The following is a 56,000-nucleotide window of genomic DNA, read 5'->3' as shown; positions in this document are numbered from 1 at the left end:
CCGCAGCGATGAAGCCTGCGCGTACTGCGCCCAGAAAATCAGCGCACCGCAGCTTCCCGCGCGGAGAATCTGTTCCGCGGACCAGTGTGCATCCGCGGTTTTCTGCGCCTTCACGCGCAGCACCTGCTCGAGCGACAGACCGATGTAGCTGAGCCCTAGGCCGTCCGGGGTATGCGGCGGCTGCAGAAATGCGACTGGGCGGTCGTCTACGGCACTCAGCGCGGGCCGCAGCAGCCGCAGTTCACCCACGCCTGGTTGCTGGACAAGCAGGTCTACCAGCGCACCGACCGGCCACCCGCCTCCAGGCAGTTCGGAAGAGAGCGCCGGATAGCCCGTATCGACCACCCGCCCCCGGCCCCGCGCGAGCTGCGACGCCCGCCACAGGGACGGGTGTATCGCTTCGGGGGACGGCAAGGGGGATGTCATTGCGGGAAAACCTGTATGGATGTACAGTATCCTACACGGATTTCCGTAACGGCGAACAGGCACTTTTTTCGGGAGCGAGACGGATGGATTTGCGTATCCGTGAACCGGTCAGCCATCCGATGCCGGAAATTGCGGCGTTTGTGGCGCAGATGAAATCAGCGTTCGGCGAGCAGGAAATCAACGAGGCGATTCGCCGTGGCAAGGCCGGCGAGCCGACGTTTTACGCCGCCGAGAACGGCCGTACCGTTGGTACAGCGAGTCCAGTCACTGCAAATGCATGGCGAGTCACCGAAGCCATTCGGGACCGCCACTATTGCGCCGGCTGTCGCGGTGGATGCATGCATCAGCCGATGGGTTGCAAAGAGTGGCAGCAGAGAGAAGCAGGCAAGGGGAAATCGTGAGAAAACTTGGAGTTGCGTTACTGGCCGTGGCGTTCGCGCCGGCGGCTTTTGGGGCTGGCACCTATTCGGAAGTGTGGAATCCGCCTGAGGCACGCGCGACTGCCCCGCACCGGGTGGGTACCGCACAAAGGCTCGCAGTACGACGCCACGTGGCCTTGCACGCGAAGAAGGTGCGTTCGCCGCGCGCGTTAGCAACTGCTCCACGGCTCGTGGCGAAGCAGGGCAATGCGCAAAAAACCTTGCGCATGGACGAACCGGACATGTCCGAGATTCCGCGGCAAACCACGCCGGAAGGCAACGTGCTTCGCGTGAGAGGCCACGCGGCATCCGCCCACGTCGTCCGCTAATGCAATCGCAGAAGTACCGCGGCTATGACGTATGGGGGCATGCCATCGTTGAGGAAAATAACGACGACCATCGGCCAGAACGTTTTGCCGCGAGCGGGACCATCACCCATGGAGGCAAGCTAGTTCAGGTGTCGGGCGTTTTAGGCCATTTTGAAAGTGAGGAGCTTCGATGATACGAATGAGTAAAGACATATCTAGCGAACAAGGTTTTAATTTTTTGCGGCGGCCACTTTAGGCGAATCCGCCTTTCTGCGATACCCTGCTCGGCCGCCAGAGTCGTGGTGGCTGTTTTTTGGGGTCAGTCTGTGGCGTCTGGTGTCAGTGAGTGCGCGCACGTCGCTACGAGCTTTGCTTCGCCCGCTGATGTCCGCGCGCCAACTCTTCCAGACCCCGCAGACCAACGGGCGCGTGCGCCTGCCACGGCAGCAACACGGCCCGATTTGCGTTCTGCCTCACCACGCGCTCGATGTAAGGAATTTCGTACCGGCCTCGCTCAGCGAGCGCCGGGTCTCGAGTGCCACTTGCCAGCAGGCTCTGGTCAATGACCCAGGCATACGGTTCAATCTGGGCCCGGCGGAGGTCGGCTTGTAATCGTTCCGCCTCATGAACTGGCGTCGCCTCTGCGAGCGTCACAATTATCACGTGCGTAAACTGGGGGTCCCGCAGACGCGGCAATAGCTGACGAACCGCTTCGGGCATATCACCCTGAGTGCGCATGACGTCGCGATGGTAGGCCTCTGCGGAGTCCATCAACAGAATCGTGTGCCCAGTCGGGGCCGTGTCGAGGATGACGAACGAATCCCGGGCTTCATCCACCGTACGCGCGAACGCGCGAAAAATCGCTATCTCTTCGGTGCACGGCGAACGCAGGTCTTCCTCGAGCATCGCCTTCGCCTGGGAATCCAGTTGAGCACCAGCCTTGCCAAGAACCTCATCGCGATAGCGGTTGACTTCCAGTTCCGGGTCAATGCGGCTCACCCTCAGGCCTGGAAGGCATTCCTGGAGCGTCCACGCCACGTGTGCGGCCGGGTCCGTGGTGGATAGCAGGACTGCATGCCCGCGCTGCGCCAGTTCAAGCGCTATTGCGGCAGCCACTGTCGTCTTGCCCGCGCCCCCCTTGCCCATCGTCATGACAAGGCCATGTCCCGCCTTTTCAAGGACGTCAATGAGCGGTAAAAGACCGCCGGGCAACTTCATGCTCAACGCGGTATCTGTCCTGGGCGCGGAAATCTGCTCCGGGTGCAAATATGCCCTTAACGCTCCCAGTCCAACCAATCCCTTGGGAATGAATCCCGTTTCGCTTCGCGGAAGTGCTGCGAGACCCTGCGGCATTGCTTTTATGGCGGTAGCCTGCTGCTCCTCCATCGCGCGGGCGATATCATCGTCGGGAGACGCAGATTTGAAAACGCCATTGACAGCGAGCACAAGGTTTCGGACCCCGAGGTCGGCCAGTTCGATACGGGTTCGCTCCGCCTCACGGAATGCAGATGCCTCCGGTCGGGTCACCAGGACCACAGTAGTGCGGTCGTGGCTGGTCAGTGCCGCAACAGCCGCAGCATACAGTTGCCTGTTTTGCTCGAGGCCTGCCAGAGGCCCGAGGCATGAATTGCCGCTTGTGTTCGTCGACAGGAAGTTGCTCCATGCCGAGGGCAGAGTAAGCAAACGCAATGTGTGCCCCGTGGGCGCGGTATCGAAGATGACGTGGTCGTACTCCCTCGCGGTGGTACTACCGCCCAGCAGGTCGGCAAAGGCATCGAACGCCGCTATCTCGACGGTGCAGCCACCGGAAAACTGTTCCTCCATCCGGCGAATTGCCGCGCCGGGCAACACACCACGATAAGGGCTGACCATACGTTCACGATAGGCCGCCGCAGCCAGCGCCGGGTCGATGTTCAGGGCGTGGAGATTTGGAACCTGGGCGACGGGCGTTGGCTGCCCGGAAAGTCGGGTCTCCAGCACCTCATCGAGATTCGACGCTGGGTCGGTGCTGACCAGCAGCACGGTCTTACCCTTTTCGGCCAACTGCAGCGCTGTTGCGCAGGCGAGCGACGTCTTACCGACGCCCCCCTTGCCAGTGAAAAATAGATGACGAGTTGTAACGGCAGGAAGCGTCATATCGGTGCGCCGGTTAACATTCGCCGGGCTTGCAACCGCAGGCTCCGGCCTTGAGGTGCAGCTTTTCGGCGGTGGGAACCTTGAGCCCCAGTTTCTGAATCAGTTGAGCACGTGACGGATACACCCCGACCGAGATAATCCGGCCATCCACCGTTGCGATAGGCAGGCGGTCCATGCCCGCATGCAGTTCCCGGACCACTTCGGGATTGGCCGCGAAGGCTGCCGCGTCGTGTCCCAAGCCGTGCCGAACGACTTCGACACCATGTCCAGCAAGCCAAAGAACGTCAGCGCTGAACTGAACAAGCGCCGGGTCAACGTCAACGCCGCAGACGCCGGTCGCACAGCACATGGCCGGCTCAAACATTTCAAGTTTGCTCATCATTGCTCCCACGAATTCCGCTTGTCCGGCAGCCAGACCACAGCCGCGTCCACCTCGTCATGCTCGTCGCTCTGGACGACGAGTCATTGACCTCGGTCAAGTCACAGACGATGGAATGACATCTCCCCCGCACGGCGAATCCGATCGATTCAAGCTAGTTCGTTGACAAGCGTCAAGGGAAGGTCGGTGGTGATATGTAGCCTTGTCTGCACGATAACTGCACGCGCTCTGCCGGCGTGTCGTGTTTCCCAAAGGAGGAAATATGAAAAAGTTTCTAGTCGCGATGGCTGCCGGTATCGCGCTGGCATCCGCAGTCTCGCAAGCTGCCTCCAAGGACACAAGTGCGCCGCAAAGCAGTTCGAAATCGCAGCCTCCAGCCGCTGCGGAGTTCGACAAGAATCTGGCCCAGGTTCAGGAGCAAATGAAGACAATGCAAGCGCAGATGGACCAGATTCGCAAGACTCAAGACCCTCAGGAACGCCAGAAACTACTTGAGCAGCACTGGGCCACGATGCAAAGCGCGATGACAATCATGCACGGCATGTGGGGCCCCGGGATGATGGGCCATGGAATGGGCCCAGGAATGATGGGTGGGGCCGGCCCGGAAATGATGGGGGGCGGCTGGGGGCATATGGGCGGCTACTACTCGCGCCTGACACCCGAGCAACTGCGGCAGCGTCAATACATGACTGACCAATACCTGCAGATGCAGCAGGAGATGATGAACAACATGATGTGGCAGCAGCAATACCGCGGCGCGCCACCACCTGCCAATACAAAGTAGGCATGCTGAACAATCGAGTCACTGACGACCTCCCAGCCTTAAGGCCTCGCCAACTACAGGAGCGGACATGAGCAGTATCTTCAACTACAAAAACCTGACAGGCGCGGTATCGGTTCAGATGCGAGCGCTGCGCGCGTCACAGCCTGACTTGATGGCCGCATTCGGCCAACTCGCTGCGGCCGGAACAAAAGATGGGGCGCTTAACCGAAAGACGCGGGGGCTGGTGGCGTTAGGAATTGCCATTGCCTGCCGTTGCGACGACTGCATCGGCTCTCACGTCCAGACGCTGGTGACCCTGGGTACGACAAGGGCCGAGCTCGAAGACGTGCTCGGCACTGCAGTCTATATGGGAGGCGGCCCATCAATGATGTATGCCACCCATGCGTTGCGAGCCTTCGAGGAATTCCCGCTCTGACTATCAACGCACCCGGATGTCGATCAGTGTCTGCGACGCAAGGCAGCCCCCGAAGAGGACGATGGCATGGGACTCATGGCGGCGTCATCCCCTGGTGATGATGCATATGCCCATCCATAGCATCAGGACCGTGATCCGAAAGCTGGGCGTCGAACCATGCGTGAATTGACGACACGAGATTCGGGTCATCGCTGTGAAAGGTAAGTTTGCCGCCACCTTTGATATCTTTATACGCAATTGATATCTGGCCGGGCTTTGCCGCGCTAAGTTGCACCAATCCAGGCATGTCAGCTCCGTGAGTCCGGGCGGGTCCCGAAAAGTCACCACGCTGAAACTGTTTCTGGATTTCACGCAGATGCTTACGAATCAGCTGAGTCTGGCCGCTGTCAGATGGACTTTTCGCAATTACCTGCTGGCTCCCACCGTCTTCCGATTTGGTGAAGATGTGGGTCGTGGCCTTGAGGCTGAACGGCATAACTTCCGCACCTCGCGTCGCTACCCCGGCCTGACGTTCAGCATCCGTCGCGAACGACTTAAGGGGGACGTTCAAACCTGCCATCATGCCGAGCGTAGTGAAGAATATGGTCCATTTCATTGAGAGACTCCCGCGTGGTCAACAGTGCTGGGTACCAGCTCTGGCTGATTGCATCCGATACGCTTGTGGCTGTTGTCCCATTCCCGCCGACAGACGAACCGCAAGTAACGCTAGCGGTGCGGCCTCGGCCACATCAAGGTGAAGTACGAAGAGCAGCAAGGGCACGCCGCCGGCACCAGTCAGCACCAGAATCAGCCTGACAACACCTCGCGGGAACATACTGGCTGCAGTCATGCTGTCCATTACTCTGCCCCATAAAATCCACCGGATTCGCACGAACCAACCCACCAACCAGTGCGTAGCAACTCAGACCTGCTGCCGCCCCAGCTTCGCGCGCTCGAAGATCTCGAACACGGCCATGCCGCCGAGCATCGCGGCCACAAAACCCCACGCCTTCGGAAAACCAGCACCCAGTGCGACCAGCGCGGGCCCCGGGCAAAATCCTGCAAGCCCCCAGCCGACGCCGAACACCGCGCTTCCCATTACGAGTCGCAGCGTAACCTGCTTGCCGGCGGGAATCTGAATGGACCGACCCAGCAAGGATTTCTTTCGCCGCTTCGCTACCAGGAACGCGATGGAGCCAACGGCTATTGCGCCCGCCATGACAAATGCGAGAGACGGGTCCCATCGTCCAGCGAGGTCCAGAAATCCCAGTACCTTCGCCGGATTGGCCATGCCTGACACCATCAGACCGACACCGAACAGAAGCCCGGAAAATAATGCAGTAAGCAGCGCCATCTCAACCTCCGAACAGATGCCTAGTCATAAACACGGTCAGAAAGCCGCTTGCCATGAAGGTTGCCGTCGCGACCACCGAACGGATAGAACCACGCGAGATACCGCAGACGCCGTGGCCGCTCGTGCAACCGCTGCCATAACGCGTGCCGATGCCGACAAGAAAGCCAGCGGCAACTACTTCGCCCCACCCGGCGCGAATATCGAGCGCTATTGGATTACCTAGCAAGCCTGCCAGTACAGGCGCCCCGACAAGCCCCGCGAGAAAAGCTACACGCCACCCTGCATCCTTCTGCGGCATGCTCATCATGCCGCCCAGAATCCCGCTGATACCCGCAATACGCCCATTGAAGAGAACGAGCACAGCCGCTGCGATGCCAATCATCACCCCTCCGGTCAGTGACAGCCCCGGTGTGAAATTCGCAATATCAATCGACATGGCATCTCCTAATCATCATTGGGCGCAAAACTGGTCGTACAGCACGTTCATGACCGCAATCGCTTCCTTGCTTGCGAGGGAATAAAAGATGCTCTTTCCCTCCCGCCGCGTCGCGACGAGCTCGTTGTCGCGAAGCACGCCGAGTTGCTGGGAGAGCGTCGGCTGACGTATGCCCAACTGTTCTTCCAGGTCGCTCACACACAACTCGCCCTGCGACAGTTGGCACATCAGCAGCAACCGGTCGCGATTTGCCAGCACCTTAAGTAGCGCGCAAGCTTTCTCTGCAGAGGCCTGCATCACCGAAAGGTCGATTGCGACGGACTTCTTCCTCATCTCACCATCCTATAGTTTACACGCGAACATTATATTGTCTCATATATTACCTAGAAATAGAATGACTTACATCTGAGGGGGTCAGGATGCAGGTCGCGTAATTTGACACGTGCGCCGTCCCGATAGATAGAGCGGCACCGCGTACTTCGCACCGTCGACGCCGCACATGGCGTGGGCGCGCAGCGCAGGCCTGCATACCGATAGGGCTCGCTATCACCGCGAAACCCGGCGCGCGCCTTCGGTTCGGCGGCGTGCTAAACGCCGCCTGCCGATGTAGGGTCAAGTAGCAGGACGAAGCTGGCAACACCTGCGATGAGCCCGCACGCGCCGAAGCGCATGAAGTCCGTGCTATCGAACAACAGCCCGCGGATCGATCCCGCCAAGCCTGCTAACGCGATAAAGACGACAATTGCCGCAAAGATGATTCTGGGTTCTGCCCCGGCCATGATTTCCTTCCTGTCTCAAGGCGCGTCGTATGAATCGACGCGGCACTTCGCGCGCCGCCAATGACGCGCTCATCATGGACCCAGCCGGGGTATCTCGACTGATTGATGCGCATCAAAGCCCGGACGCTTCGCTTGAAAGCGGCCCTCGCAATGTGGGGGCAATTCTTCAGGGAAAATGTGACCCGTTCGCGGTGCAACTCATCTCTTGATGTGTATCAAGTACGTCGTCAGCCTAACCACCATAGTCTCCATACATACCCACGCTGATTCATCGCAGCCATCGATTCTGTCGTGCCTGCCTTGCAGCCGTCGCCATTCTCGCGCCGGAGTTCCAGACGCGCCGGCGCACGCACTATGGCCGCCAAGAGCCATCCCACAAGCGATCACGCTCTCGATGCGTGATCGCCGCCATGATCCAGATCAGGAGGCTACGCATGTCTACCGTCGAACTCAATCAACCCAACACTACCGCGCCGCAGATCCCCGCGCTCCAGCACGCAACCATCGACGGCATGGAGGCTTACCACGCGCTCGTGGCCGACGCAGAACGCGATCACGAAGCGTTCTGGGCACGCCTTGCCAGAGAGCATCTCGAGTGGCGACGACCATTCACGAAAGTGCTGAACGATACCAACGCGCCTTTCTATCAGTGGTTCGAAGACGGCGAACTCAACGCTTCGTACAACTGCCTGGATCGAAACCTTGTCAACGGACTTGCCGACAAAACGGCCATCGTGTTTGAGGCAGACGACGGCAAGGTCACGCGCGTCACCTATCAGGCGCTTTATCACCGCGTGTGCAGACTCGCCAACGCGCTGCGCGCGCGCGGCGTAAAGAAAGGCGACCGGGTGGTGATCTATATGCCGATGTCGGTGGAAGGCGTCGCGGCCATGCTGGCGTGTGCGCGCATCGGCGCGCCGCACTCCGTCGTGTTCGGCGGCTTCTCCGCGAAATCGCTGCATGAACGGATGGTCGATGTCGGCGCGGTGGCGGTAATTACCGCCGACGAACAGGTGCGCGGTGGCAAGACGCTGCCGCTCAAGACCATCGTCGACGAAGCCCTTGCGATGGGCGGCACCGACGGCGTTAAAACGGTCGGCATTTATCGCCGTACCGGGGGCCGGATTCCCTGGATCGCGGGACGCGACGCATGGCTGCATGAACTCGAGCAGGACCAACCCGATACCTGCGAACCTGAATGGGTCAGCGCGGAACACCCGCTGTTCGTGCTGTACACATCAGGGTCGACTGGCGCGCCTAAGGGCGTTCAGCACAGCACCGGCGGTTATCTGCTGTGGGCCGCCGTAACGATGAAATGGACCTTCGACATCAAGCCGGTCGATGTCTTCTGGTGTACCGCCGACATCGGCTGGATCACCGGTCACACGTACATCTGCTATGGCCCTACCGCAGTCGGCGCTACCCAGGTGATCTTCGAAGGCGTCCCCACCTATCCGAATGCGGGCCGCTTCTGGGACATGATCCAGCGCCACAAGGTCAGCATCTTCTACACGGCGCCGACCGCCATCCGGTCTCTCATCAAAAGCGCCGATGCCGACATCGCGGTGCATCCGGGCAGCTTCGACCTGAGCAGCCTGCGCATTCTCGGCACAGTCGGCGAACCGATCAACCCACGCGCGTGGAACTGGTATGCCGAACATGTCGGTGGCAGCCGCTGTCCGGTACTCGACACGTTCTGGCAGACAGAAACAGGCGGTCACATGATCTCGCCGCTGCCAGGCGCTACTCCGCTCGTGCCGGGATCGTGCACGTTGCCGATGCCGGGCATCGACGCGGCGATCGTCGACGAAACCGGCCATGAAGTAGCCAACGGACAAGGCGGCGTGCTCGTCATCCGCAAACCGTGGCCGTCGATGATCCGCACGATCTGGGGCAATCCTGAGCGCTTTCGCAACGGTTACTACCCCGAGGAGCTCGGCGGCAAGCTGTACCTCGCCGGCGACGGCGCGATTCGTGACCGGGACACGGGCTACTTCACGATCACGGGTCGTATCGATGACGTGCTGAACGTGTCCGGACACCGGATGGGCACCATGGAAATCGAGTCAGCGCTGGCAGCCAATCCGCTAGTCGCCGAAGCTGCAGTCGTCGGGCGTCCGGATGAAACGTTCGGTGAAGCCATCGTCGCCTTCATCGTTCTGAAAACGGCGCGGCCAAACGGTGCCGAGGCTAAGCGCATAGCGGACGAATTGCGCGCCTGGGTCGCCAAGGAAATCGGTCCGATCGCGAAACCGAAAGACATCCGGTTCGGCGACGCCATGCCCAAGACGCGCTCCGGCAAGGTCGTGCGCCGCTTGTTGCGCTCAGTCGCGAAAGGCGAATCGATTACACAAGACACGTCTACCGTCGAAAATCCTGCCGTGATTTCACAGTTCGCCGATTCGATCTGAACGGTCCGCCGGTACGCCTCTCCGATGCTCCGGCGTTCAGACGCTCGATCCTGTTGTGGCCGATGCGCGGCGCCTGTCTTAAGGACAGCCGCGCAATCGACCTCTACTTCTTTCTGCACGAGGAATTCATCATGAATGTCAAAGCCCCTAATCCCGCTTCACTTGGCCTGGCCGGTTTTGCCTTGACGACCTGGCTGCTGAGCATGATTAATGCCGGCTGGTTCGGCGGCACTGCGATGGGCATGGTACTCGCCGTCGCTTTCGCTTATGGCGGCACAGTGCAGATGCTAGCCGGACTCATGGAAATACCGCGCGGCAATACGTTTGGCGCGACGGCCTTTCTGAGCTATGGCGCGTTCTGGTGGTCGTTCGCCCTCTTCGTGCTGTTCCTGCACGGTACTGTGCCTGCGGCGTTCATCGGGTGGTATCTGTTCCTGTGGGGCGTGTTCACGCTTTATATGTGGGTTGCCACATGGCGTGCGCCGCGCGCGTTGCAACTGGTGTTTCTATCTTTGTGGGTGACTTTCTTCGTGCTTGCGGCGAGCGAATGGACCGGCCTTGAATGGCTGCACCATGCCGGAGGTTACCTCGGCCTGGTGACAGCACTGCTGGCGTTCTATCTGTCCGCGGCAGAAATCGTCAACGAGGCGCACGGACGCACGGTGCTGCCGGTGGGAACCGTCGTTCAGGAAATCGATGTGACCGTAACGGTCACCGAGGGACTGCGCGGGGCCTGAAACATGCGGCGGCCGGCGTGCCGCCGCTCACACGGAAAAAATTGGCATGCCGATCAACTATGTTCGAGGATTCACGAAACCCGACCGCAGCGACACGGCAAATCTCCGCCTCGGACGATCGCTAGCCTTTGTCGCCGGTGCGGCCAACGCCGGCGGATTCCTCGCTGTGGGGCAATACACATCTCACATGTCCGGCATTGTGTCGTCACTCGCTGACGACCTAGCACTCGGCGAAATCAACGCAGTCCTTGCGGGATTGAGTTCGCTGTTGTCGTTCCTTATGGGGGCCGCCACCTCTGCAATTATGATCAACTGGGTGCGTCGCCAGCAAATGCACAGCCTCTATGCGATGCAGTTGATGCTCGAGGCGACGCTGCTCCTCTGCTTTGGCCTGATCGGCACGAATCTCGAGACCCATCGCGTGCTCTTTTTGCCGGTGACCGTTTGCCTTCTGTGCTACGTGATGGGTCTGCAAAACGTTATGATCACAAAGATCTCGAAGGCGGAGATCCGTACGACACACGTCACCGGTCTTGTGACCGATATCAGGATCGAAATCGGCAAGTTTTTTTACTGGAACGTTGGAGACGTCGGTTCCGTCTTCGCTACGCGGTCCGGTGCTGCTTGACGGCATGCGGTTGCCTCGCTGCTGGGCTGCGGTCTGGTCGACCATGACGGCCTCGAAATTGGCCGATTCCACACACACGAAAAAGCTGCGATATCTGGAAGACCTGTATCAGCATGCAACTGGTTACGCTTTACAGGCAGATCGGCCGCGACATTCCTGACAGGGAGCAAAGACAGGGCTGGGGCGCGGGCGTTGTCAACCGGCTCGCGCACGATCTCAAGGTGGCGTTTCCGGACATGCGTGGCTTCTCACCACGGAACCTGAAGTACACGCGTGCGCTCGCGCAAGCCTTTCCGCAGCCGGAATTTGTGCAACACCCCGTTGCACAATTACCGTGGTCGCACGTCGTGACGCTGCTCGACAAGCTGGACGACTCCGCGCAGCGGCTCGGATATGCGGGAAAATCGCTTGAGCACGGCTGGTCACGCAGTGTGCTTACCAATGCAGATCGAGACCGCCGCCCACGACCGTACCGGCAAGGCCGTGACGAATTTTGCCGACCGGCTGCCTCCAGCGCAGTCGGATCTCGCACGCGACGTGCTGAAGGATCCTTATACCTTCGACTTCCTTGGCCTGACCGAAAGCGCACAGGAGCGTGACATCGAGCGTGCGCTCACCCAGCACATCACGCGTTTCCTGCTCGAGCTGGGCGCCGGGTTCGCTTTCGTCGGGCGTCAGTACCGGCTGGAGGTAGGCGGTGACGAGTTTTTTATCGATCTACTTTTCTACCACCTCAAGCTGCGTTGCTACGTCGTTGTCGAACTGAAAACGACGCCGTTCAAACCGGAGTACGCGGGCCAGTTGAACTTCTAGCTTTCGGCGATCGACGCTCAGGTGAAGGCACAGGAAGACCAGCCGACCATTGGTCTATTGCTGTGCAAGGAAAAGAACCGGCTCGTGGCGGAATATGCGTTGCGCGGCGTAGCCAAGCCAATGGGCGTCGCCGAATACCAGTTCATGCGCGAAGTGCCCGAATTACTAAAGACGGACTTACCCACCATTGACCAGATTGAGGCGGAATTACGGCCCGATCTTCCTGACTCAGGCACCTAGGATCTTTCAGCGCCCCCTCCCCTCGATCAACCGCGAGGCAACCGTCCGTTACCTGGCCACAAAATCGTTCGCGGTCAGCCACAGCGGCTCATCAGGTCGCGCCAGCAATTTTCTTTGTGCAACTGCGAGGATGCGGTTGCGACCGTTCTCAAATGCTTTAAGCGTATGCGCCGGGTCGGCGCTACGCGGCAACCAGAAATGATCTTCGAGTGCGTCACGCGCAATCGCACCTTCGACCTCACGGCCGCGAATCGACAGCATGAAAACCACGGCGCGTCCGTCCGGCGAGACGGCGGGCGCCCGATCTAGAACTTCCATGACGTACCTCGACTATATAATTCGCAGTCTCTTCATTTGCTTAGCGCCGCTCAGCGATAAATCTACCAGAAGTTGAAAGCAGCGCAATCGTCTATCTGGCAACGGTACAGCCTAACGGCTACCCATCATCGCTAAGCTGCGTCGCAACGTTCTTTTGGCAAACTTTGAGGCGCGCCGCGCGTTGATGACCGCATTCGGTTTTGGATGTGGTAACCGGTGCAGACGGAGTTGCACACAGGAAGCCGACATTCTTTTCTATGGTGAGCTTTTTCGGGAACGAGGATACGCCACCGCGTGACGAGTAGTCCAGTTGTTGCAAATCGCAACCCTCGTGGCATGTGCCTGCGTCGCCTCTACAACGTAATCTGCAATCCTGAACGCTGTCCGGGACAGGCGCCGTGAATAACACGCTGCAAAAACCGGCCCAGAGTGACGCGCATCAACCCAGTGATGAGTTGTGCGTTTGCATGACCGCGGCGGCACGCAACCAGCGCAAGGTGGTTCGCGAGGCGACCAGTTTCCATTGTTATCAACGCCCGTACCGGACATATAGCGGACATTCCCGGCTGCAGTGCCGCCATCTGTTTGGCGGTCGATCACGGGCGTTTAGTTCAGTCGATAGGAGCCGGTCGCCCGACCAGACATCGGCTCAGGGAGCCGAGCGATACGCCTCCCCCGCGGCACAGTCTTTGATTTCGAAAGTACCTTAGACCGACCCCGGCGCAACGAATGCACTGCAACGGCAGATCGACAACATGTTGGCCTCGCTCAGACGTATCGCCGCCGATCTCCGGCCACCGGTGCTCGATGACCTCGGGCTTGGTGCCGCCCTCGAATGGCTGACCGACGATTTCACCCAGCACTTTTATGTGAAAGTGACACTGCGCATCGCCGTCGACGATTCGGCCGTGCCGCCGTTTGCGTCGGCCACCGGCAAAGTGTATCTCAGGCGGTTTTCCGGCGCGGACGCGCGCCAATTGCGCTTTTGGTTCGGTAGCTGACGCCGTGTTGATCGAGGTAATCGCGGATCAGTTGCCGCACCACCTGTGAAGGCGTCAGGTCCTGCGCCGCGCACAGCTTTTCGAACGCTTCCTTCTTCACAGGATCGATCAGAATCGTGAATCGAGCGCTTTTCGTTTCCATGATGGGGCGAAGTCAATTTATGTTAATCAAATTATAATACATCGCATGGCCCGGGTCATCTTCGTGGCGCGAGAATCACACGGCGGCCGGCGATTCCCCATGCGCCGCCTATAACCAGCCATTCAAGGGCTGGAAACCCAACGGCGTACAACGCGCGGCGACGGTGTGCTAAATTTCCGCCCTGGCACGCAGAAAATCCTGTCCAGCCTGGGTAATCGACACACCGCCTCGCCCATTCGCGGGGACGGATACCAACCCGGCGTTACGCAGTTCCTGGGCGACCGACCAGTTTAACGTGGGTGCATCGCGGCCATATCGCTGCTGGGCCAGACGCTCAAGCGCCCAGATGGCTGCGTGGGTCAGGGTGTTGCTGTCGCTGTGGCTTCCCGCTGCCATCTTCCATCCTCCAGAATGGGCCTGCTCAAACAGGTAGCGATCGTGCAGGGGTTGCTATCCACCAGCGACAGACACATCCGCTCAGCCTGCTTGTTCGTATCGATGCCAGTTAAACTTCTTGCCATACTCGATGCGCGTGGCGGTCGCATGGAGATTCACCGCATGTGTGCGTCCGAGCGCGTGCGCCCGGTCCAGCATCGTGGCGAAGGACGGAAGCTCATCTGCTCCTTTCCACGCAAAAACAGTGACGTTGTGTTCACTGCCTTCCGACGGCGCCAGGGCCACCGCGTTCGCGAAGACCTCCCTGAGCGAGCGCAGGTAGCGATGGAAGCCCGGTTCGTCGGTCACCAGATTGGCCACCAGTACGCCGTCGTCGCTCAACCTGCTGCGACAGGCTTCATAAAACGTCCTGCTGCCTAGCTCTGCGGGCAGGCCATCGGCATTGAATCCGTCGACCAGCAGCACGTCGGGCCGGTGATCCGGAATCGTGACGTACTGCGCCCCATCGGCACAAACCACCGTGAAGCGTTCACTGTCACGCGGCACATGAAACCGGTCGCGCAGCGCGATCACCTGAGGATTGATTTCGACGACGAAAATCATGGTGTCGGGCAGATGGCGATAGCAGTATTTCGCCAGCGAGCCGCCACCCAGACCGATCATAGAAATGCGGCGCGGACATGGCTGGAACAGCAGGAAGCCCATCATGGTGCGTGTATAGCCCAGCGCGAGGGCGTACGGATCACGCCGCAACATGGTGCTCTGAACCCCGCGTGCATCAAAGTACAGCGAAACGACCTGGTCATTCTCTATGACCACCGGCCTGCTCGCCTTCCTCTTTCTTTTCATGTGAGTGATCGAAAGGTTCCGGTGCAAGGGCTGTGAACCACACGTCCCTTGCAGCGGTCCGTCAAAAGGATTCCTGCGTATGCAGCATGGCCGACAGCGACTCAAGCGCTGCAGTCTCGTCAGGACCAGTTACCAGGATGTGCAACCGCGTGGCTGGCTTTGCCCGCAGGGACATCACCGACATGACATCCTTGGCATTGACGGGCCGGCCGTTCGCCATACAGATGATGTCGCCCGCTAACCGGGATGCGTGAACGGCAAGCCTCGCTGATCCGTGTCCGTTCAAACCCGACGGGTCGCCCACCTGAACCAATGCCTCGACCAATCCTCTCCCCTATGCAAAAACCGTAAGTCATGCCGCACCCACCGTGCGCGCTCAGTGCATCAAACTTGCCATCACACGGGCAAAGAAAGCCCGCAGGGGCGGGTCCCTCTTCTGATTCGCCAAAGCGATTTCGGCCGTGACGAGCCGCTTCATTTCCCGATCCAGGTAAACGGCGCGAACTGACCTTCGATGCAGTGGCCCGACAAAGAATTGACCATCGTCGTCCAGGAGCAAAAACGGCTTCTGCCTGTAGCGGGCCCCGAGCAGCGAAGTCGCATCCTGAACATGGCGGGGCCGACTCCTTCTCATAGACAAAAATGACGTTGCCCCCGCACTCTCCCAGGCGGTCGCAGATATCCGAAAAACGGTAAAGCCATCTGGAATCGACGTTAGCCCGCCTTGCCCACGCCGATGACAATCAATCCGCGGCGACCCATTACGTCGCGCATGTACAGGTGCGTGTAGTCGTCGGACAGCAGCTGAACACTTGCATCAATCATGTCGACCTCCGTCCGGCGCACAGGCATAGACCTCGTTTGGCGCAAGCCCGGCCTGCAACGTGATCAACAAGATTCCTGCCAAGCCCGTTATATTATTATCACTGCAGGATAAGTCAATGATAATGTCATTATCATTCTTTAGCTGCTCCTTTCCGCGGGACAGCCAGTCTGTTCGCTGCTTATTCCGTGAATACGCGGGTACATCCGGAAAGCGTACCTTCATCGAGGATCGGCCCAGCCTCTGCCCGAGCGGCCGCGTCGCGCGCTGCCGAGATCGGTCGACGGTGACCAACGCAAAGGTACCGACAATGCAACCATCACTGCTCCGGAATCGGTCTCGAGGCCTGTGCTTGGCACCTAACGGTCGAATCGATAGACCTGCTCGCGCAGGTCGTCAACTAGCGGCACGATAGCCAGCACAATCAGAACTCCCGCAAGCGGTACCGTCGAGGCGTAGCCGACATGCTTGAATCCCATCGCACCGGTAAAACCACCGCCGATGAACACGAGCAGCATCGTCCCGTGCACTTTCAGCCTCATCCGATTCGCCAGTACTAACGGTGCGCCGGGGTCGGTCCTCGCAGAATTCCAGTAAAGGAGCTTGCCCAGTTCGATGCCGATGTCCGTCACGATTCCGGTCATGTGGGTGGTGCGGATTTCGGCACCGGACAGTTTGGTGATCATGGCGTTCTGCAGACCCATGATGAAGCACAGGAGCACAACGGTCGCCGGCACGAACAGCGTATCCCACAGCGCCAGATGACTACCGAGCAGCCCGAAACACAGCAACAGGACGGCCTCGATCAGCAACGGCGAGGCGTACTGGCTGTGCAACCGCCGGCGGCGCCCCCAGTTGACGAGCACGGCGGAACAGGCGGCGCCCAGCAGGAACGACATCAGCGATCCGGCGCCGGCCAGGACCAGTGAAAAGTCTCCCAGCGCCGCCTGGTCGGCAATCGAGGACACCACGCCGCTCATATGGGACGTGTACTGCTTTACCGCCAGAAAGCCACCCGCGTTCGTGGCGCCCGCCACGAACGAAAGCGAAAAACCAAGTTGCCTGTCTGCCTCGGCGCTCCGGTTCTTCCCGGTCAGGCTCCGGAAATACTGTGCTGGCATTGGGTAATGACTCCAGATTCGCGTGGTCTGACCGTGCGCCGACGTAACAACGCACGGGCACAGCAGATGGTCTTTCAGATCCGGCATCAGTTGATACGCATGCCCCGCGCCCCGAACAAAACCGGCAAGTTCGTTGTGCGTCTTGCTGGATCATTCCGTGTGGAATCGGATCAACAAAGCTGCTAGGATGATAACGCAATTATCATCAATTGCTAACTTGATGCCTCTGGCAAATGTGCACTCCGAGGGGCGGATGATGCCATGAGGCGTTGCGGATAGATCCGCAACGGCAACAATGCAGACCCTGCATGCGGTTGATTGCGAGACAACCAAACAGACGGCCGGCAGGCTACCTTGTGCCCGGCGCGACGTATTGGGGAGAAGTGCGATTCTGTTGTTTGACGATATGCTTGAAGAGCACCGGGTGGCGGGCGTCTCGCTACGGTGCGGGATGCACGAGCGCGTGCGGCTCGTTGCATGCGCTTTCGCAAATGAGCGCAACTGCGCACTGGGTCGCCGGATTTCATGAAGAGGGCGCCCGCTGCGACGAGGTTCCCGAACTTCAGAACTTTAGGACGGCGCATGCAGATTTTCATACGACCGCACTGGTAATCGCGATCTCCATCACGCAAGGACGTCTCGCCGAAGCGGCCGTCATGCTCGAGCCTGGTGCCCTGTTCGACAGCGCGACACGCGTGCTCGCACAGGCAGTGTCGCGTTCCGGGGAGCGCACGGGCGTGGGTGACGCACCCGTGTCTTCGCCCGAAGCGCTCAGGCTGATACATTGAGGTCGCCGTGAAGACTCGGTCATTGCATGACGGCAGATTGCGGCACCCGATTTGTACAGCTTCAGGAGAACTACGAATTGTCCGTCGATCATAATCAGCTCAGACTTGCCCTGGCTGAGCGATTGGGCAAGACCGTCGGGGAGCCAGTGGTACGCGAGGGTCTGCGCACGCGCTCCCTGTGTTTCGACGCTCTGGGCATTCAAAGCTCGATGCGCAGAAAGGATCCCTTTGAACTCGTTCTGTCGTACACGCGGGCCATGATGTCATTCCAGCTCTTTCACCCCGCCCCCAGGGACATACTGATCGTGGGTCTGGGCGGAGGATCGCTGTCGAAATACTGCTTCCACAAATTTCCGTCGGCACGGGTGACCAGCGTGGAAATTGATGAGAAAGTGATCGCGTTGCGCGAACAGTTCTTTATTCCGCCTGAGTCAGAACGATTCCGGATCGTGCACGCCGACGCGGCGGGATATCTCTCGGACAAGGTCGGCTTCGCGGATGTAATCCTCCTCGATGGATTCGACGCGTCGGGGCTACCGGCCAGCCTGTCGAGCCAGTACTTTTACGATTGCTGCCATGCTGCACTTCGTGACGAAGGCGTGCTGGTGGCCAACCTGCTCAACAGCGACCCGCAACTCGCTACCCACCTCGACCGGCTGCGCCGCGCATGCGCCGGAAAGCTGTTCCGCACTATGGCGCAGCACGAAGGCAACACAGTTGCCATCGGCGTCAAACAGGCAATCGTGCCCCGGTGGTTGGACCTCTATGCGCGCGCAGAAACCATCAGGAAATCGATGGGACTCGATCTGTGCCGATATATCAAAAAAATGGAACATCATCACCGGGCAGAGGCCATTCCGGGATACCCTTCGTCCAACACACTGACCGTCGAACAGGACGTCTGACGGCACAGGAGACAACGCCGATGGAACATCTGCTGATTGTCCATTACGTGCTGCTGGTGGTCGCCAGCTGGTTGGCCGTCGGAGTTCTGGGGCTCGCGAACTTGCACCGCACACGCGTGGTGGCGCATGGCCTGTTCCCACTGGGCGCCGTATCCGGTCTGCTTCTGTGCGGATTCGGCCTGGCGGGTCTTTTCTCAGGTCCCGAGGAAACCGTCCTGCCACTAGGGTTGCCGGACCTGCCGTTTCATCTACGGCTCGACGGCCTGTCGGCGTATTTCCTCACCGTACTCGCCGTCGTGAGCACAGGCGTGAGCGCGTTCTCCGCCGGCTATTTCCGCAAGGGCGAAGGCACGCCACCCGGATTGCTGTGTTTCAAATATCACATATGCCTTGCGAGCATGGCCGTCCTTTTGCTGGCAGACGATGCGTACTGCTTCATGGTTGCGTGGGAGACGATGACGGTTTCAGCCACCTTCCTCGTGATGACCAACCACCGCTTCGCCGAGATCCGTCGCGCTGCCTGGCTCTACTTCCTGATCTCCCACGTCGGCGCGCTGGCGCTCCTACTGTGCTTTGGCCTGTTACAGGCCAACACCGGCGACTACACGTTCGCCAACATGCGCCAGCAGCATCTGGACGTGTTCTGGGCGTCCATCGCGTTTCTGCTGGCACTGTTCGGTTTCGGCACAAAAGCAGGCATTTTCCCGCTGCATGTCTGGCTGCCGGAGGCTCATCCGGCGGCGCCGTCGCCGGTATCGGCCCTCATGAGCGGGCTCGTCCTGAAAGCTGGCCTCTACGGCGTGCTGCGCGCGGTGTTTGATCTGCTGCACGTGCAGATTGCGTGGTGGGGCGTGCTCATGCTGATGCTCGGGCTATTCACCGCTCTGTTCGGCGTCGTGTTCAGCGCCATCCAGACGGACATGAAGCGGCTGCTTGCGTACTCGTCGATCGACAACATCGGGCTGATGTTCGTGAGCATCGGGCTGGCGATCCTGTTTCGCGCGTACGGGATGAGCGCGCTGGCTGCCTTGTCGTTGACTGCCGCGCTCTACCAGATCGCCAGCCACGCGACGTTCAAGAGCTTGCTATTCCTCGGGACGGGTTCGGTGCTCCATGCGACAGGCGAGCGCAATCTAGGGCGCCTGGGTGGCCTGATCCGTTTCATGCCCTGGACCGCCTGGGCCACTCTGATAGGTGCACTTGCCAGCGCCGGCCTGCCGCCGTTGAGCGGCTTCGTCTCCGAATGGCTGCTGCTGCAGAGCTTCCTGTTCACGCCGGGCTTACCCGACCCATTCCTGAACATGGTGGTTCCGCTCGTGGCCGCGCTGATCGCTCTGGTCGCCGCGCTCGCGGGTTACACGATGGTCAAGTTCTTCGGCATCATCTTTCTCGGTCAGCCTCGCGAGGCTAAGTTGCGCGAGGCACGGGATGCAAGTCCGTGGGAGCGTGTCGGCTTCGTGTGGCTCGCAGCGATATGCGTACTGCTCGGGCTGTTGCCGGTGCAGTTCGTGGTCATTCTGGATCGCGTCACACAGATCCTGGTTGGCGCGGGCATCGGCCCCACTGTCGCGCGGAACGGCTGGCTCCTGCTCGCGCCCACCAGCGTGGACCGTGCCAGCTACATGCCGGTGGTGTTCCTGCTGTTTTTCTTCGCCTGCTGCGTGCTTGCGTGGGTGCTGGTACGCCGTCTTTATCATGGACGCCTGCGACGCGCTGCCGCCTGGGGCTGTGGCCATCCGTTCGTGAATGCTCGCATGCAGGACACGGCGGAAGGGTTCGGGCAGCCAATCCGTGAAATCTTCACGCCGCTGTTCAGGATGAAACGTCGGCTACCGTCACCGTTCGACGAACACCCCGTGTACAGCGTCACCGTGACGGATCGGGCGTGGCCCCTGATTTATGAGCCCATTGAGCGGCTGGTCAGGCGCGTCGCGGCACTGGCCGGGTTGCTCCAGAGCGGCCGCATCGCGGTCTATCTGATGCACAGCTTCCTTGTGCTGATCGTGCTGCTGATGCTGGTGAGACGATGATCACGCTCTCCGGATTGCTCTCGCAGGGGCTGGAGATCCTGCTTGCCCTGGCGGCGGCTCCCCTGCTGACAGGGTGGGTCAATATGTGCCGCGCCCGCTTGCAAAACCGCCGGGCACCGAGCATCTGGCAGCCCTACCGGATGCTTCACAAGCTGTTCAACAAGGAGTCGGTCGTCGCCGACCACGCCAGCCCCATATTTCGCGGCGCGCCGTATATCGTCTGGGCCTGTATGACACTCGCCTGCGCGATCGTGCCAACCCTTTCGACCGACCTGCCCCTGTCGCCAGCTGCGGACGCGATCGCCCTGGTGGGCCTTTTCGCGCTGGCTCGCGTGACCATCTCGCTGGCCGCGATGGATATCGGCACAGCGTTCGGCACGCTCGGCGCGCGTCGCGAGATGCTGGTGGGCTTCCTCGCGGAGCCTGCCTTGCTGATGGTACTGTTTTCGGCGTCGCTGATTACGCGGTCCACCTTGCTGACCAGTATCGTCGCAACGCTCAGCCATCGCGAGCTTGCGATTTATCCGAGCCTCGCGTTCGCAGGAATCGCATTCACGATGGTGTCGCTCGCCGAGAATGCGCGCCTGCCGGTCGACAACCCGACGACGCACCTTGAACTGACGATGATCCACGAGGCGCTGATCCTCGAATATTCAGGCCGGCATCTCGCCCTGCTGGAGTGGGCCGCGAGCCTCAAACTGTTCGCATACTCCTGCATCGGTCTCGCATTGTTCATTCCGTGGGGGATCGCGGAGGCCGGCAATCCGATGGCGCTGCTGCTCGCCGTACCGCTGGTCTTCGTCAAGTTGCTGGTGGGTGGCGCCGCACTGGCGGTAGTTGAGACGACCAACGCAAAGATGCGCATTTTCCGCGTGCCAGAGTTTCTCGCGACAGCCTTCCTGCTGGCCGTCATCGGGATGCTCGTCCACTTTCTGCTGGGGGCCTGAATGCACGGGTTCGCCACGCAGATCATCAACTTCCTCGCCGCCATCCTGCTACTGCTGTCGTTTGCAATGCTCAGCCAGCGCAGGATCCTTTCGTTGATTCACCTCTATACGCTGCAGGGCCTGACGCTCGTATCAGCCAATGTCATCCTGGGATATGTCACCGCCGACGTACACCTCTACATCTCCGCCACATTGACGCTGGCGCTCAAGGTCGGCCTGATTCCCTGGATTCTTTACCGACTTGTCCGGCGGCTCAACGTCAAAGCGGATGTGGAGTCGCTCCTCAATATTCCCGCCACCCTGCTGATCGGCATTGTGCTCGTGATCGTTGCGTTCAATGTCGCCTCGCCGATCAGTCAGCTCGCCTCGTCGGTCGCGCGCGGCACCCTCGGCATCGCACTCGCATGCCTGCTGCTGTCATTCATGATGATGATTACGCGCGCCAAGGCGGTACCGCAGGTGATCGGCTTCCTTTCGATGGAAAATGGCCTGTTTTTTTCCGCTGCCGCGGCAACGAACGGCATGCCTATGATCGTCGAACTCGGCGTCGGACTCGATGTGCTGGTGGGTATCCTGATCCTCGGTGTGTTCATGTTCCAGATCCGCGAGCAGTTCGATAGTCTGGATATTCATCACCTGGAAAAACTCAAGGATGACTGAAGCCTGGGTACTGCTGCTGGTTTTTGCGATCCCGCTCTTCGCAGGCGCTAGTCTGGCGCTCGTGGGACAACACCATGTCGCGGCGCAACTCAACGTCGGCTTCAGTTTCCTGACACTTGTCGCCGCCACGGTGCTCGCCGTGCAAACCGTGGCGCACGGGCCTGCATTCGCGCTGGGCAAGCTCTTCTTCGTCGATCCGCTCAGCGTGTTCCTGGTCACACTGACGGCCTTCGTCGGCTGGACGACCTCGATATTTTCAAGGCCGTACATGCGCATCGAGCGCGACCGCGGCAAGATGACCGGCCCCCGCATGCGCCTTTACCACAGCATGTACCAGCTGTTCATCTTTGCGATGCTGGTCGCGCTGCTGGCCAACAACATGGGCATTCTCTGGGTCGCCATGGAAGCCGCCACACTCGCGACGGTCCTGCTCGTCAGCGTCTATCGCACCGCAGCCAGCCTCGAAGCCGCGTGGAAGTACTTCATCCTGTGCAGCGTTGGCATCGCGCAGGCGCTGTTCGGCACGATCTTGCTCTATCTCGCCGCAAGCCGGCAACTCGGCGGCGGCGATGCGCTGCTCTGGACAAGTCTGAACGCGATCAAGGGCAGTCTCGACCCGACCATCATTTCGCTAGCGTTCGCGTTTCTGCTGATCGGCTATGGCACCAAGGTCGGCCTCGTGCCGATGCACAACTGGCTACCCGATGCACATGCTGAAGGCCCTACGCCGATTTCGGCCGTGCTGTCCGGCCTGCTGCTCAACGTCGCGCTCTATGCGGTCCTGCGCTGCAAGGTGCTGGCCGACGGTGCACTCCACAACGGCCTGCCGGGACACCTGTTGGTCGGATTCGGGCTGGTCTCGGTGCTGGTCGCAACTTTTTCGCTGTTCCGGCAGAAAGACGTCAAGCGGCTCTTTTCGTATTCGTCAATCGAGCACATGGGTCTGATGACATTCGCCTTCGGGCTTGGCGGCCCCATCGCGACCTTCGCGGGCCTGCTACACATGACGGTCCATTCGCTCGTCAAGTCGGCCATCTTCTTTACCGTCGGGCACGCGGCGCAAAAGGCCGGTACCCAGGCGATCGACGACATCCGCGGCCTGTTACGCGTGAGCCCAACCGTTGGGTGGGGCATGATGCTCGGGGCGCTTGCGATTCTGGGCATGCCGCCGTTCGGTGTCTTCGCGAGCGAATTCCTGATCCTGACGACCGCGATGAGCAAACTCCCGTGGGCAACACCCTTCCTGTTGCTCGCGCTTGCTGTGGCGTTTGCGGCCATCTTCGTGCGCGTGCAGGGCATGGTGTTCGGCGACACGACGGCCAAAGTTCTCGAACACCCGCCGGCGTTGCTGCCCGTGTTCGTCCATCTCGGCATCGGCTTGATGCTCGGGCTCTACATTCCGCCCTATCTTGCGACGTTGTATCGGCAGGCGGCGGCCATGATCGCGGGGTGACACATGCGCATCGATGAATTCGGGTTTCCCAATCTGGTCCGCCTGTCCGATTTTGCGGGCACGTCTTCAGCTTTTCTCGCACGGGTCGACCATGCCACTTGGATCCGCGCCGCCGCCACGATATGCGAGGCGGGTGGCCGCCTCATCTCCCTGTGGGGTGTCGAAGAAGCGCCGGGCATATTCGCGATCTCCGCCGCTTACGCGCTGGAGGACGGCATCCTGTGGCTTCAGTTGCCGGTAGGCGACGGGCATGGAGCCGGCGACGGCTACCCGGAGATATCGACGGTTTTTCCGTGCGCGATACGCATGCAACGGGCCGCCTACGAGCTGGTCGGGCTGCGTGCAATCGGCGCCGAAGATACCCGGCCGTGGCTGAATCATGGCAACTGGCCTGCCGATTACTTTCCGTTGCAGAAATTGTCCTCCGGGACCGAACAGTTTCAATCCCAGGAAGCGGACTATGCGTTCGTCCACGTCGAGGGTGACGGTGTCCATGAGATTGCCGTCGGTCCGATTCACGCAGGCGTGATCGAGCCCGGACACTTCCGCTTCTCGGTCGTCGGTGAAAAGGTGTTGCGCCTGGAGGAGCGGCTGGGCTATGCGCACCGGGGAATCGAACGGCTGTTCGAGCACGTGCCAGCGCTCGACGGACAACGTCTCGCAGGACGCATCGCCGGAGACACCACGGTCGCCTTTACCTGGGCCTATTGCATGGCGGTCGAACGGGCACTCTGTATCGAGATTCCGCCACGTGCGCAGTGGCTGCGCGCGCTGCTGCTCGAGCGCGAGCGCATTGCCAATCATCTGGGCGATCTGGGTGCGCTCGGCAACGACGCGGGGTTCGCGTATGGCCTCGCACATTTTTCCCGTCTGAAGGAGGACTGGCTACGTCTGAACAATCAGGCATTCGGACATCGCTATCTGATGGATCGGATCGTTCCCGGGGGCGCGGCAACGAACATCGATCTGCGCTTCATCACCGCGATACTGACGCAGTGCGACCACATTGACGCGCAGGTTCGTGTGATGCATCACATTTACGACGACCATTCAGGGCTGCAGGATCGCTTTGCAGGTGCGGGCATCCTCTCTGAAAGACTAGCGAAGCACTTCGGCGTGTGCGGGCTGGTTGGGCGAGCAAGCGGCCGGAAAACCGATGTGCGTGTCGATCATCCTTACCCGCCCTACCATGAGGTTCAGGTGCAGATGGTCAGCGATGAGCGGGGCGATGTGGCAGCCCGGGTCGCGGTCCGCTTCGGCGAAATCTACGAATCCATCCGGTTGATTCGCACCCTCCTGGCCGATCTGCCGGGTGGGGAGATCGTCTCCCGGATTGAATACACCGGATCTCCATCCCGCGGGGTCGGCTGGATCGAGGGCTGGCGCGGGGACGTGTTCGTTGCGCTGGAGACCGGAGCCAGCGGAACCCTTTCGCGCTGCCACTGCCACGACCCGTCGTGGCAGAACTGGCCAGCCCTGGAACACGCGATCATCGGCAATATTGTTCCGGATTTCCCGCTGATCAACAAGTCGTTCAATCTGAACTACGCGGGACACGACCTGTAATGTGGCAACTTCTCAAACAGATCGCGACAACTGGCACGCCGACTTTGCGCGTGCCCGAGAGCGATGACGAATGGCGGGCCGAAGGCCACCGTATCCAGCAGGAAATACTCGATGTGCTCGGTCGGGCGCTGTGCATTCGCGAGGTCGATGCGGGTTCCTGCAACGGCTGCGAACTGGAAATCCATGCACTCAACAATCCTTACTACAACATTGAGGGTCTGGGTATCCGCTTCGTCGCGAGTCCCCGCCATGCCGACATGCTGCTCGTCACCGGCCCTCTCACACTGAACATGAAAGAAGCGGTACAGCGGGCATACGAAGCGACACCCCGCCCAAAGCTCGTCGTCGCGGTCGGCGAGTGCGCTTGCACAGGCGGCATGTTCAGGGAGAGCTACGCCGTGTGGGGGTCACTGTCGAACTTCCTGCCTGTCGATGTCACGATCCCGGGTTGCCCGCCCCCTCCGATCGATATTCTGAGGGGCATTGTTACAGCGTTTCGTGCAAAACATGCAGCCGTCCCGCGATGATCGGCGCCCGGGACTCTCGCCAATGACGGTCGCCAGAGGTAAGGGTTCCGCACGAGGCCTATGTGTGATGACTGCCTCAGGTGCCACGCTGATATTTTTAACGAAGGCGCGCGATGAGTGCGCGATTGGGCAGGTTGAAGGCAATCGGCAGAGCATGGCCACAGTTGCTGACGATGGTCGCCTTCATGGTGGCAATCAGCCTTCGCTTTCCACTGTGGTTTGTCATGCTTTCGGCCCTCGTCAATGGCACCGTTCTGACATGCCTCACGCGATGCTTCACCTCCCGGCGGGCGCGCGCGGGTGGTGACCCATTTCTCGGCGTCATCGTGATCGGAAGTGGACTCGCGTCGATCGCCCTGACCCTGAAGTGGTGGGTCATGGAACGGCAGTTGAAGCTCGCGCCCGGTATGCTCCTGCATATGGCCGGCCATACAGAGGCGACTTCAAATCCAGCGTTGGCATGGTCAAGCGTTCTGACCCAGTGGAGGCGGATTCAACCGGTCCTCGCAACACTGCATTGTTGAACAGATTTTAAGTAGTCGTCCAGGGCTTCCGCGGGCGTCTTCCATCCAAGAGTTTTACGCGGCCTTGAGTTCAACGTATTAGCAACGGCCCGGATCTCCCGGGCACTCCACCGCGACAGGTCTGTGCCTTTTGGAAAGTACTGTCGTAGAAGGCCGTTAGTGTTTTCATTCGTACCACGCTGCCACGGGCTTTGCGGGTCGGCGAAGAATACTTTCACGCCAGACTCGATAGTGAAGCGGGCGTGATCGGAAAGCTCCTTGCCGCGATCCCATGTCAATGACCGCCATAACTCGGCAGGCAAGTCAGTCACAGTCTTCTTGAGTGCGTTGGCCATCGTGACGGCCCCATAGCCAGCTAGCGCAGGCCCGTTTTTCGTGCGCGGAATCAACCCGTAGCCTTTCTCTCGAGGTAAATGCACGAGCATCGTGAAACGGCTTGATCTTTCCACTAGCGTACCGATCGCGGATCGATTCAGGCCAATGAGGAGGTCGCCTTCCCAATGGCCCGGCACCGCACGATCTTCCGCCTCTGCAGGCCGACCGGAAATCATCACCTGCTCACTGACATGCGCCCACGGCTTGGCACGCGCTCTCGCTCGAGGAACGCGCAACGCGCGCCCGGTGCGCAGGCAGCCCACCAGCTCGCGCTTGAGTGCGCCGCGCCGTTGAATATAAAGCGCTTGATAAATGGCTTCGTGGGAAACGCGCATCGATTTATCATCCGGGAAATCTACCTGTAACCGATTGGCAATTTGTTCAGGCGACCAGCCATTGACCCACGTTCGATCGCCGCGATGGGGCTTATTTCGACCTTTGAACGGTGCCTGCCTCGGCCCAGCAATTGCACGGCCATCAGCGTCATGAACTTTGCCTTCCAGACGCTCCTGTACATATTGACGCAGTCGTTCATTAGTCGCCAGCTTCGCTGGCTTCGGTCGCTGAGCGAATCGATCCGCCTTCCACTGCGCGACAGAGGCTCGATATTCGAGATACCCACTGCGCGTTGCAGCATTGCGCGTGAGTTCTCGCGAAACGGTTGATGGACTGCGTTCGATACGCCGAGCGATTTCACGCACTCCGAGGCCTTGGACAGAGAGCAATGCTATCTCTTCTCGCTCAGCGAACGACAAGTATCGACCAGCGATAGGTTTGGACATGAATAGTGGTATGCCGCCACGATAGCGGAACCAGCGCGAGCCCACTGCTTGAGATGCGCCTACCGCCTCCGCTGCCTTCTCGCTTGTAATGCCAGTCGCGATCTGTCTCCAAAAGCGACGCTCGACCTCGTTTCCAAGTGATGGCGCGCCCGGCGAATACATCGCTGCTCGACCGGTCAACCGATACACCTGCTTTGCACTTCGCACCATGCAACACCTCCTCGATTAAAGGTGTTGCGAGGACCGGTTGAATCCGCCTTGACAACCCCTGTCGCTATGATGAATGCAGCGGCCGGGCTCGGGTCGTCGGCTCTCGACCGCAGCGTCTAGTGCGGCAAGTGCCAGTTCTGTATCGATGTAGCGACTCACGGCGTAGCCGACGATTCGTCGACTATGGGCGTCAATAATTGCGTCCGGGTACGCAAACCCGGACACCCTGCGGGACGATAACTTTCATGATGTCCTAACAGGCCTGCCCAATCGCCGTTAGTTGCCCGACCGCCTCGGTGCAGACGGATCAGGTCCCATGACGTCTGGCAACAGTTGCTAGGCACGTTCGCGGACTTGCATCGCTTTGAAGTGCTTAGCGACAGTCTGGGTCACAATTTCGGCGACCACGCGCTGGTGTCGGCGGCCATGCGCCTGCGCGGCTGTCGGGTGGTAAAAGCATGCTGGGGCGCCTCGGCGGAGATGGGGGTTCGGCGTCGCACGTATCCATCCATTACCTATCGATTAGGAATCCATATAGATGCATTGGACGACATAGGACTAACCACAAGGGGTGGACGTTCGTTCATACCTAGCGTCACATCCAACGCTGCTGGACAATCCATCAGGAGAAAACAATTGCCTTGTGCTGTTGCTGTTCGGCGTAAACCAAATGCAATGTCGGCTTGACCGTCACATACCGCAACGTGACGCCAAGAACATACATATGAAGCAATGGCCTAGCGCTTCTTTCTTGCGGGCAAGACCATTGGCCCCTATAGTGAATTTGTTTCGCGGAGCTATTGCGCAATTGCTTCGCACTCCCACATCGCAGCCTGAGCCCGTCGTAGACGCTGGCCAGATAGAGCGCAATTCAAAACAGCGGCGACTTCAAGAGCTGGCTCTGCACGGGGACGTCGGACTGTCCTCTTCTTGACCGCCCGCGCCCGCCGGGACCATAGCGCCCGCGGATAAAGCTGGAGGAGCCTGCCTCAACGGCTCGATCATATTTGTTAAAGGAAAGTCGCTCGCGCGAGTGGTTCGGGCGGAATGTCCCTTCTACGCTACATCGTTCTACCGAAGTTGCTTTCGTCACTTGTCTTTACCAGCACGAACCTCGTGAAGTGCAGGTTGCTCGCCTTTGCCTCGCATCCCCGCGCGCCCGCCTCCACGGTCAACCTTTCATCGGGAGAATCGGCATGCGCATAAGGACTTCAGTACCACTTCTTGCGATAACCTGCGGTCTTATCGTCGCGCAGCCCTCTTTGGCGGCGGAAAATGACGATGACACTGGCGGACATTGCATGTTGCCGCAAGGAACGATTTCGTTGGTTGAAAAGCAGCTCTATACGGTCGTCGGATTGACTGACGGCAATGGAGGCATTTTCAAGCCCAACAGGATGTGGGCGGCGATCGTAGACCGCGAGGGTCATCTCTGCTCCGTAGTCAAGACGGGGGACGCGTGGCCGGGCAGCCGCGCAATCGCCATCGCAAAGGCGTACACCGCAAACGGTTTTAGCAACGACGCGCTCGCGCTGTCGACTGCCAACCTGTATGGAGCGACGCAGCCCGGTGGATCGCTCTATGGCCTTAACAATTCGAATCCGTTCAACCCGCGTTTCCTCGAACACGGCAGCGGGATTGGCCACACGGTCGGCGGCGTCATCACGTTCGGCGGGGGGGTCGCACTTTACGTCGGCGGCAAAGTCATCGGCGGGCTTGGGGTAAGCGGCGACAGCGCGTGCGCCGATCATGCCATCGCCTATCGCATGCGCAAGCTTGCGGGCCTTGGCAGCGTGCCGAAGGGGCAAGGGCCGAACAACACCGACAACATTATCTACGCTGCCAGTTCATCGCCAATGGGCTTTGAACATCCGCATTGCTTCGCGAGCGACCTCAGCGCGAGCGGAATCGAGAGCGTGGGACGATAGCGGCCGTTGCTGATCGGTGCAATGGTCGGCGAAGACCTGTCGCATCGAGCAGTCGTGGGCCGGAGTGGACATCAACGGCACCGGCAAGATAGGAGGTTTGGATACCCGAATGTCAGACCGACGACGCATGTGAACAACGGATTCTGGCCGCGTGCCGCTTGACAGAAATCTCGCAGCCAAGCCTGTTCGGGATCATGCTGAAGCTCCAGCAGCCCTGGCGGGACTGGTTCATCGCGGCCGTGCAGCCATCGGCAGCACGGCTCGAGTCGGCAGTTATATTGCGCAAGGCCAGCCAAAGCAGGTCGCGGCCCCGCCCGTAGGGGAGTGGCACGCGCTGTCAAAAGTGGCGCGAGCGTCGTGAATCGCGCCGGAATCAAGGCGGTGCAAGAGCGCGCCGCGTCCGGAAATCCAATCTGAGACTTCCGCGAATGAAAGCTGGTCCGACGACAATCGCTTCATTGCAACGACGCTCGCTTTCACACTGGCAGGCACGGATTGGCTATGAACGACGCGTGAAGGGCGGCGCAAAGATGCGGTCGCAGGACGCTACGCGGGCAACCATGCGGTGGTCGTTGCGGTCGGCGCATGTCTCGTGTGCAGACAGTTGCCAAACAATACGTACAACAGCAGGCCCCTCACCGGGCCGCGGAGAACCGGTAGAGCGCCGTCAAGAATGTGCGCCGGTGGAACTGCACACGTTGGCGACCCGACTGGCGTCCGTCGCTTGTCTTAGCCGGCAACCGCAGCTCCGAAATCGGCCGCCTCACGAACGACCGCGGTCACGCTCTCTCGACTGCGCCGACAAAAAGCCGCCGGTGCTCTAAGCCAAACGCACAGGGCGGAGCGTGCTTCCGGCATCACCACCGCTTACGATACCAGCGGCAGCGTCACTCTGACCTGCAATCCTCCACACTCACGGTTGCGAAGCGCGATATCGCCGCCATGAGCACGAACGACAGCTCGCGCCGACGTCAGTCCCAAGCCCATCCCTCCCGTGCCGCGGTTTCGAGATTGCTCGAGGCGAAAGAACGGCGTGAATACCTGTTCGAGCGCGTGAATAGGATTGCCGGGGCCCTGATCGCTGATTTCGACAACGAGTTGCGTCGCTGAATGGATCAGTTGCAGTTCCGCGCTGTTGCCGTACTTCAACGCATTGTCGACGAGGTTCATGCAGGCCCGCCTCAATGAAAATGGACGTCCGTTGAACGCGAGGCGATCGGGGCCGGAGTAAAAGACGCGCTGACCCTGGTCACCATAGTCGTCGGTAATGGTGCGCAACAAGCCAGCGAAATCGAAAATCGTCGCGTCCTCGTCCTTGTAGTCGTCCCTGAAAAAGGAAAGCGCCGAGTCGGCCATTGCCTGCAAGTCGCCAAGCGCGACGTTATCGGCAAGCGACGAAACAATGCCGGACATGTGTGAGGTGTACTGACCCACAGCGAGGAATCCGCCAGCGTTGGCTGCTCCAGCGACGAACGCGAGCGATCGCCCGAGGCGACGATTCGCGACGTCGCTGCGCTCAGGCGCCGTGAAACCGCGAAGATAATTGATGGGCATGCGGATCAGTTCGGTTTCGGGGGCGGTTCACAAAGGTTGCACACGATTGAGCTTGTCGATCCTAACATGAGACGACGCTGCTTCAGCCTGCGTTTCAGACGAACCGTGTCAGCCAACGCGCGTGTCGGGCGTCGCCTGGACTGCCCGATGAACCATCCGAGGAAAGAAGTGAGCGCTGCGTCCGAGTTCGCTTCGCAGGTGCCTCGTTATAGCGCTGTCGCACGCACGCGGCGCGGTGCAATATCCGTGAAGCGTGTCACGTCGGCCATCACGGCGGGCGCTTCAGGCGACGTAAAAGCCGCATCGACCGATGCTTCGTCACGAAACCTGCATTCGCAGATCGCAAGCGTTCCGGCCTGCTGCTCGGCGGGGAAAAAGGCCGCGACCTCGACAAGGCCGTAGCGCGACCAGTGATGCATCACAAGGGGCAAATGACGGTCGACGTAATACGCGCGATCGAAGCGCGCACCGGCCTTGCCTTCGTAGGTGACATAGATCGTGACGGTGGCATCTCTCGACATGCTGTTCTCCAGTGACTAAGGCGTGAAAGGCGGCGTCGATCGGATGCATCGCACCGGTGATGTCGCGGGCGCCGAAACCAGATTCAGGCGGGTCTCGCGGCTTCACCGTTTATCGCGGCGGACCGATCGGTACAGTGATGTAGACCGCGAGAACGCTGCTAGCCTGGGTCGTCGGCCGGCGCGCGCATACTCTCGCCATGCGCCGCACGATGGATCGCATTGACGATGCTCTCGTAGCCGGTGCACCGGCACAGATTGCCGCTGATCGCGTGACGTATCTCTTCGTGACTCGGCGACGAGTTGTGCCTCAGGAGGTCCGCCGCCGCGATCAGCATGCCGCTCGTGCAGAATCCGCATTGGAACCCGTTCTCCGCAATGAACGCCTCCTGCAGCGCCTCGATTCCGCTGAGGCCTTCGATCGTCCGCACGTCGTTTCCAGATATCGACGCCGCAAGCACAAGACAGGACTTCCTTACCTCGCCGTCGATCAAGACCGTGCACGCGCCGCAATCGCCGGTCAGGCATCCGATGCGCGTGCCTTTCGCATCGAGTGCATCGCGGATGAGTTCGACGAGCAACAGTCGCGAGTCCACTCGTTCAGACCGCGGCTCGCCATTGAGCGTGAGCCGCACCTCGATCGTTCCTTTCATGTCTTCGTTCCCGTGAGCAGGACGCGTAAATGCCGTTTCACGACGCCAGGCACAACGGCGCGCCGATAGTCCGCGTCCGCGAGTTCATCGCTCCAGCCTTCGCCGACAAGATCTTGCGCACTCGTTGCCGCATGCTCGATAAACGCATCGGGCGCGAGCAAAACCTGTTCGTCGATCGCGAAGCGGCGATACGCCGGCCGTCGGCCGGCCGCGCCGACTGCAAGCCGCACACTGATCTGCTCGCCCCGATGCAGGGAGCACGCAACGGTCACGATGGGCCACGAACTCGCACTCGCCTTGTACTTCTGATACTCACAGGCGACGAGCGTCGTGTCGCGCGGCACGCGTACGCCAATGAGAAACTCGTCTGCGCGGCGCGCGGTGCAAAAGGCGTCGATAAAAAACTCTCGCGCAGCGACATGACGCACGCCCTGTGACGAGCGCAATTCGAACTCTGCCTCGAGCGCCGCGAGACATCCCGGTGCGTCGGACGAAGGATTCGCGTAGCTTGCTGCCCCACCGAGCGTGCCCTGATTGACGATCGATGCACCGCCCGTGACCTGCGCGGCCATCGCCGCAAGCAGCGGCGCCTGGCGTGCCACGAGCGGTGAAGCGAGCAATTGCGCATAGGTCGTCATCGCGCCGATGTGCAGATGCATATCGTCGAGCGCGATTTCATCCAGACGGAGCGCACCGAGACTGATGACATGTCCGGGACACACGAGATTCGCCGACATCGACGGCACCAGCATCGTGCCGCCGCCGAGCACCGAGGCATCCTCGCGAAAGGCGGCTAGCAAGGCAGCCGCTTCGTCGAGGTCCCTCGGTTGGTGAAAATCGAAGTAATGGCCGATCACGCGCGTCGCTCCTCGAGGGACGCCATCACGCGCGCCGGCGTCGCCGGCACGTGCGTCAGGCGCGCGTCGTCACCGAGTGCATTCGCCACGGCATTGGTCACCGCTGAGAGCGCACCGCCTAGCCCCGATTCGCCCGCGCCCTTCATGCCGAGCGGATGAAACGGATTCAGCGTCACGCGATGTCCGACGCGAATGGGCGGAAGATCGTTAGCTCGAGGCAATAGATAACTCTTGAAGCGATCGGTGATCATGCGTTGATGTTCATCGAACTTGATCAGTTCCCACAGCGCGACGCCGATGCCCATCACGACCGCCCCTCTAAGTTGCGCTTCGACGAGCGCCGGATTGACCATTGCGCCGCAGTCGTGCACCACGGCATAGTCGAGCAGCCTGCTATTGCCAGTCGCCGTGTCGAGTTCGAGCGCCGCGGCATGCACGGAATATGAGAACGTCGGGTATGTGGCGATACGGCCTTGCGCATCCGGCTCCACGCGCACATTCTGCGGCGCGAAGCTGCGCGTCACTTCGAGCGGCAGCGTCACGCCGGCTGCCACGGTGAATGGCCGTAGATGCGCCCCGAGCGCGAGTTCGGCCACTGCGATCCTCGTGGCGTTCGACTCGCGCCACGCATGACCGTCGCGCAGTGAAATGTCTTCGGGCGCACCGCCGAGCAGGTTGGCGGCGCACTGACAGAGCCGTGCGCGCAACTCCTGCGCGGCGAGATACGCGGCGGTCCCGCCGTACATCAGCGCACGGCTGCTCGCGTTGCCGGTGCCGAGCGGCGTCACGTCTGTGTCCCCCTCGATCACGCTGACCTGGTCCGCGCGCAGGCCGAGTTCACCGGCGACCATCTGCGCAATGCCGGTATCGCTGCCGCTGCCCGGAGACGTCACGCCCGTCAGCACCTGCACGTCCCCCGACGGCATCATGCGAACGGTGGATGTCTCGTATCCATTGGGAAAGTTACCGGGCCGCGCCCCGCCTTCCGGCGTTAGTTCGAACGCAATGCCAATACCGATGCGACGCTCGCTGGTACGCGCTGCGCTTGCGCGCTCCTGCCATTGCTCGTAATCGAACATCGTCAGCAACTGCTCAAGGCCGCCCGGATAGTCGCCGCTATCCACGTTCAGCCCGGACGGCAGCAAACGCGGCAAGGCGTCCCGTGCGACCAGATTGCGACGCCGCAATTCGACTGCATCCATGCCAGTTTGCCGGGCCAGCCGATCGATTGCATGTTCCAGCACGAGGTTGCCGATCTCTTTGCCGTAACCGCGTATGGCTTGCCAGGGCGGTCGATTGGTGATCGCGAGAGAGCACTCGACGTCGCAGTGCTCAATCGTATAGACGGTCGGAAACACGGCCGGCGTGACGAGCGCCATCGCCCAGCTATGACCGGCGCCGATGATGCCGACATCCACCATGATGCGGTCACGCCAGCCGATGAGCCTGCCTTGCTCATCCGCCGCGATCTCATAGCTGTGATGCTGCGAACGCGCACCGGGGAGCAGTGTTTCGCGCCGTTCCTCGACCCAGGCGACCGGGCGTTTCGTGATCCGGCTGAACAGCGCGACCAGCACTTCTTCGGGATGCCCAGCCATCTTCAGCCCGAACGTACCGCCGATGCGCGGCGCGATCACGCGGACCTGCGACTCCTTCACACGCAAGGCCGCTGCAATCAGCCAGCGGCTCGTATGAGGGTTCTGGAACGTGCCGGTCAACGTGTAGCGTTCGCCGTGCGCGTCCCACTGGGCGACGTAGCACAGCGTTTCCATTGGTGCACTGGTCGACGGGCCGACCGTCAGTTCCCCTCGTGCGATGTGCGCCGCGCGCTCGAATGCAGCATCGGCGTCCCCCGAACGAATGCGGTCGCGCACGAACAGGTTCGTATCCCAGCCGGGCTGAACCACCGGCGCACCTTCGCGCAGGGCGTCGCGCGCGTTCGCGGTTGCCGGTTGCACTTCGTATTCGACGCGAATCTTCGCGAGCGCGGCTTGCGCGTCGTGCACCGACGTCGCCACGAGCGCCGCGACCGGTTGGCCGAAGTACGTCGCGTGCTCGAGTGCAAGGCAACGACTTTGTAAAGGCCCGCGTGCGCCTTGTGCGGGAAGATCCATGGCCGGCGGCATTGCATCGCTCATGCGCGCTGCGTCTTCTCCCGTGAGGCCCGCGACGACACCCGGCATGGCGAGCGCACCCGAGAGGTCGATCGAGACGATCGTCGCACACGCGTGAGCGCTGCGCAGGATGGCTAGATGGAGCGCGCCTGCGGGAATGAGATCGGCACTGTAATCGACGCGCCCCGAAACGAAGCGCGCTGCGTCCAGACGCGCCACGTTCTCCCCGAGCAGGCTGCCCGGCGACGCGTCCTTGAAAGTCTGTTCCATGTTTGTCGCGCGACGGCCCGATTGCCCGGACCTCGCCGTTCGTTGGTTGCTCATCGGCTCGCGTGGCGTCCCACGCGCACGCAGAGCATCGCGCATGCGCCGAGCGCCAGCAGTGTCGTCATCAGAAAAAGTCCGCTGTCGAGTGTGCCGCTCAGCGTCTTGAGCCAGCCCATCGCGAACGGACTGGCGAAACCGCCGAGCAGACCAAGGCTGTTGACGAATGCGATCGCCGGAGCAGCGGCGGGCGACCCGGCGAAATAGTCGGACGCGAGCGACCACAACAGCGGAATCGTGACGAACACCGTGGTCGATGCGATCGTCAGGAGCACGATGGTCGCAGTCAGATCATGCGCCAGAAGCGGCAGCAGTGAAAGTGCGGTCGCGCCCGCCAGGGCCGCCAGTGCGCCGTGCCAGCGACGTTCGAGAAGCCTGTCCGAGTTGCGGCAGATCAGCACCATGCCGATCGTGGCGATGCCGTACGGAATGGCCGAGAGCCAGCCAATGCGCTCCACGCTCGTCGCGCCTGCGCTCTTCAGTACCGTCGGCACCCAGAAGCTCAGCGCATAAGTGCCGCAAATAAAGGTGAAATAGGCGAAGCTGATCACGTACACCTTCGGGTCGGCGATGACCTGCCGCAACTGCGCGGCGTGTTCCGCGTCGGCTTCGCGGCCGTCGTCGCGCAGTGCGTGGCGCAAGGTGTCGCGCTCCGGTTCGGTGAGCCATTTCGCTCGCTCGATGTCGTCCGAAAGGGTGAACCAGGTCACGATGCCAAGCAGCACCGCCGGCGCCGCTTCCACGATATAGAGCCACTGCCAGCCCGCCAGACCCGCAACGCCCGCGAGCCGCGACATCGCCCAACCAGACACCGGGCCGCCGATCATCCCCGCGATCGGAAATCCGGTCATGAAGAGACCGAGAATCTGCCCGCGACGGTTGCGCGGGAACCATTGACTCAGGAAGTAGACGACGCCGGGAAAAAAGCCCGCCTCGAACACGCCGAGCAGAAAGCGCAGTACGTAGAACGCGGTCGGGCTCGATACGGTCGCCATTGCGCAGCCGCTGAGACCCCATAGGACCATGATGCGCGTGATGGTCTTACGTGCGCCGATGCGTTGCAGAAGCAGATTGCTCGGCACTTCGAACAGAAAGTAGCCGATGAAAAATATTCCCGCGCCTAGTCCGTACACGGCATCGCTGAAGCCGAGCGCGTCCTGCATCTGCAGCTTCGCGAAGCCGACGTTGATGCGGTCCAGATACGCGATCACATAGCAGACGATCAGAAGCGGCACGAGCCGCATCGCGACCTTGAGGTAAAGCGCGCGCTGCGCGTCTTCCGGGGCCGTTACCTGAGCGGGGGCGTGTACATCGAGAGCGATTTTGCGCGACATGATGACCCTCTCAATGAAGTGGAATGGAACGGCACGTGAATGACGGAAAGCGTTTCATGAGGCTGTCTCCTTGAGCCTGTCGGCGCGCAGATGGTCCGGCGGCGTCTGCTCTTTTTGGGGGGCGCGCCCGAAGGCGGCGGAACGTTCGCGCCGAAAACTGATCGATCGAACAGTCAGCACAGTAGCCGACGAGCCAACTTCCGGTCAACCCGAAACATGGTCGATTTCGCCGGGGACTTTCCCTTGTTGACTGATCGATCAGTCAGGCGTAGTATCGGCAGCTGAACACCTCGCCTCGCGAACAGCGACACGTTTGCGACAGGCGTCAGAGGGACTTTTCAACCTTCATCAGAGGAAAGAGCCGTGAGCACCTTCAACGAGTACTCAGACAAATTCGAGACCATCCGCATGACACGTACCGATGGCGTACTGGAGATGCACTTCCACACGCACGGCGAGCCACTGGTATGGAATCTGACAGCCCATCGCGAGTTCGAGCAGGCTTTTCTCGATGTAGGACGCGATCGGGACAACGAGGTCGTGATCATGACCGGCACGGGCGATGCCTTCAGCGGACCGGCCATTGCGCCCGGCATGCATCAGAACCGCAATTCGATGACGCCCACGGTCTACGATCCGATCTACTGGGAAGCGAAGCATCTGCTCATCAACCTGCTCAACATCGAGGCGCCGGTGATCAGCGTCATCAACGGCCCGGCCGTGCGGCATGCAGAGATCCCGCTGCTCGGAGACATCGTGCTCGCATCCGACACCGCGACGATCCAGGACACCGCACACTTCCAGGGAGGCATGGTGCCGGGCGACGGCATGCATCTGATCATGCCGCTGCTGATGGGTCGCGCGCGCGGCCATTACTTTCTTCTGACAGGTCAGAGCATTCCCGCCAGCGCGGCGCTCGAAATGGGATTAGTGAACGAAGTGCTGCCGTCGGCCGAACTTTTGGCGCGCGCCCGCGAACTCGCCAGGCTGATGCTCAAGCAGCCGCGTCTCGTGCGACGCTATACACGCACCTGCCTGAACCAGGAACTGAAAGCACGACTGCACGACGTGCTCGGATACGGACTCGCGCTGGAAGGCATCGCCCGCATGAGAGAAGTGGCCGCCTGAGCGGGACCCGATTCTTCCTATCTGCATCACTTCACAAATCAAGGAGGCAGCATGACTGTCAGCAGTATTACCAGACCGATCGATATGGTAGGTTCGGTCATCGATGTGGTCGATTCCACGCCCGATGTGCTCGGCGAGTCGATCATCTGGGATGAGAAAACGCAACTTCTCTGGTGGGTGGACGGGATCGGTCAATCGATCCATCGCCTCGACATTTCAAGCGGCGCCAAGAAGAGCTGGCTGATGCAGGAAGAGATCGGCAGCATCGGCCTGCGCGCCAAAGGCGGCCTGATCGTAGGCATGCGCTCGGGCTTCTACTTCTTCTCGCCCGAAACCGGTGAGCTGACCGAAGTTGCGCGTCCCGATGCCGAGCGTCCGAAGAACCGTTTCAATGACGGCAAATGCGACAGGCACGGCCGCTACTGGTCGGGCACCGTGGAAGCGGCCGCCTACACCCCACGCGGACGTTTGTTCCGGCTGGATCCCGATCTGAAGCCGAAACTCATCATGGAAGGCATCACGTGCATCAACGGGCTGAGCTTTAGCCCGGATAACCGCCTGATGTTCATGACCGACTCGTTCAGTTGCCAGATCGACGTGTTCGACTACGACTCCGTCGACGGCGCCATCTATAACCGCCGCAAGTTCGCCGAAGTTCCGCTCGGACGTGGTATCTGCGACGGCTCGACCGTCGATGCCGACGGGTGCTTCTGGAGCGCGAACATGGACGGCTGGTGCGTCACGCGCTACGACCCGCGCGGACGAATCGACATGGTCATCAATCTCCCGGTGCGACGCGTGAGCAGCCTGTGCTTCGGCGGTCCCGATCTCGACACCCTCTTTATCACTACGGCGCGCCGGCGCATGAGCGAGAAGGAACTCGCGCAGCAACCGCTCGCGGGCAATGTGCTCGCGGTACGTCCCGGCGTGAAAGGACTGCCTGAGCCGGAATTTCTCGGATAACGGTGTGGGCTGCCTGGTATATCGCGTCGTATGAGGATCGCGATATACTGACTGATCGATCGAATAGTACGGTGAGGGAGTCGCCTGGATGAAGACAGAACGCGAAAAGAAGGTGTCGGCACGCACGGGCAACAGTGTTCAGGAACCAGAGCACGCGCCGGGCACCCGCCTCTCCGCGATCCTGAATGCGGCCGAACGGGTGTTCGGTGAGCACGGCTACGCCGGCGCGAGCATGCGGAACATCGCAGAGGAAGCGGGCGTCGCGCAGGCGCTCGTGCATTATCACTACGCGACCAAGGACAAGCTCTACGAGGCCGTGTTCGAGCGACGGTCGTCGGCGATCAATCAGCACCGTGGCAAGCTGCTCGACGCCCTGTTCGCGAGCGAAAGCACCGCGACCGTCGAAGACGTGCTGACGATCGCCTTCACCCCGCTGTCGGAAATTTTTCATGGCGAGGATGCGGTGAATCTCGCGCTTTACGTGCAACTCGTCGCGTCCGTCAGTCTCGGCAGCGACGAGCGTTCACGGCGCATTCGCGAAACCTACTATGACCCGATCGCGGAGCGATTCATCGACGCCCTGCATACGGTCTTGCCTGGCATTGCACGCGAGCAGGCGGTGTGGGCGTATCTGTTTTCGGTGGGAGCGCGGCAGCAGGCCCATGCACTCAATGGCCGGGCGATGCGACTGGGTGCACGGGACCGCGCCAGGAAGTCGACGGCGCACTATTCCGACCTCGTGCGCTTCGCGGCGGCGGGCATACGTGAGTTGGTGCGGAACGAAACCGGCACGAACGCACGATCGAAGGAGCCCGAAGGCCGCGTCGCAAAGCTCTCGAGTGGTCGAACGAAGAAATCGCAAGCCGGCACCGTCGCAAACACACCGACTCGTAGCGTGCGCGGTCGCGAGTGACGCGACGCACCACCTGTGGAGAAATATGAATGACTGATCTAAGCAAATCAGGCTTGCCGACGCAGCAGTTGATTGAATTCGATAACGTCGCTGTCTCGGTGACTGACATCAATCGATCCGCAGACTGGTACGGGCGCCTCTTCGGGTTTCGTCGAGGATACTCGACCTACATCGAACCACTCGAGGCCGATTTCCAGATTCTCGAAAGAGACGACATACGGATCGAACTTCTTTCGCGTGCAACGACCGTTCGCAATCCGGACGCGGATATTGTGCCGGGGCCGCACATCGACCGGACCGGGGCGAAGGCGATCGTTTTTCGCACATCGAGCCTCGAAGCCGTCACATCTCACCTCGAGAATGAAGGCGCGGTCTTCGAATGGAAACTCAAGCCTCTCTCTGCAGACGGCTTACGGTCGACGATGGTTCGAGACCCCGACGGTACGATCATCAACATCCTGCAGTACCCGTAGTTATTCACCTACGAGCTCATTGGCCCAAATGCGGGCGTACTCGCGCGTCGACGCGTTCAGCCGACTCGGCAACAAATAATCGGCGGGCTTGAGCCACCTATCAGTGCAGCATTGTGATCGGTTTACTCACTGGGCTGCAGTCATCGAATCCGACAGCATCGTCTCGGCGATATCCAGCATCGCGCGCAAGCGATCCATGTGTCGCAGGTCCTGATGATAGCCAACCCACAAATCCCGCATGGGAGGTTGATCGGGCGTGTCGATGCGATGCAATCCGGAGATTGCATCGCCAAGTGGCCTTGGCAGCACCGCAATACCTACCCCTCTCAGGCACATCTGTGCCTGGACCGTTCGATTTGTGCTTGTGAAGGCTCGTCGTGAAAGCGGGAACCTTTCCAGCACCCAACTGACGTCGGGAAAGTGCGACTGCGCGGTATTCATGAGAATGAGCCCTACGGATGCCGGATCGTCCTGCAACGCCTGTGCGGTTGCCGCCGACGCATAGAGGCCATATTGAATTTGCATTAGACGGCGCTGAACAATATCCGGCTCGCTGAACGGCACGATGCGAAAGGCGACGTCCGCCTCACGACGTGAGAGATCGAGTAGTCGATAGCTTGCAATCACTTCCGGCACGACAGCGGGATGACGGCGCGTCAACTCGGCCAGGACGGGAGCCAGTACATAGCCGGCAAACCAGTCCGCCGATGAGATCCGCAGGATGCCTTCGAGGCGTTGGTTGTTGCCGCTCAGACGCCTTTCCATGGACAGCGCGGCATCCTCCATGGATTCCGCCAGCGCGAGCACGGTGTCCCCGGCGTCCGTGAGCACGAGTCCGTCCTTTGTCCGACGAAAAAGCGGCTGCTTCGCTTCGTCCTCAAGCACCTTGATTCGCCGACCCACTGTCGGATGGCTCACATCCAGCATCCGGGCGGACTCGCCGAAGGACCCGCTGCGAGCTACTGCCAGGAAGATGCGAACGTCGTTCCATTCCATCCCGATCTCCGTACAAAATTGCACGGCAAATATACATGGACGTCAGTATTCGAACAATGTTGTTCGGAGGACTATACGGCTCGATAAACGGATGTCCCCGCGAACCGACTGCGCGCCAATCCCAAGCCAGTCTGATCTGGAACCTCAAGATATGAATACCGAAGCCCGGCAGGTTGTTATCACTGGGACAGCAGCCTCCGACTCCCGGCGCTGGCTCGCCCTGGCAGTGCTGTTGACCGGCACGCTGCTGCCACCTTTGGACTTCTTCATCGTCAACGTGGCGCTACCTACCATACGTACGGGCCTGCAAGCATCTTCAGATGTCTCGCAGTTGGTGATCTCGGTGTACGCCGCGGCCTATGCCGTCACCCTGATCCTGGGCGGTCGCCTCGGCGATCTTTATGGCCGGAAGCGCGTATTCATCGCTGGCATGCTCGGCTTTGGGGTCGCTTCGGCGTGGTGTGGCCTGGCACCGTCGTCGGACATGCTTGTCGTCGGCCGGCTGCTGCAAGGGATCTCCGCAGCGATCATGGCACCGCAATCATTGGCCTCGATACACGCCATCTTCCCGGAAAGAGAAAAGAATCGCGCGTTGAGTCTATACGGCGCGACATTCGGCCTGGCCTCTGTGGGCGGTCAGCTGCTGGGGGGAATGCTGGTTTCCGCCAGTCCGTGGGGACTGGGGTGGCGCAGCGTATTTTTGATCAACCTGCCGATCATCATCGTTGCCGTTCCAGCTGCAACGATGCTGCTGCGTGAAAGCCGAGCCGAGCGTTCGCCTCGCCTGGACGTGCCAGGGGCGTTGATGCTCGCGGTTGGCTTGCTGGCGCTCGTGGTTCCGCTCATCGAAGGGCAAGAACACCGCTGGCCGTGGTGGTGCATAGCGCCGCTGATCCTGAGCATGCCATTGCTATGGGCCTTCTGGCAGTATGAAAAGGCACAGGAGCGCGCCGGCAGAACTCCTCTCGTTCTGCCCTCGCTTCTAGCCGTGCGCAAGTTGCGACAAAGCTTGGCGTCAACGTTCTTCTTCTACGCGCTCGCGGCGTTCTTCCTGGTGTTTGCCGTGTATGAACAGGCCAGCCTGCGTCACGACGCGTTGACGGCCGGCTTGGCCATCGTGCCGCTCGGCATCGGGTTCTTCCTCGGTCCACTGTGCAGCCCGTACATCGCCCGGCGTATAGGCACACGCACTGCCGCGTTTGGCATGGGTCTGGAGGTGCTCGGTCTGATCATGGTCGCAGCGCTGGCGTTCGCCGGTGCGTCGTCGTGGCTTGCGTTGCCGTTGTTTTTGATTGGCGCCGGGCAAGGTATCGCCCTTCCTGCGCTAGTGCGCCTGAACGTAGACCATGTGGAAACACGTTGGGCGGGGCTGGCCTCGGGCCTGGTAAGCGCTACGTTGCAGATCAGCGCTGCAGTAAGCGTCGCCTTGTTCGGCGGTCTATTCATCGCGATCGCGCCTGATGGTGCAAGCGCTCAGGACGTGCAGCTGGGCTTTGCGGTGGCTTCATTGGCCATAGGCGCGTCACTGGCACTGGCAGCCGGACTAAGTTGGAGACTCCGGGAATCATGAAGAATCAAGATCGATACGAAATTATCCAAACATAGAAATTCTTGCCATGAACAGTTCCACCTTTCCTCTCGCCGGCAAGCGCGCGCTTGTGACCGGTGCAGCACGTGGCATCGGCGCGGCCATCGCACTGAAGCTGGCCGAAGACGGCGCCGACGTCGCGATCACCTATGAGAAATCGGCCGCAAAGGCCGAGGCGCTCGCCGCTGAAATCCGCGCCCTGGGCCGCACGGCCGTCGCCATCCAGGCCGATGCCGGCAGCCCGGACGCCACGCAGACCGCGGTCGAACAGGCCGTCGCCGATCTTGGCGGGTTGGACATCCTGGTGAACAACGCTGGTGTCCTCATCGCCGGCCCCTTCTCCGAGCAGTCGCTGGAGGAGATGAATCTGCAGTTGAACGTCAATGTGCGCGGCGTCTTCGTGGCGACCCAGGCTGCGCTGAAGCACCTCCCAAACGGCGGCCGCATCATCACTATCGGCAGCAACGCAGGCCTGTCTGTCCCGTTTCCTGGCATAGCCGTCTATTCGGCCACCAAATCGGCGATGGAGAGCTTCACCCGCGGTCTTGCGCGTGAAGTGGGCCCTCGTGACATCACCGTCAATCTGGTGCGCCCCGGCCCGATCGACACCGACATGAATCCCGCCGACGGCCCGCTCGCGCCTTCCATTCTTCCGAACCTGGGAATTGCCCGCTATGGCAAGACCTGGGAGGTTGCCGAGGCAGTCGCCTTCCTTGCCGGACCTGGTGCCGCTTATGTGACCGGTTCCGGCATTCTCGTCGATGGCGGCATCAGCGCCTGAGTGGATGTCCTGAGAGGACAACTGACCTCCCTGGGCGTTGCACCCACGGCAAAATCTATCAGAGCGTCCAGAAAAGCCCTCCCCCTACAACGATGGCGGGCCGGGCGACGTTGCCCTTATGACGGTAATGGAGAGAGAAAGGCATATGACAAAGATGATCGTGGTCTGCACCGGCGACGCCAACACGAAGTTCGATCGGGATTACTACGCGAATGATCACTTCAACCTGGCGCGCTCATGCTGGGAAGAGTACGGGATGCAATCTGCGGAGGCGTTTTTTCCTTACGCTGAAGCCGATGGCTGGAAATCCATTGGCGTCTACACCTTTTCCTCGGAACAAGGCGTCCATGACGCGCTGGCGAGCCCTAAAACACAGCAAGTCATGGACGATGTGAAGAACTTCACCGACGCGCAAGTCGTGTTGCGCAGTCTGTTCATGGCGTTCTGAGCGGCATCGCAGCGTCAATGTTTTTGGATTCACCTCGCGCAATAGCTACTTGTTCAATTTCTCAGCCTCGCTCGGCTCCTCTCTGGGCTTGTAGCGCGGCGTGGGCTGTGGCAGCAGAAAGAAGGCGACGCACAGCAGTGCAATGGCCACTCCGATGCGCGACGCCGCGATGACGACGGGAATTGCAGCGATCTGGAGCAGCGTCGCGACGCCGTAGCGACGTGTCATCTGCTGGAGGAAATCGGGCGCGAGCCGTTCGTCCATCAGCCGGCGGCCTGGCATTGCGTAGAACCACTTCGCCATCCACGTGCAGGCGGTCAGGGCAAGACCGGCAACAAGGGTCACTGACGCGGCGGACTCGAAACCCGTGCCGAGGTGGAAGCACCAGACGCGGATTGGATAAGGAATGACGACGATCGCCAGCAGGAACAGGAGGTTGATCACGCCGAACCAGTGATCACTCTTGGCGTAAATGCGACCCGAATAATGGTGTTGCAGCCAGTACGCCCCAATCACGACGTAGCATCGTCCGGGCAATACCAAACTTCATGAAGGTAGCCTAACGCCCTCGTCATCCAATACCGTCCTTCCGGCCATTTCTTTCGGTTCGCGAATTGTTGACGATTTTACGCGAGGCGTCGAGTGGCGGTTCATCGCCGATGACCGGCTGATGCGGCATGCATATTTCCCGGCGCGCGAATGAGCCGCCTTACTTCGACGCGTTCAGCAAGATCATTCGATGAACGCGGGAAAGCGCCTGCTGCCATTCGGCGCTATTGCGCGCGGCGTCGCCCTTGTCAATGAGCGGCTCGAGCAACGAGAGCAGCTCCGTTGAACGGGATGTCTCTTCCGGTGTGGCGAGGTCGGAAGTCAGCACGCCTCGCTCGTACTTCGAATGACGTGTGCTCTGGTCCGAAGTCTGACGCAGCGAGGCGTGTGCCAGCGCGCCACGTTCCATCGCCAGCTGGACGGCGCTTTCGCCGGAGTCGTCTATCCGCACATAATCGTAGTTCTGCGAGGATCTTAGCGACGTAAGAGCCGGTTTGGCGCCGCCCTTAAGCGCCTGATGGTAGCTGGCGACCAGATGCGATCGCTGGCTTTGCGAAATCTTGCCTTCGAAGCGCGAGCCTTCGAGCTGCGTCGTTTGCGAGACCTGATACGAAAATGCGTCGACTTCGCCCGGACGCATCGGATTGGGCGACGCCGACGCGTCCGTGATCGATGCGCTAAAGTCAGCGAGTCCCGTCAACATCGCCTGAGCCGACTGCTGCAGCTCCGGGCCGTAGCCCGTTCCCGGCAGCACCTCGACCGAAGGCGTCCCGTAGCTCTCGTTCATCTGCGCGAATCCGTCCTCGAACATCGACATCAACGTTGCGTTGCCGTGCCCGCGTGAATTGGCGTGGTCGAACTGCTGAAGATAGCTCGCCACAGAAGCAGCGCGTTGTGCGTTCGTTCCCCAAAGTGCCGAATGGCTCGTATCGACCTTCACGCTCATGGTTCCCGCCGCGCTCGTGACGCTCAGGCTGCGCGCCGCGCTGTCCTGCGAATAGCTTGCCGAGACGTCCGCATTGCCGGCGCCCGTTATGCTGTATTCAAAGCTCACGGAAGCGAGCACCGAAGTGTCGGACTGCGTCAGGCCGCTCAGGTCGAGTTTCGGTGGCACGGCGCCCAGACCGTCGATGGCCTGTTGGAAACCCTCTGAAAGCTTTGCCAGCACATTGCGTTCGCTCTCGCTGAGCGCGCCGCTGCTCTTGATGCTGACCGAAAGGCCGCCGTCCTCGCTGCCCAGCGCGATTTCGACCGTCACGCCGCTCGCCGTTCGCACCGTCAAACCGATCTGGCCGGCGGGTTGTTGAGAAGACCGTCCAATGCCGCCCACGCCTGCGGACCCAACGCTGACCGATTGCGAATAATCGCTGCCCATGGCCTTGAAGCGATCGAGCAGCGCGCTGCCGAGCCCGGCGAAGCGCCCCGCCATCGTCTGCGCGGCGTAGTTCCCTGCCATCCTGAGCGTTACCGCGTCGCGGTTGTCGCTGGCCCAGCTCACCGTCGGCATGGCGGCGCTCAGCGTGCCTTCCGGCGTATAGGTATCGAGCACCGTGATGCTGCTCGCGGAAGGGATCGTGACGATGGCCGACGGCGAGAGCGCCACCATGCGTCGCGCATCGCCGTCAACCGCCACCGCGGGATTCACGGAATCGGAGCGGGGGGTGGGGACAAGGGGCGCGGCAAGGTTCAGGGACGATAGCGTGGTCATGGCTCAATGCGTTCTTGTTGTTCGCGAGGGAGCGTGGCGCACAGCTCTGGACAGCGCCATCATCTGCTTATCGTCAATGCTTTCGAATACTTTAGTAAGAACGTGACAGATACGAGCACCCCTCTAGCGTCCAGATAGCCGACATTCAGTCTGCATCGTCAGCGATTCAGCCCTGTTGTCGAACGGCCGTTCCTAGCCGCTTTGAGGCAGTGCCACTGGCAATTTGATCCCCGGAAACCGGCCAATGAGCGGGCGGCGGACACGTGCAGACCGCATCGGCTGACGGCGGGCAGGAGCTGGCAGCGAGCCACGTGACACCATGGACGTGAACGCGCGTATCCTGCCTTCCAGCGGATTTTCCTATGGACATCCGGTGGCCAACGTTTTTTTCCGTCAAATCAGGGCGTTCTAGGCATGTCGATAGCACCGTCGTTCTGGGGTACTGCGCATATAGCGGTTGCGACGAAGACGAGCTCGGTCCGCGCGCCTTCGCTTTTGTAAGGACGGGATACGTGACCGCGGCCCTGGGACGGGGCAATTTCCGGCGAGTGTCGATGGGCGCTGACTTGAAGCGGGATTGCGCAAACGTCGCAATGCTGCTGCGTGACCACCCTCCTGGTACCACGGCGGACATCACCGCAAGCTGCGTTTTGTACTGGGACGGAAGCCGATTGACTGGCGCGCGCCTGTCAGAGGACGAGACAGGGGCTGTTGCTGAGCCATTTGAGGTGGAAGACTTCCTCCCGGAAGCTCGCGACGCCGTCGCACACTGGCTTGCTCACCCTTCGTTTACTTTCCGACCGTCCTTACTTGAGTGGCTGGACGATCCGTCTCCGCGATGCGACATTCCCCGAGCAAAGTGAAAGTGTGCATTCCCCAGATGTGGCTTATAAGAGGGACAAATGGTCGACTGGCTATGGACATGTGGCGGCAAAAGCTTCGGTTATCGGAAAGGCGATAACCTGTGGACTCTTGACGGACGGCACGTGGGTCGGTTTATCGGTAACGAAATATACGGCCCTGACGGCCAATACATCGGCGAAATGCTGGGCACGAACCGGCTGGTAACGCGCAAGACCCGACTCGGGTTCTGCAAGGACCCGTTTGTGCCCGAGCCAGGACGAGTCGTCGGCCAATCGCACCCTGATTACAGCGCTTACTCGATGGACGACGGTTATCAGGACTTCCCCTGTCCGGACGCCGTTCGATGACGGCGACCTTGCGCACCGCCTGAGTTGCGCTTCCGCTCCTTGACGACCATTCAGTCCTAGTTGCCTATGCCCTAGAATCTCAGGCATTGATACAGCCAGAAGCGTGATGCCCGCGAAAAAAGAATCCAAGCGCCGAACGTTCAAAAGCCACATCGGAGCGGCGACACCGGGCGTACTGTTTGACGCTCGCGACCCGCTCACCCGCGGCCGATACCGGGACTACGGCGACAGCGAGAATCCAGCACTTACGGCATTCATCACGAGCCTTTGGGACGAGCTGCATTCGTTAGATGAGAGACCTGTGCCACCGTGTCCGCACTGCGTCGACGCTCGCGGCCGCCTGCACCAGCGAGCCAACCCTCATCATCCGTTGCCGTATTTCCGTTGTGTTGACTGCCGGCGACTGTACACGCGACTGACAGGCAGCCCTGTCGCACGGCTGCGCTTCGCCTCAAAAATGCCAGCGTTCTTTCGGCTACTGTCTCAACCGCTGCCGCTCGAGGAAGCGTCGCGCCGTCTACAGATCGAATACAGCGCGGTCTCGAACTGGCTGATGCGTTTCCGACAACTGATCGCGCTCCACGATCCAGACTGCCACTGGACGCCATTCGTCAGGCTAGGACTGAAATACCGGCCCGTTGGCTTCTGTACGAAATGCGGACATCAAGGGGAGCTCCACAACGGCGGGTTCAGCGTCGATGAGCGCCGGCAGGTGAAATGCCCGAAATGCGCGCATTCCTGGCCACTCGATATGACCTCCGCAGGCGGCGAAATCCCGGTAGTTGTCACCGGGGACCCGGCTCTTAACGCAGCGGACCGCCTCCGCCGGGCAGGGGTCGCTGCTCCCGATTTACCCCGCATTGGAACCGCGTTCGTCAGGACTGAACCTCGGCGCGAACCTCTGCCAGTCGATTCACCAGTCGTCTCGCGTGTCGATGCGGATCGTTTTGATTTCGCGGCCCCGCTGCGGCACAACAGTCCGTTGCCGCGCCGACATGTCGAAGACAAACAACTGACGTGATTTCTCAAGCGTCATATTGACAGAGCCTTATCTGACAGTACCGAACCACCGCCCTGCCCCCAACTGCGGGAGTGGCAACACGCGGTTTGCCTCGGGCCGGCGCGCCGTGTCGCCACTGCCTCAATTCCAGTGCCGTGCCTGTGCTCGCCTGTACACGCGGACAAGCCGCACTCCTCTGGCCAAGATTGTGCGCAAGGACATGCTCTACCAATTTCTTCCACTGCTTTCCCAGCACAGAACGCTCGCATACGCCGCGCAGCAACTGGGCACGACCCCGGAGGTGGTTAAGGCGTGGGTGAGCAGGTCTCGCGAATGGCTGGTGACGCTTGATCCGACAGGCGATTACGAAAGTCGTGTGCGCCTCGGCCTCAAAGCTCCGTGGCCAGTCATGAAATGCCCTCACTGTCGGAAGAAGGTGAAGGCGCGACCGCACGGTTTCAAAAGAACAAAGACGCAAACAGCTGCGCAACTGAGGCGACGCCTGTTCCGCTGCACCGGATGCAACGGCTTTTTTGATGTCAGCATCGACGCTCTGTGAGTCTGACGAGCGCATCCAGGCCAGGTAGAGCCGCTGCGGTCGCGTACGGCGCAAAAAAGGTCGGCGTTGCCGGCATAGATCAACGTTGTGTGCCTGAAAACCCATCGCCCTTGTCGGTCAGTGCTTTGAGCGCTGTAAGCACCCGACACAACGGCGTTCTCAACTTACGAAGACCGGCGTCGGCTGCAGTTCTAGCCAGCCAAAAAAAAGTGCCGAATTGGCATAGAACGGCACAAAAGAGCCATCCAACACTTCCTTCAAGCGATCAGGAAAAATTTCGGCTCCTTCAATGCCGTCGGTTCCCAAAATCTCGGAAGCGTAATCTATTAACGCGACCATTAATGCGGGCATTGTTTTGGCGTTGTTATCAACGATGACGTCCGTCAAAACCATTAGCACATTAACGTAGTTCGAGTTTTTGTCGGAGATCGCAGTAGATCGAGATTGAATCTTATCGGTGAGAGTTTCCAAGACATTGGATGTTGCACTGGCTATAGCGTTGATTTTGTCCGAACACTCTTGTGCGCTCGAACAAGAGTCACAGGCTTGTAAAGTCCTTGCCTCGATGTCACCGAACGCACTGTGTAGGTCTTGTTGCGCCGCGTCGATGAAAGATTTGATAATTGCGTCGTCTTTATTAAGACTCATACGCCCTCAAAAGAGTGTTCAGTGTTGGTGGCAACGATCGATGTTCGAGTCTTCTTGGCGACCTTTGATCATACGAATCCAAGCGTAGACCATCCCCTTGACGTTCGCAACTCGCTATTCAGTTTTTCATAGTCAAGATGCGGCGCGCATAGGTGCTTCGGGCACCCTCGCCTGCAGCAATCTCATGGCGACGGCGCCGACGTCTTCTACTGGCCGCGTCACGCCCGGTTCGTTGCAGTCGGTCACGGCGACGCTCGGCCTGTCGACGCTCAGCCTGAAGAATTTCTCAGCCACCGTGTCGATCGGTTCGGACAGCGCGGCGACGATCACCAAGGCGAGCGCCTTCGCGAACGGGTTGGCATTGGGCGGCGGTGTATCGATCATCACGCGTGCGATGGGTTCCGACGTGTGCAAGCCGCTGATCGCCGTTGCATACGGCGCCAAGCTCGCGAATACAGGCGACGCGAACGGTCTGGCTGTCCTCAGCTACCAGTAAGTCGCTGACCGGTAAGCTCCAGCGAATCGACAGTGAGACGGCAAGGAGCCGTCGCGCGTCATCTACTCGCGGATTTGCTCCAGTTCAAGGGGATCGTCGGGACCATCGCGTGGCAGCGCGAGTAGCGGATTGCGACGGTGACAAACTGGGCAGGTGAAGTAAAGTCCTTCGTCGTCCATGTTAGGTTCAGCCACCTCGAGCGTCCTCAGCAATTGACAGCCGTTGCATATCCACATGGCGCCTCCCGGACGTGACCTCCTCTTTATAGGTCACCTCCGACAAAAATGCGCATCCGAACCCGCCGATGCGGCTGAAGACTGGTCTTGTTGCTAACTGACCTCTACGCTACTTGTCACCGCTGCCAAGCTCGCTGTGCTTGTGCGAATGCGTCGCACCGTGAACCAGTTCGTAGTGCGCACCTTTTCCAGAACGGGTTGGTGGGAAATGTTCGCCTTCGACGCACGTCACCTCAAATTCCGATCCGTCACCGCCGTCCTTCACGACTTTGTAGATCCCGGATGTCTTAACGATCTCTCCCGGTTTATGCTGGTCTGCCATTTCGGCTCTCCTTTCGTTTGAGTGATGAGACCGGCGCAGCAATTGCCGCGCCCGGGGCAGCAGGAACGTTACCTGCTAAATGTGGCCGCTTGCCGGCCCACAAACGAGTGCTAATCTGTTTTCATGGCCCTGCGCTCAAGCGCCGCCTTTTCTTCTGTTCATCGGGAGACGCCCATGGCTGCCCGTTCAATTGCATCGCTCTCGCTTTCTTTTGGACTGGTGTCCATCCCCGTGCGGTTGTATTCGGCGACCTCAGCGTCCGAGACAATCAGCTTCAATCTGCTCGCTCCGGACGGCTCCCGCGTCCAGCAGCAATACGTGTCGAAAGCCACGGGAAAGGTGGTCGAACGCGTCGAAATGCAGAAGGGCTATGAGTTTGAGAAAGACAAGTTCGTCGTTTTCACAAAGGACGAACTGAAGGCGCTCGAGGAAAGCCCCAGTCACATCGTTGAGATTCTGGCCTTCCTGCCTGACCGGTCCATCGACCCGGTCTACTACGACAAGGCGTACTTCGTCGCGCCCGACAAACGGGGCGGCAAACCATACTGTCTGCTGAAGAAGGCCCTTCTGGCGAGCAAGCGATGTGCACTTGCGTCATGGAACTGGAAGGCCAAGACCCATATGGTGCAGGTGCGGGCAACCGACGACGGACTCATCCTTCAGCAACTGCTGTGGGGCGATGCTGTTCGCTCACTAAAGGACCTGGACATCGAGGACGCACCCATCACCGAGAATGAATTGCAGCTTGCCCTCAAGATCATCGAGCAGGGCGAAACCGAGCGCTATGAGCCGGAAAAATACGAGGATAAGGAAAAGAAGCGCGTGCTCGAAGCGATCGACGGGAAGATCGAGGGCAAACAGGTTGTGACGCCGCAGGAAGATGCGGCCGCCGACAGCGGCCAGGTGATCGACCTGATGGAAGCGTTGCGCGCAAGCCTAGCAAGAAACTCAAAGCGCACCGCATCGCCTTCGCGTGCGAAGTCACCAGCCCCTGTCGCCGAGCTCCCCGCGAAGCCACGCAAGACGGTGAAGCGGGCAGAAAAAACCGAAGAGCCCGTGGCCGCGCCCACTAAAACGCGGGCACGGCGGTGACGGGCCGCTCGACCGTGCACACCTTTTCGCTACGGGAAGTGCAATCGCTTCTCGGGGTCTCGCGCAGCGCCCTGCGGACCCTGGTCGGCGCCGGCTTTGTGCAGCCGTCGCACGGCGCGCGTAACGATCTGCGCTTCACCTTCCGTGATGTGGTGCTGCTGCGCACGGCGTTGAAACTGCGCGGTTCGCGGATACCGCCTCGACGAATTCTCAAGGCGCTCTCACGTATCAAGGATCAGTTGCCTGATGCCGCGCCCCTAACGGGCGTGCGTATTACGGCAGTCGGCGACGCGGTGGCCGTGGCGACCGGAGACGCGCAGTGGGACGCCGTCTCTGGCCAGCTGCTTCTGGACTTCGAAATCGCGGAAGTGAAAGGCGACGTGACGTTTCTCGACAATGCGCCGGCCAGCGTGAGTGCACGGAGGAAACAGGCCGAAGACTGGTATTCGCTTGCCGAGCAGTTACAGGCGACCGACGCTGTCGGCGCAGAGGCCGCGTACCGCAAGGCGATTGAGCTCTCGCCGGAGCCTGACTTCCACGCCTACAACAACCTCGGCGCCCTGCTTGCAACCGACCACAGCCGCTGCGCACACGCGCTGCAAGTGTTCGATGAAGCGCTGCAACATTTCGCGGACGCAGAACTACTGCACGCGAACCGCGCGGTGCTGCTCGAAGAAACCGGGCGCCTTGAAGACGCCGCTGCCAGCTATCTGCGTTGCGTCGAAATCAACGCAAAGAACGACCAGGCGGCGCTGAATTACGCTGGCCTGCTGGAAGAACTGGGGCGTGTTGACGAGGCTATGGCGGCTTATGCGCGCTGCCTTGAGATCAACTCGCGGAACGAAGAAGCCTTGCGCCATCTGACGCGACTTCACGAGCAGAACGGCGACTCGCAGGCCGTTATCCGTCATCTGAGCGCATGGCGAAGGTCCAACGGCTGACAAACCGCGAAGACCGCGCCCGGCCAAGGCCATCGTATATCGGGCAGTAATCGGCCACTTTCTGCCGCTCGCCTGAACCATGCGGCGGTCGTTTGAACGACCGGCCCACTCCGAAACCCGCCGCATGCTGAATGCGCCGTTGTCGGCCATTGCGGTCATTGGGCCGATCGCCGGGCGAGGGCCGCTCAAGGCTGCTCAGCAGTCATTGGATGATCCGTGAGAGATCCGGCTCTTGTCTGGGTTGAGCCTACCGTCGTCTGTTTCCACGAATGTGAATCGTCGCGCCATGTCAGTATCCCGAAGTGTGTGCCACCTTCCTCTGTGATCGCGTTCACAAGAGCGACTGCACGCCCGGCATCTCCCGCTAGCCCATCGCGTGGACCGACAGCCATGCCGCAAGGTGTGTCATTACTTTTATTGGCGGCTCGCGCAAGCGACAGGCTGCTTACTATAAGAAATCGCGCGTATGAATAACCGCTCAGTGCAAATGCGCGCCGATGACCCCATCGTCCCTCGTCGACGCCGACATCGAGCACAGGAGTGAATACCCAGTCGGGCTGGTATCGCTTGACGATCGTGTCCGCAAGCTCACTTTCGAGATCTTGACATATCAGGACCACGCATCGTCCCAAACTGTCGATGTCCGCGACGACGACGCAATCTCCCGTGGCAGTGTTCTCGAAAAACGTGGTGGATGAGTCGTCGTGCTGTGCGATTGCACATTCCTTTGCTCGATCAGGACTCATCGTTGCGAGCATGACCTTACGCTGACGCCAAAGTACGGTGCCGATGCCATTCAGGACATGCGACTGATTCCACGGCAGGTTGTGTTGGTCGCTGTCGCAATCAGCCGTCAAACCTGAACCGCATATAAACAACCTGGGCGCCGTGTCGCATTGCGCCAAAAGACCCGCGAGCTGTCCGGCATCCCTTTCCGAAACGGTCAGCTCCGGTGCAATGGCGATATCCAGGCTCCGCTTTTCCAGCTGCGGTAAAATCGTGCGAATACGCTTTGTGATGGAAACGCCTGACACTAGGTTGTAGTCGACAAACGATTTGACATCTAGCCTGTGCAGCGTTGTTTCCAGATCAGCCTTTTCTTGCGCAACGGGCACAAAAAGAATCGACTCGGAGCCACTTGCGGTGGCAGTGGGCTTCACGCCGTGTGTAACGCTTGCGTCAACATGCACAATCTCAATCTGAACCTCTCTTCCTTCGAGCGAGGCCTTACATGGTACAACGCTGAGACAACTGAATCGATCGGCCAAATCGTCTGTGCTTGACGCGAACTCCGAACGACAGCTCCGTTGCAGCGGCCCTTTGGGTATAAGGCGAAGATGCTCTTCGTCCCATGTCCAGTAGGAACCAGAATCGGCGCGTCTGTCATCTGCCATGTCTAACCAGCTAGGCAGAGAAAGATTGCCGCCCATGTGCGGCAACGTTTGCCGCGTGCGCGGATGAACGCTAGAAAATAACTTGTCGATACAACGCATGATGCAAAACAGCATCTCCTTCCAGTGCTCAGAGGCGGGGTCGCCCGCCAGTAAGGCGAGTAACTGCCGCGTTGCTTCCGGACCGCTATCGATTGACAGGGAATTTTCAACCAGCTTGCGGCTTTCGCGGGAGGCACTTTTAACGCGCGCACGGACTGCGTCCTTCCATCCTTTGGCAATCTCCCAGCACGAGATGAATACCTCTTCAGGCGAGGCGCAAGCGTCGAGTCGATTAACGTTCGTCATCGTCAAATGAAGGAGCGCGAGGGGACTCCTGCGCGTTGGAGGTAATGAAAGGCAACGCTTTCACGCTTACATCAAGCTTCAGAAGTGTACTGTTTACCTCAGCAATCGAAGCATTCAACTGTTCGCGGCTGTCTACATCGTTAGGCCCAGCACGTCGTTCATACGCAAAGACAACAAAGCCAGCGAGATCCCGTAATTGGGCAACTACATCGCGGGTCTCTGAGGAGGCCGGCGAAGTTGTCGATATGACTGCGATGAGTCGTCCGATATTCTCAATCAGCCTGGTCGATGATTTGATCTGGTAGATGTGATGGCTTGCGATCGATGAAAACGTCACGCGGGTGCCTTGACGTGTTCCATCACCATCAGCGTCACTCAGCGCAGTTCTGCAAAATTCGAGTGCCTTGTCCGGCTGCCCCAACGCTATGATCGGACGTGCCAATGAGTTGAAACCTGTGCTTCCACGCCGGAATTCTGGCGCGATCGCCGCGATGGCATGTGCCGCAGCCTCTTGGAGCTCGCCCTTGCGTTCAAATGCGAAGGCGAGCTTAGAATGTAGCCTGCCCAGCAGTTGGAGCAATGCGGATGTTCTTTGCATTTCTGGCTGCGACAATGTCGCAAGTGCCTCAAGGTACTTGGACAATGCCTTGTCACGCGATTCTGTTGTGCGCTCACTTACTTCACCATCAAGTAACATCAGGTTCGCGTGAAGCATGCCGCGTTCTTGCGTCGAGCTTGAGTCTGCCCGGTCGAGCTGCTCATCGCCCAGACGGTCTGCAAGTGCTTGTGCCTTCTCTACGACAGGTCTCGTTTTATCGATCGCGTTGAATCCAAGCAAAAGGCGACTGAGCGCAATAAGGTGAGTGGTGCGTCTAATGAGGCTGCTTTTGGTGTCTTCTTGTGCGAGCAAGCTGTCAAGCTCTTCATAAGCAGCAGTAAGTTCTTCCGTAGACAGCATTAACTCCGATTCAACGAGTATGCGTTCTAGTATCTGGATCTGCGCGCGGCGCCATCTTGCGGGTTGTGTGAGCGCGAGGGTGCGAACAAAGTCCAGAAGCTCTTTTTGCAGAAGATAGTATTCGTCAACCTCAATGGCTGAATCCGCCCGTAGCTCGAATGTGGCATCGATGAGCGCTTTGACATATTCCGGGTCAAACACAAAACCATCTGCTTCGGCTTCGCACGCGCTATCGATGATACGTTTAAGCTCATTGAATGCCCGCAACGGCTCCGCACTGCGCAGATTTAGCAGGAATTCAATGGTTG

Annotated in this window: 57 protein-coding genes and 4 pseudogenes (2 of these 61 running past the window's edge); 30 read left to right on the top strand and 31 right to left on the bottom strand. The window is 60.2% G+C overall.

Going from position 1 to position 56,000, the window contains the following annotated elements; translation table 11 throughout:
* A protein-coding gene (gene imuA, locus P0D87_RS19250) for a translesion DNA synthesis-associated protein ImuA (protein ID WP_053860326.1) crosses the window boundary here: on the bottom strand, nt 1-426 show its 5' portion. The gene continues 282 nt to the left of window position 1, outside the view; only the first 426 of its 708 coding nucleotides appear in the window; its start codon is at nt 424-426; its stop codon lies off the left edge, out of view.
* Between the two features lie 83 nt (nt 427-509).
* On the opposite strand from imuA, the gene P0D87_RS19245 reads away from it, so the two are divergent.
* Nucleotides 510-827 carry a hypothetical protein gene (locus P0D87_RS19245; protein WP_053860325.1) on the top strand — a complete coding sequence of 106 codons (318 nt, stop codon included), beginning with the start codon at nt 510-512 and terminating at the stop codon, nt 825-827.
* A gap of 686 nt (nt 828-1,513) precedes the next feature.
* On the opposite strand, the gene arsA is transcribed toward P0D87_RS19245, so the two are convergent.
* Nucleotides 1,514-3,289, bottom strand: a complete 1,776-nt coding sequence (gene arsA / locus P0D87_RS19240; protein ID WP_408636995.1) for an arsenical pump-driving ATPase — start codon at nt 3,287-3,289, stop codon at nt 1,514-1,516.
* A 13-nt stretch (nt 3,290-3,302) separates the two neighbouring features.
* A complete protein-coding gene (gene arsD, locus P0D87_RS19235) occupies nt 3,303-3,668 on the bottom strand; it encodes an arsenite efflux transporter metallochaperone ArsD (RefSeq protein WP_053860862.1) in 366 nt (121 codons plus the stop codon).
* 262 nt (nt 3,669-3,930) lie between these two features.
* On the opposite strand from arsD, the gene P0D87_RS19230 reads away from it, so the two are divergent.
* Together P0D87_RS19230 and P0D87_RS19225 are read left to right on the top strand one after the other, a co-directional pair.
* Nucleotides 3,931-4,452: a hypothetical protein gene (locus P0D87_RS19230; RefSeq protein ID WP_053860322.1), complete on the top strand. Its 522-nt coding sequence runs from the start codon at nt 3,931-3,933 to the stop codon at nt 4,450-4,452.
* A 67-nt stretch (nt 4,453-4,519) separates the two neighbouring features.
* The gene (locus P0D87_RS19225) at nt 4,520-4,867 is read left to right on the top strand and encodes a carboxymuconolactone decarboxylase family protein (RefSeq protein ID WP_053860321.1); all 348 of its coding nucleotides are present in this window, start codon (nt 4,520-4,522) and stop codon (nt 4,865-4,867) included.
* 73 nt (nt 4,868-4,940) lie between these two features.
* On the opposite strand, the gene P0D87_RS19220 is transcribed toward P0D87_RS19225, so the two are convergent.
* The 5 genes from P0D87_RS19220 to P0D87_RS19200 all read right to left on the bottom strand — a co-directional run bounded on the left by P0D87_RS19220 (nt 4,941) and on the right by P0D87_RS19200 (nt 7,415).
* A complete protein-coding gene (locus P0D87_RS19220) occupies nt 4,941-5,462 on the bottom strand; it encodes a hypothetical protein (RefSeq protein ID WP_053860320.1) in 522 nt (173 codons plus the stop codon).
* Nucleotides 5,463-5,768: 306 nt separating this feature from the next.
* On the bottom strand, nt 5,769-6,200 hold the full coding sequence (locus tag P0D87_RS19215; RefSeq protein ID WP_053860319.1) for a YeeE/YedE family protein: 432 nt from the start codon (nt 6,198-6,200) through the stop codon (nt 5,769-5,771).
* 1 nt (nt 6,201) lies between these two features.
* On the bottom strand, nt 6,202-6,636 hold the full coding sequence (locus P0D87_RS19210; protein WP_053860318.1) for a YeeE/YedE family protein: 435 nt from the start codon (nt 6,634-6,636) through the stop codon (nt 6,202-6,204).
* A gap of 15 nt (nt 6,637-6,651) precedes the next feature.
* On the bottom strand, nt 6,652-6,969 hold the full coding sequence (locus P0D87_RS19205) for an ArsR/SmtB family transcription factor (RefSeq protein ID WP_053860317.1): 318 nt from the start codon (nt 6,967-6,969) through the stop codon (nt 6,652-6,654).
* Between the two features lie 254 nt (nt 6,970-7,223).
* Nucleotides 7,224-7,415: a DUF2964 family protein gene (locus P0D87_RS19200; RefSeq protein ID WP_053860316.1), complete on the bottom strand. Its 192-nt coding sequence runs from the start codon at nt 7,413-7,415 to the stop codon at nt 7,224-7,226.
* Between the two features lie 434 nt (nt 7,416-7,849).
* On the opposite strand from P0D87_RS19200, the gene acs reads away from it, so the two are divergent.
* The 4 genes and pseudogenes from acs (at nt 7,850) to P0D87_RS19180 (ending at nt 12,244) form a co-directional block, all read left to right on the top strand.
* Nucleotides 7,850-9,826 (top strand): acetate--CoA ligase, encoded by a 1,977-nt coding sequence (gene acs, locus P0D87_RS19195; protein ID WP_053860315.1) that lies wholly within the window; start codon nt 7,850-7,852, stop codon nt 9,824-9,826.
* Between the two features lie 131 nt (nt 9,827-9,957).
* The gene (locus tag P0D87_RS19190; RefSeq protein WP_053860861.1) at nt 9,958-10,563 is read left to right on the top strand and encodes an acetate uptake transporter; all 606 of its coding nucleotides are present in this window, start codon (nt 9,958-9,960) and stop codon (nt 10,561-10,563) included.
* Nucleotides 10,564-10,609: 46 nt separating this feature from the next.
* Nucleotides 10,610-11,149: pseudogene (locus tag P0D87_RS19185) on the top strand (YoaK family protein); the annotation flags it as partial.
* Between the two features lie 155 nt (nt 11,150-11,304).
* Nucleotides 11,305-12,244 (top strand): annotated as a pseudogene (locus P0D87_RS19180) (PDDEXK nuclease domain-containing protein).
* A gap of 48 nt (nt 12,245-12,292) precedes the next feature.
* Here P0D87_RS19180 and P0D87_RS19175 read toward each other — a convergent pair.
* Nucleotides 12,293-12,562 (bottom strand): DUF1488 family protein, encoded by a 270-nt coding sequence (locus P0D87_RS19175; RefSeq protein WP_053860314.1) that lies wholly within the window; start codon nt 12,560-12,562, stop codon nt 12,293-12,295.
* 755 nt (nt 12,563-13,317) lie between these two features.
* Here P0D87_RS19175 and P0D87_RS19170 point away from each other — a divergent pair.
* Complete coding sequence (locus P0D87_RS19170) at nt 13,318-13,563, top strand: sensor histidine kinase (RefSeq protein ID WP_053860313.1); 246 nt, start codon at nt 13,318-13,320, stop codon at nt 13,561-13,563.
* On the opposite strand, the gene P0D87_RS19165 is transcribed toward P0D87_RS19170, so the two are convergent.
* From P0D87_RS19165 to P0D87_RS19140, 6 genes and pseudogenes are all read right to left on the bottom strand, one after another.
* Nucleotides 13,508-13,705, bottom strand: a complete 198-nt coding sequence (locus tag P0D87_RS19165) for a ribbon-helix-helix protein (protein ID WP_082367174.1) — start codon at nt 13,703-13,705, stop codon at nt 13,508-13,510. The genes P0D87_RS19170 and P0D87_RS19165 overlap by 56 nt on opposite strands.
* Nucleotides 13,706-13,873: 168 nt before the next feature.
* Entirely contained in the window at nt 13,874-14,101 is a 228-nt protein-coding gene (locus P0D87_RS19160; protein ID WP_053860312.1) for a hypothetical protein, read from the bottom strand.
* Between the two features lie 81 nt (nt 14,102-14,182).
* The gene (locus P0D87_RS19155) at nt 14,183-14,950 is read right to left on the bottom strand and encodes a fused MFS/spermidine synthase (protein ID WP_053860311.1); all 768 of its coding nucleotides are present in this window, start codon (nt 14,948-14,950) and stop codon (nt 14,183-14,185) included.
* A gap of 61 nt (nt 14,951-15,011) precedes the next feature.
* Complete coding sequence (locus tag P0D87_RS19150) at nt 15,012-15,275, bottom strand: HPr family phosphocarrier protein (protein WP_082367172.1); 264 nt, start codon at nt 15,273-15,275, stop codon at nt 15,012-15,014.
* 51 nt (nt 15,276-15,326) lie between these two features.
* Nucleotides 15,327-15,775 (bottom strand): annotated as a pseudogene (locus P0D87_RS19145) (hypothetical protein).
* A 357-nt stretch (nt 15,776-16,132) separates the two neighbouring features.
* Nucleotides 16,133-16,894, bottom strand: coding sequence for a YoaK family protein (locus tag P0D87_RS19140; RefSeq protein WP_053860310.1), 762 nt, complete (start codon nt 16,892-16,894; stop codon nt 16,133-16,135).
* A 491-nt stretch (nt 16,895-17,385) separates the two neighbouring features.
* Between P0D87_RS19140 and P0D87_RS19135 the strand changes: the two genes are divergently transcribed.
* The 8 genes from P0D87_RS19135 to P0D87_RS19100 all read left to right on the top strand — a co-directional run bounded on the left by P0D87_RS19135 (nt 17,386) and on the right by P0D87_RS19100 (nt 25,770).
* On the top strand, nt 17,386-17,682 hold the full coding sequence (locus tag P0D87_RS19135; protein WP_149029246.1) for a hypothetical protein: 297 nt from the start codon (nt 17,386-17,388) through the stop codon (nt 17,680-17,682).
* A 77-nt stretch (nt 17,683-17,759) separates the two neighbouring features.
* Nucleotides 17,760-18,587, top strand: a complete 828-nt coding sequence (locus P0D87_RS19130; RefSeq protein ID WP_082367256.1) for a fused MFS/spermidine synthase — start codon at nt 17,760-17,762, stop codon at nt 18,585-18,587.
* A gap of 20 nt (nt 18,588-18,607) precedes the next feature.
* The gene (gene hyfB, locus P0D87_RS19125) at nt 18,608-20,617 is read left to right on the top strand and encodes a hydrogenase 4 subunit B (RefSeq protein WP_053860307.1); all 2,010 of its coding nucleotides are present in this window, start codon (nt 18,608-18,610) and stop codon (nt 20,615-20,617) included.
* Nucleotides 20,614-21,564, top strand: coding sequence for a respiratory chain complex I subunit 1 family protein (locus P0D87_RS19120; protein WP_053860306.1), 951 nt, complete (start codon nt 20,614-20,616; stop codon nt 21,562-21,564). The genes hyfB and P0D87_RS19120 overlap by 4 nt, the downstream gene beginning before the upstream one ends.
* On the top strand, nt 21,565-22,224 hold the full coding sequence (locus P0D87_RS19115; RefSeq protein ID WP_408636993.1) for a formate hydrogenlyase: 660 nt from the start codon (nt 21,565-21,567) through the stop codon (nt 22,222-22,224). It abuts the gene before it with no gap.
* Nucleotides 22,217-23,677 carry a hydrogenase 4 subunit F gene (locus P0D87_RS19110; protein ID WP_408636992.1) on the top strand — a complete coding sequence of 487 codons (1,461 nt, stop codon included), beginning with the start codon at nt 22,217-22,219 and terminating at the stop codon, nt 23,675-23,677. Before P0D87_RS19115 ends, P0D87_RS19110 begins: the two co-directional genes overlap by 8 nt.
* Before the next feature lie 3 nt (nt 23,678-23,680).
* Complete coding sequence (locus tag P0D87_RS19105; protein ID WP_053860303.1) at nt 23,681-25,243, top strand: hydrogenase large subunit; 1,563 nt, start codon at nt 23,681-23,683, stop codon at nt 25,241-25,243.
* A complete protein-coding gene (locus P0D87_RS19100) occupies nt 25,243-25,770 on the top strand; it encodes an NADH-quinone oxidoreductase subunit B family protein (protein ID WP_053860302.1) in 528 nt (175 codons plus the stop codon). The genes P0D87_RS19105 and P0D87_RS19100 overlap by 1 nt, the downstream gene beginning before the upstream one ends.
* 493 nt (nt 25,771-26,263) lie before the next feature.
* Here the strand turns inward: P0D87_RS19100 and P0D87_RS19095 are convergent, their stop codons facing one another.
* Together P0D87_RS19095 and P0D87_RS19090 are read right to left on the bottom strand one after the other, a co-directional pair.
* Nucleotides 26,264-27,661 (bottom strand): IS30 family transposase, encoded by a 1,398-nt coding sequence (locus P0D87_RS19095; protein WP_408636991.1) that lies wholly within the window; start codon nt 27,659-27,661, stop codon nt 26,264-26,266.
* A gap of 15 nt (nt 27,662-27,676) precedes the next feature.
* Complete coding sequence (locus P0D87_RS19090) at nt 27,677-27,886, bottom strand: DDE-type integrase/transposase/recombinase (protein ID WP_149029245.1); 210 nt, start codon at nt 27,884-27,886, stop codon at nt 27,677-27,679.
* 971 nt (nt 27,887-28,857) lie between these two features.
* Here P0D87_RS19090 and P0D87_RS19085 point away from each other — a divergent pair.
* Entirely contained in the window at nt 28,858-29,589 is a 732-nt protein-coding gene (locus P0D87_RS19085) for a GlcG/HbpS family heme-binding protein (RefSeq protein ID WP_053860298.1), read from the top strand.
* A gap of 867 nt (nt 29,590-30,456) precedes the next feature.
* Here the strand turns inward: P0D87_RS19085 and P0D87_RS19080 are convergent.
* From P0D87_RS19080 to P0D87_RS19050, 7 genes and pseudogenes are all read right to left on the bottom strand, one after another.
* The gene (locus P0D87_RS19080) at nt 30,457-30,945 is read right to left on the bottom strand and encodes an ATP-binding protein (protein ID WP_321175889.1); all 489 of its coding nucleotides are present in this window, start codon (nt 30,943-30,945) and stop codon (nt 30,457-30,459) included.
* A pseudogene (locus tag P0D87_RS19075) lies at nt 30,922-31,143 on the bottom strand (DUF1275 family protein); the annotation flags it as partial. The gene P0D87_RS19080 and the pseudogene P0D87_RS19075, both read right to left, overlap by 24 nt.
* Nucleotides 31,144-31,349: 206 nt before the next feature.
* Complete coding sequence (locus tag P0D87_RS19070; protein ID WP_006047394.1) at nt 31,350-31,664, bottom strand: EthD family reductase; 315 nt, start codon at nt 31,662-31,664, stop codon at nt 31,350-31,352.
* 158 nt (nt 31,665-31,822) lie between these two features.
* Nucleotides 31,823-32,314, bottom strand: coding sequence for a (2Fe-2S)-binding protein (locus tag P0D87_RS19065; protein WP_006047395.1), 492 nt, complete (start codon nt 32,312-32,314; stop codon nt 31,823-31,825).
* Nucleotides 32,311-33,171, bottom strand: coding sequence for an FAD binding domain-containing protein (locus P0D87_RS19060; RefSeq protein WP_006047396.1), 861 nt, complete (start codon nt 33,169-33,171; stop codon nt 32,311-32,313). Before P0D87_RS19060 ends, P0D87_RS19065 begins: the two co-directional genes overlap by 4 nt.
* Nucleotides 33,168-35,555, bottom strand: a complete 2,388-nt coding sequence (locus P0D87_RS19055; RefSeq protein ID WP_053860296.1) for a xanthine dehydrogenase family protein molybdopterin-binding subunit — start codon at nt 35,553-35,555, stop codon at nt 33,168-33,170. The genes P0D87_RS19060 and P0D87_RS19055 overlap by 4 nt, the downstream gene beginning before the upstream one ends.
* A 50-nt stretch (nt 35,556-35,605) precedes the next feature.
* Nucleotides 35,606-36,943 carry an MFS transporter gene (locus tag P0D87_RS19050; protein WP_053860295.1) on the bottom strand — a complete coding sequence of 446 codons (1,338 nt, stop codon included), beginning with the start codon at nt 36,941-36,943 and terminating at the stop codon, nt 35,606-35,608.
* 363 nt (nt 36,944-37,306) lie between these two features.
* On the opposite strand from P0D87_RS19050, the gene P0D87_RS19045 reads away from it, so the two are divergent.
* The 4 genes from P0D87_RS19045 to P0D87_RS19030 all read left to right on the top strand — a co-directional run bounded on the left by P0D87_RS19045 (nt 37,307) and on the right by P0D87_RS19030 (nt 40,420).
* Complete coding sequence (locus P0D87_RS19045) at nt 37,307-38,071, top strand: enoyl-CoA hydratase/isomerase family protein (protein ID WP_053860294.1); 765 nt, start codon at nt 37,307-37,309, stop codon at nt 38,069-38,071.
* A gap of 51 nt (nt 38,072-38,122) precedes the next feature.
* A complete protein-coding gene (locus P0D87_RS19040) occupies nt 38,123-39,034 on the top strand; it encodes an SMP-30/gluconolactonase/LRE family protein (protein WP_006047400.1) in 912 nt (303 codons plus the stop codon).
* Nucleotides 39,035-39,122: 88 nt separating this feature from the next.
* Nucleotides 39,123-39,947, top strand: a complete 825-nt coding sequence (locus tag P0D87_RS19035) for a TetR/AcrR family transcriptional regulator (RefSeq protein ID WP_006047401.1) — start codon at nt 39,123-39,125, stop codon at nt 39,945-39,947.
* A 29-nt stretch (nt 39,948-39,976) separates the two neighbouring features.
* On the top strand, nt 39,977-40,420 hold the full coding sequence (locus tag P0D87_RS19030; RefSeq protein ID WP_006047402.1) for a VOC family protein: 444 nt from the start codon (nt 39,977-39,979) through the stop codon (nt 40,418-40,420).
* 126 nt (nt 40,421-40,546) lie between these two features.
* Here P0D87_RS19030 and P0D87_RS19025 read toward each other — a convergent pair whose 3' ends face one another.
* Nucleotides 40,547-41,416, bottom strand: coding sequence for a LysR family transcriptional regulator (locus tag P0D87_RS19025; protein ID WP_053860293.1), 870 nt, complete (start codon nt 41,414-41,416; stop codon nt 40,547-40,549).
* Between the two features lie 151 nt (nt 41,417-41,567).
* Between P0D87_RS19025 and P0D87_RS19020 the strand changes: the two genes are divergently transcribed.
* The 3 genes from P0D87_RS19020 (at nt 41,568) to P0D87_RS19010 (ending at nt 44,233) form a co-directional block, all read left to right on the top strand.
* Entirely contained in the window at nt 41,568-42,986 is a 1,419-nt protein-coding gene (locus P0D87_RS19020) for an MFS transporter (protein WP_006047404.1), read from the top strand.
* Nucleotides 42,987-43,032: 46 nt separating this feature from the next.
* Entirely contained in the window at nt 43,033-43,785 is a 753-nt protein-coding gene (locus P0D87_RS19015; protein ID WP_006047405.1) for an SDR family oxidoreductase, read from the top strand.
* Between the two features lie 145 nt (nt 43,786-43,930).
* A complete protein-coding gene (locus P0D87_RS19010) occupies nt 43,931-44,233 on the top strand; it encodes an EthD family reductase (protein ID WP_006047406.1) in 303 nt (100 codons plus the stop codon).
* A gap of 45 nt (nt 44,234-44,278) precedes the next feature.
* Here P0D87_RS19010 and P0D87_RS19005 read toward each other — a convergent pair whose 3' ends face one another.
* Both P0D87_RS19005 and P0D87_RS19000 read right to left on the bottom strand, forming a co-directional pair.
* Complete coding sequence (locus tag P0D87_RS19005) at nt 44,279-44,749, bottom strand: TMEM175 family protein (protein WP_006047407.1); 471 nt, start codon at nt 44,747-44,749, stop codon at nt 44,279-44,281.
* Between the two features lie 193 nt (nt 44,750-44,942).
* Nucleotides 44,943-46,490, bottom strand: a complete 1,548-nt coding sequence (locus P0D87_RS19000; protein WP_053860292.1) for a hypothetical protein — start codon at nt 46,488-46,490, stop codon at nt 44,943-44,945.
* 902 nt (nt 46,491-47,392) lie between these two features.
* Here P0D87_RS19000 and P0D87_RS18995 point away from each other — a divergent pair.
* The 3 genes from P0D87_RS18995 to P0D87_RS18985 all read left to right on the top strand — a co-directional run bounded on the left by P0D87_RS18995 (nt 47,393) and on the right by P0D87_RS18985 (nt 49,260).
* On the top strand, nt 47,393-47,701 hold the full coding sequence (locus P0D87_RS18995; protein ID WP_149029244.1) for a hypothetical protein: 309 nt from the start codon (nt 47,393-47,395) through the stop codon (nt 47,699-47,701).
* 106 nt (nt 47,702-47,807) lie between these two features.
* Nucleotides 47,808-48,722, top strand: a complete 915-nt coding sequence (locus tag P0D87_RS18990) for a DUF746 domain-containing protein (protein WP_082367169.1) — start codon at nt 47,808-47,810, stop codon at nt 48,720-48,722.
* A 199-nt stretch (nt 48,723-48,921) separates the two neighbouring features.
* On the top strand, nt 48,922-49,260 hold the full coding sequence (locus P0D87_RS18985; protein WP_082367168.1) for a DUF746 domain-containing protein: 339 nt from the start codon (nt 48,922-48,924) through the stop codon (nt 49,258-49,260).
* A 159-nt stretch (nt 49,261-49,419) separates the two neighbouring features.
* On the opposite strand, the gene P0D87_RS18980 is transcribed toward P0D87_RS18985, so the two are convergent.
* A complete protein-coding gene (locus P0D87_RS18980) occupies nt 49,420-49,908 on the bottom strand; it encodes a hypothetical protein (RefSeq protein ID WP_053860291.1) in 489 nt (162 codons plus the stop codon).
* 184 nt (nt 49,909-50,092) lie between these two features.
* On the opposite strand from P0D87_RS18980, the gene P0D87_RS18975 reads away from it, so the two are divergent.
* Nucleotides 50,093-50,404 (top strand): hypothetical protein, encoded by a 312-nt coding sequence (locus tag P0D87_RS18975; protein ID WP_053860290.1) that lies wholly within the window; start codon nt 50,093-50,095, stop codon nt 50,402-50,404.
* Between the two features lie 345 nt (nt 50,405-50,749).
* Here the strand turns inward: P0D87_RS18975 and P0D87_RS18970 are convergent, their stop codons facing one another.
* Complete coding sequence (locus P0D87_RS18970) at nt 50,750-50,962, bottom strand: hypothetical protein (RefSeq protein ID WP_053860289.1); 213 nt, start codon at nt 50,960-50,962, stop codon at nt 50,750-50,752.
* Nucleotides 50,963-51,136: 174 nt separating this feature from the next.
* Between P0D87_RS18970 and ku the strand changes: the two genes are divergently transcribed.
* Together ku and P0D87_RS18960 are read left to right on the top strand one after the other, a co-directional pair.
* The gene (gene ku / locus P0D87_RS18965; protein WP_053860859.1) at nt 51,137-52,054 is read left to right on the top strand and encodes a non-homologous end joining protein Ku; all 918 of its coding nucleotides are present in this window, start codon (nt 51,137-51,139) and stop codon (nt 52,052-52,054) included.
* On the top strand, nt 52,051-52,995 hold the full coding sequence (locus P0D87_RS18960) for a MerR family transcriptional regulator (protein ID WP_082367167.1): 945 nt from the start codon (nt 52,051-52,053) through the stop codon (nt 52,993-52,995). Before ku ends, P0D87_RS18960 begins: the two co-directional genes overlap by 4 nt.
* 185 nt (nt 52,996-53,180) lie before the next feature.
* On the opposite strand, the gene P0D87_RS18955 is transcribed toward P0D87_RS18960, so the two are convergent.
* Nucleotides 53,181-54,734, bottom strand: a complete 1,554-nt coding sequence (locus tag P0D87_RS18955) for a hypothetical protein (RefSeq protein ID WP_053860288.1) — start codon at nt 54,732-54,734, stop codon at nt 53,181-53,183.
* Nucleotides 54,721-56,000: the 3' portion of a KGGVGR-motif variant AAA ATPase gene (locus P0D87_RS18950; RefSeq protein ID WP_053860287.1), read on the bottom strand. The gene runs 1,021 nt beyond the window's last position; 1,280 of the gene's 2,301 nt are visible here — the last part of the coding sequence; its start codon lies beyond the right edge, outside the window; its stop codon occupies nt 54,721-54,723. Before P0D87_RS18950 ends, P0D87_RS18955 begins: the two co-directional genes overlap by 14 nt.

This window comes from Paraburkholderia sp. RL17-368-BIF-A (assembly GCF_046054045.1).
GTDB classification, from domain to species: Bacteria; Pseudomonadota; Gammaproteobacteria; order Burkholderiales; family Burkholderiaceae; genus Paraburkholderia; species Paraburkholderia graminis.
The sequence above is the reverse complement of the archived record's forward strand: the minus strand, read 5'-3'. Positions and strand labels throughout refer to the sequence as shown.

Coding starts and splice junctions, on each gene's coding strand:
- P0D87_RS19245 (WP_053860325.1), top strand. CDS start 510: ATGGATTTGCGTATCCGTGAACCGGTCAGCCATCCGATGCCGGAAATT.
- arsA (WP_408636995.1), bottom strand. CDS start 3,289: ATGACGCTTCCTGCCGTTACAACTCGTCATCTATTTTTCACTGGCAAG.
- arsD (WP_053860862.1), bottom strand. CDS start 3,668: ATGAGCAAACTTGAAATGTTTGAGCCGGCCATGTGCTGTGCGACCGGC.
- P0D87_RS19230 (WP_053860322.1), top strand. CDS start 3,931: ATGAAAAAGTTTCTAGTCGCGATGGCTGCCGGTATCGCGCTGGCATCC.
- P0D87_RS19225 (WP_053860321.1), top strand. CDS start 4,520: ATGAGCAGTATCTTCAACTACAAAAACCTGACAGGCGCGGTATCGGTT.
- P0D87_RS19220 (WP_053860320.1), bottom strand. CDS start 5,462: ATGAAATGGACCATATTCTTCACTACGCTCGGCATGATGGCAGGTTTG.
- P0D87_RS19215 (WP_053860319.1), bottom strand. CDS start 6,200: ATGGCGCTGCTTACTGCATTATTTTCCGGGCTTCTGTTCGGTGTCGGT.
- P0D87_RS19210 (WP_053860318.1), bottom strand. CDS start 6,636: ATGTCGATTGATATTGCGAATTTCACACCGGGGCTGTCACTGACCGGA.
- P0D87_RS19205 (WP_053860317.1), bottom strand. CDS start 6,969: ATGAGGAAGAAGTCCGTCGCAATCGACCTTTCGGTGATGCAGGCCTCT.
- P0D87_RS19200 (WP_053860316.1), bottom strand. CDS start 7,415: ATGGCCGGGGCAGAACCCAGAATCATCTTTGCGGCAATTGTCGTCTTT.
- acs (WP_053860315.1), top strand. CDS start 7,850: ATGTCTACCGTCGAACTCAATCAACCCAACACTACCGCGCCGCAGATC.
- P0D87_RS19190 (WP_053860861.1), top strand. CDS start 9,958: ATGAATGTCAAAGCCCCTAATCCCGCTTCACTTGGCCTGGCCGGTTTT.
- P0D87_RS19175 (WP_053860314.1), bottom strand. CDS start 12,562: ATGGAAGTTCTAGATCGGGCGCCCGCCGTCTCGCCGGACGGACGCGCC.
- P0D87_RS19170 (WP_053860313.1), top strand. CDS start 13,318: ATGTTGGCCTCGCTCAGACGTATCGCCGCCGATCTCCGGCCACCGGTG.
- P0D87_RS19165 (WP_082367174.1), bottom strand. CDS start 13,705: ATGGAAACGAAAAGCGCTCGATTCACGATTCTGATCGATCCTGTGAAG.
- P0D87_RS19160 (WP_053860312.1), bottom strand. CDS start 14,101: ATGGCAGCGGGAAGCCACAGCGACAGCAACACCCTGACCCACGCAGCC.
- P0D87_RS19155 (WP_053860311.1), bottom strand. CDS start 14,950: ATGAAAAGAAAGAGGAAGGCGAGCAGGCCGGTGGTCATAGAGAATGAC.
- P0D87_RS19140 (WP_053860310.1), bottom strand. CDS start 16,894: ATGCCAGCACAGTATTTCCGGAGCCTGACCGGGAAGAACCGGAGCGCC.
- P0D87_RS19135 (WP_149029246.1), top strand. CDS start 17,386: ATGAGCGCAACTGCGCACTGGGTCGCCGGATTTCATGAAGAGGGCGCC.
- hyfB (WP_053860307.1), top strand. CDS start 18,608: ATGGAACATCTGCTGATTGTCCATTACGTGCTGCTGGTGGTCGCCAGC.
- P0D87_RS19120 (WP_053860306.1), top strand. CDS start 20,614: ATGATCACGCTCTCCGGATTGCTCTCGCAGGGGCTGGAGATCCTGCTT.
- P0D87_RS19115 (WP_408636993.1), top strand. CDS start 21,565: ATGCACGGGTTCGCCACGCAGATCATCAACTTCCTCGCCGCCATCCTG.
- P0D87_RS19110 (WP_408636992.1), top strand. CDS start 22,217: ATGACTGAAGCCTGGGTACTGCTGCTGGTTTTTGCGATCCCGCTCTTC.
- P0D87_RS19105 (WP_053860303.1), top strand. CDS start 23,681: ATGCGCATCGATGAATTCGGGTTTCCCAATCTGGTCCGCCTGTCCGAT.
- P0D87_RS19100 (WP_053860302.1), top strand. CDS start 25,243: ATGTGGCAACTTCTCAAACAGATCGCGACAACTGGCACGCCGACTTTG.
- P0D87_RS19095 (WP_408636991.1), bottom strand. CDS start 27,661: ATGGTGCGAAGTGCAAAGCAGGTGTATCGGTTGACCGGTCGAGCAGCG.
- P0D87_RS19085 (WP_053860298.1), top strand. CDS start 28,858: ATGCGCATAAGGACTTCAGTACCACTTCTTGCGATAACCTGCGGTCTT.
- P0D87_RS19080 (WP_321175889.1), bottom strand. CDS start 30,945: ATGGCCGACTCGGCGCTTTCCTTTTTCAGGGACGACTACAAGGACGAG.
- P0D87_RS19070 (WP_006047394.1), bottom strand. CDS start 31,664: ATGTCGAGAGATGCCACCGTCACGATCTATGTCACCTACGAAGGCAAG.
- P0D87_RS19065 (WP_006047395.1), bottom strand. CDS start 32,314: ATGAAAGGAACGATCGAGGTGCGGCTCACGCTCAATGGCGAGCCGCGG.
- P0D87_RS19055 (WP_053860296.1), bottom strand. CDS start 35,555: ATGGAACAGACTTTCAAGGACGCGTCGCCGGGCAGCCTGCTCGGGGAG.
- P0D87_RS19050 (WP_053860295.1), bottom strand. CDS start 36,943: ATGTCGCGCAAAATCGCTCTCGATGTACACGCCCCCGCTCAGGTAACG.
- P0D87_RS19040 (WP_006047400.1), top strand. CDS start 38,123: ATGACTGTCAGCAGTATTACCAGACCGATCGATATGGTAGGTTCGGTC.
- P0D87_RS19035 (WP_006047401.1), top strand. CDS start 39,123: ATGAAGACAGAACGCGAAAAGAAGGTGTCGGCACGCACGGGCAACAGT.
- P0D87_RS19030 (WP_006047402.1), top strand. CDS start 39,977: ATGACTGATCTAAGCAAATCAGGCTTGCCGACGCAGCAGTTGATTGAA.
- P0D87_RS19025 (WP_053860293.1), bottom strand. CDS start 41,416: ATGGAATGGAACGACGTTCGCATCTTCCTGGCAGTAGCTCGCAGCGGG.
- P0D87_RS19020 (WP_006047404.1), top strand. CDS start 41,568: ATGAATACCGAAGCCCGGCAGGTTGTTATCACTGGGACAGCAGCCTCC.
- P0D87_RS19015 (WP_006047405.1), top strand. CDS start 43,033: ATGAACAGTTCCACCTTTCCTCTCGCCGGCAAGCGCGCGCTTGTGACC.
- P0D87_RS19010 (WP_006047406.1), top strand. CDS start 43,931: ATGACAAAGATGATCGTGGTCTGCACCGGCGACGCCAACACGAAGTTC.
- P0D87_RS19000 (WP_053860292.1), bottom strand. CDS start 46,490: ATGACCACGCTATCGTCCCTGAACCTTGCCGCGCCCCTTGTCCCCACC.
- P0D87_RS18995 (WP_149029244.1), top strand. CDS start 47,393: ATGGTCGACTGGCTATGGACATGTGGCGGCAAAAGCTTCGGTTATCGG.
- P0D87_RS18990 (WP_082367169.1), top strand. CDS start 47,808: ATGCCCGCGAAAAAAGAATCCAAGCGCCGAACGTTCAAAAGCCACATC.
- P0D87_RS18985 (WP_082367168.1), top strand. CDS start 48,922: ATGCTCTACCAATTTCTTCCACTGCTTTCCCAGCACAGAACGCTCGCA.
- P0D87_RS18980 (WP_053860291.1), bottom strand. CDS start 49,908: ATGAGTCTTAATAAAGACGACGCAATTATCAAATCTTTCATCGACGCG.
- P0D87_RS18975 (WP_053860290.1), top strand. CDS start 50,093: ATGGCGACGGCGCCGACGTCTTCTACTGGCCGCGTCACGCCCGGTTCG.
- P0D87_RS18970 (WP_053860289.1), bottom strand. CDS start 50,962: ATGGCAGACCAGCATAAACCGGGAGAGATCGTTAAGACATCCGGGATC.
- ku (WP_053860859.1), top strand. CDS start 51,137: ATGGCTGCCCGTTCAATTGCATCGCTCTCGCTTTCTTTTGGACTGGTG.
- P0D87_RS18955 (WP_053860288.1), bottom strand. CDS start 54,734: ATGACGAACGTTAATCGACTCGACGCTTGCGCCTCGCCTGAAGAGGTA.